This window comes from Pseudosulfitobacter koreensis (genome assembly GCF_024733015.1).
GTDB classification, from domain to species: Bacteria; Pseudomonadota; Alphaproteobacteria; order Rhodobacterales; family Rhodobacteraceae; genus Pseudosulfitobacter; species Pseudosulfitobacter koreensis.
This window is the reverse complement of record NZ_JANKJG010000002.1, coordinates 393348-449772: the sequence shown is the minus strand read 5'-3', so window position 1 is coordinate 449772 and position 56425 is coordinate 393348. Positions and strand designations below refer to the sequence as shown.

53 protein-coding genes and 1 riboswitch (2 of these 54 only partly in view) are annotated in these 56425 nt (G+C 63.8%); of the genes, 34 read left to right on the top strand and 19 right to left on the bottom strand.

Going from position 1 to position 56425, the window contains the following annotated elements; translation table 11 throughout:
- Positions 1-26, bottom strand: partial view of a hypothetical protein gene (locus NTA49_RS05270; RefSeq protein ID WP_456300291.1) — the 5' portion only. The gene continues 2407 nt to the left of window position 1, outside the view; 26 of the gene's 2433 nt are visible here — the first part of the coding sequence; its start codon is at positions 24-26; the stop codon falls past the left edge of the window.
- Between the two features lie 169 nt (positions 27-195).
- Here NTA49_RS05270 and NTA49_RS05265 point away from each other — a divergent pair, with 169 nt between their 5' ends.
- Positions 196-819, top strand: coding sequence for a thiamine diphosphokinase (locus NTA49_RS05265; RefSeq protein WP_258293637.1), 624 nt, complete (start codon positions 196-198; stop codon positions 817-819).
- Here NTA49_RS05265 and NTA49_RS05260 read toward each other — a convergent pair.
- Genes NTA49_RS05260 through NTA49_RS05250 form a run of 3 tightly spaced genes read right to left on the bottom strand, consistent with a single transcriptional unit; the run spans position 816 to position 3862 of the window.
- Complete coding sequence (locus NTA49_RS05260) at positions 816-1730, bottom strand: DMT family transporter (protein ID WP_258293610.1); 915 nt, start codon at positions 1728-1730, stop codon at positions 816-818. The genes NTA49_RS05265 and NTA49_RS05260 overlap by 4 nt on opposite strands.
- Positions 1731-1786: 56 nt before the next feature.
- Positions 1787-3160 carry an L-serine ammonia-lyase gene (locus tag NTA49_RS05255; RefSeq protein ID WP_258293609.1) on the bottom strand — a complete coding sequence of 458 codons (1374 nt, stop codon included), beginning with the start codon at positions 3158-3160 and terminating at the stop codon, positions 1787-1789.
- Positions 3161-3862 (bottom strand): glutathione S-transferase family protein, encoded by a 702-nt coding sequence (locus NTA49_RS05250; protein WP_258293608.1) that lies wholly within the window; start codon positions 3860-3862, stop codon positions 3161-3163.
- A gap of 181 nt (positions 3863-4043) precedes the next feature.
- Between NTA49_RS05250 and rpiA the strand changes: the two genes are divergently transcribed.
- The 6 genes from rpiA (at position 4044) to NTA49_RS05220 (ending at position 10428) form a co-directional block, all read left to right on the top strand.
- Positions 4044-4832, top strand: a complete 789-nt coding sequence (gene rpiA, locus NTA49_RS05245; RefSeq protein WP_258293607.1) for a ribose-5-phosphate isomerase RpiA — start codon at positions 4044-4046, stop codon at positions 4830-4832.
- A gap of 18 nt (positions 4833-4850) precedes the next feature.
- A complete protein-coding gene (locus tag NTA49_RS05240; protein WP_258293606.1) occupies positions 4851-6320 on the top strand; it encodes an FAD-dependent oxidoreductase in 1470 nt (489 codons plus the stop codon).
- 76 nt (positions 6321-6396) lie between these two features.
- Positions 6397-7569, top strand: coding sequence for an FtsH protease activity modulator HflK (gene hflK, locus NTA49_RS05235; protein ID WP_258293605.1), 1173 nt, complete (start codon positions 6397-6399; stop codon positions 7567-7569).
- Positions 7569-8462, top strand: a complete 894-nt coding sequence (gene hflC, locus NTA49_RS05230; protein WP_258293604.1) for a protease modulator HflC — start codon at positions 7569-7571, stop codon at positions 8460-8462. Before hflK ends, hflC begins: the two co-directional genes overlap by 1 nt.
- 1 nt (position 8463) lies before the next feature.
- Complete coding sequence (locus NTA49_RS05225; RefSeq protein ID WP_258293603.1) at positions 8464-8661, top strand: DUF2065 domain-containing protein; 198 nt, start codon at positions 8464-8466, stop codon at positions 8659-8661.
- Positions 8662-8952: 291 nt separating this feature from the next.
- Positions 8953-10428: a DegQ family serine endoprotease gene (locus tag NTA49_RS05220; RefSeq protein WP_258293602.1), complete on the top strand. Its 1476-nt coding sequence runs from the start codon at positions 8953-8955 to the stop codon at positions 10426-10428.
- A gap of 55 nt (positions 10429-10483) precedes the next feature.
- Here NTA49_RS05220 and NTA49_RS05215 read toward each other — a convergent pair whose 3' ends face one another.
- Entirely contained in the window at positions 10484-11008 is a 525-nt protein-coding gene (locus tag NTA49_RS05215; RefSeq protein ID WP_258293601.1) for a peptidoglycan-binding domain-containing protein, read from the bottom strand.
- 226 nt (positions 11009-11234) lie between these two features.
- Here NTA49_RS05215 and NTA49_RS05210 point away from each other — a divergent pair, with 226 nt between their 5' ends.
- Entirely contained in the window at positions 11235-11558 is a 324-nt protein-coding gene (locus NTA49_RS05210; protein ID WP_258293600.1) for a 2Fe-2S iron-sulfur cluster-binding protein, read from the top strand.
- Entirely contained in the window at positions 11558-12274 is a 717-nt protein-coding gene (locus NTA49_RS05205) for an FG-GAP repeat domain-containing protein (protein WP_258293599.1), read from the top strand. The genes NTA49_RS05210 and NTA49_RS05205 overlap by 1 nt, the downstream gene beginning before the upstream one ends.
- 67 nt (positions 12275-12341) lie before the next feature.
- On the opposite strand, the gene purD is transcribed toward NTA49_RS05205, so the two are convergent.
- Complete coding sequence (gene purD / locus NTA49_RS05200) at positions 12342-13607, bottom strand: phosphoribosylamine--glycine ligase (protein ID WP_258293598.1); 1266 nt, start codon at positions 13605-13607, stop codon at positions 12342-12344.
- Between the two features lie 78 nt (positions 13608-13685).
- Here purD and xseA point away from each other — a divergent pair, with 78 nt between their 5' ends.
- Positions 13686-15230, top strand: coding sequence for an exodeoxyribonuclease VII large subunit (gene xseA, locus NTA49_RS05195; RefSeq protein ID WP_258293597.1), 1545 nt, complete (start codon positions 13686-13688; stop codon positions 15228-15230).
- Here xseA and NTA49_RS05190 read toward each other — a convergent pair.
- Positions 15227-16264: a cyclase family protein gene (locus NTA49_RS05190; protein ID WP_258293596.1), complete on the bottom strand. Its 1038-nt coding sequence runs from the start codon at positions 16262-16264 to the stop codon at positions 15227-15229. The genes xseA and NTA49_RS05190 overlap by 4 nt on opposite strands.
- Positions 16265-16462: 198 nt before the next feature.
- Between NTA49_RS05190 and NTA49_RS05185 the strand changes: the two genes are divergently transcribed.
- Positions 16463-17836, top strand: coding sequence for an aspartate aminotransferase family protein (locus NTA49_RS05185; protein WP_258293595.1), 1374 nt, complete (start codon positions 16463-16465; stop codon positions 17834-17836).
- Between the two features lie 38 nt (positions 17837-17874).
- Here the strand turns inward: NTA49_RS05185 and NTA49_RS05180 are convergent, their stop codons facing one another.
- Positions 17875-18267 carry a hypothetical protein gene (locus NTA49_RS05180; protein WP_258293594.1) on the bottom strand — a complete coding sequence of 131 codons (393 nt, stop codon included), beginning with the start codon at positions 18265-18267 and terminating at the stop codon, positions 17875-17877.
- Between the two features lie 237 nt (positions 18268-18504).
- Between NTA49_RS05180 and NTA49_RS05175 the strand changes: the two genes are divergently transcribed.
- Positions 18505-20208 carry an NAD(P)H-dependent oxidoreductase subunit E gene (locus NTA49_RS05175; RefSeq protein WP_258293593.1) on the top strand — a complete coding sequence of 568 codons (1704 nt, stop codon included), beginning with the start codon at positions 18505-18507 and terminating at the stop codon, positions 20206-20208.
- Positions 20209-20273: 65 nt separating this feature from the next.
- Entirely contained in the window at positions 20274-21698 is a 1425-nt protein-coding gene (gene ftsY / locus NTA49_RS05170) for a signal recognition particle-docking protein FtsY (protein WP_261368133.1), read from the top strand.
- 7 nt (positions 21699-21705) lie between these two features.
- Here the strand turns inward: ftsY and NTA49_RS05165 are convergent, their stop codons facing one another.
- Entirely contained in the window at positions 21706-22188 is a 483-nt protein-coding gene (locus NTA49_RS05165) for an MgtC/SapB family protein (protein WP_258293592.1), read from the bottom strand.
- 152 nt (positions 22189-22340) lie between these two features.
- On the opposite strand from NTA49_RS05165, the gene NTA49_RS05160 reads away from it, so the two are divergent.
- Both NTA49_RS05160 and NTA49_RS05155 read left to right on the top strand, forming a co-directional pair.
- Complete coding sequence (locus NTA49_RS05160) at positions 22341-23243, top strand: DMT family transporter (RefSeq protein WP_258293591.1); 903 nt, start codon at positions 22341-22343, stop codon at positions 23241-23243.
- Entirely contained in the window at positions 23240-23896 is a 657-nt protein-coding gene (locus tag NTA49_RS05155; RefSeq protein WP_258293590.1) for an inner membrane-spanning protein YciB, read from the top strand. Before NTA49_RS05160 ends, NTA49_RS05155 begins: the two co-directional genes overlap by 4 nt.
- A 65-nt stretch (positions 23897-23961) precedes the next feature.
- Here the strand turns inward: NTA49_RS05155 and NTA49_RS05150 are convergent, their stop codons facing one another.
- A complete protein-coding gene (locus NTA49_RS05150; RefSeq protein WP_258293589.1) occupies positions 23962-24846 on the bottom strand; it encodes an alpha/beta hydrolase in 885 nt (294 codons plus the stop codon).
- A 110-nt stretch (positions 24847-24956) separates the two neighbouring features.
- Positions 24957-25034: riboswitch (SAM riboswitch) on the top strand.
- 68 nt (positions 25035-25102) lie between these two features.
- Between NTA49_RS05150 and metZ the strand changes: the two genes are divergently transcribed.
- The 5 genes from metZ (at position 25103) to NTA49_RS05125 (ending at position 31139) form a co-directional block, all read left to right on the top strand.
- On the top strand, positions 25103-26281 hold the full coding sequence (gene metZ, locus NTA49_RS05145; RefSeq protein WP_258293588.1) for an O-succinylhomoserine sulfhydrylase: 1179 nt from the start codon (positions 25103-25105) through the stop codon (positions 26279-26281).
- Positions 26282-26481: 200 nt separating this feature from the next.
- Positions 26482-27588, top strand: a complete 1107-nt coding sequence (gene folE2 / locus NTA49_RS05140; RefSeq protein ID WP_258293587.1) for a GTP cyclohydrolase FolE2 — start codon at positions 26482-26484, stop codon at positions 27586-27588.
- Between the two features lie 208 nt (positions 27589-27796).
- Positions 27797-28042, top strand: coding sequence for a hypothetical protein (locus NTA49_RS05135; RefSeq protein WP_258293586.1), 246 nt, complete (start codon positions 27797-27799; stop codon positions 28040-28042).
- A gap of 71 nt (positions 28043-28113) precedes the next feature.
- Positions 28114-29562, top strand: a complete 1449-nt coding sequence (locus NTA49_RS05130) for a TrkH family potassium uptake protein (protein ID WP_258293585.1) — start codon at positions 28114-28116, stop codon at positions 29560-29562.
- Positions 29562-31139 carry a thiamine pyrophosphate-binding protein gene (locus NTA49_RS05125; protein WP_258293584.1) on the top strand — a complete coding sequence of 526 codons (1578 nt, stop codon included), beginning with the start codon at positions 29562-29564 and terminating at the stop codon, positions 31137-31139. Before NTA49_RS05130 ends, NTA49_RS05125 begins: the two co-directional genes overlap by 1 nt.
- 165 nt (positions 31140-31304) lie before the next feature.
- Here NTA49_RS05125 and NTA49_RS05120 read toward each other — a convergent pair whose 3' ends face one another.
- Entirely contained in the window at positions 31305-31574 is a 270-nt protein-coding gene (locus NTA49_RS05120; RefSeq protein ID WP_258293583.1) for a hypothetical protein, read from the bottom strand.
- Positions 31575-31695: 121 nt separating this feature from the next.
- Positions 31696-33510 (bottom strand): serine protease, encoded by a 1815-nt coding sequence (locus NTA49_RS05115; RefSeq protein WP_258293582.1) that lies wholly within the window; start codon positions 33508-33510, stop codon positions 31696-31698.
- 213 nt (positions 33511-33723) lie between these two features.
- Between NTA49_RS05115 and NTA49_RS05110 the strand changes: the two genes are divergently transcribed.
- From NTA49_RS05110 to glmM, 9 genes are all read left to right on the top strand, one after another.
- Positions 33724-34665 carry a glycine--tRNA ligase subunit alpha gene (locus NTA49_RS05110; protein ID WP_261368132.1) on the top strand — a complete coding sequence of 314 codons (942 nt, stop codon included), beginning with the start codon at positions 33724-33726 and terminating at the stop codon, positions 34663-34665.
- Entirely contained in the window at positions 34662-35180 is a 519-nt protein-coding gene (locus tag NTA49_RS05105) for a DUF6446 family protein (protein ID WP_258293580.1), read from the top strand. Before NTA49_RS05110 ends, NTA49_RS05105 begins: the two co-directional genes overlap by 4 nt.
- A 130-nt stretch (positions 35181-35310) precedes the next feature.
- The gene (locus NTA49_RS05100; protein ID WP_258293579.1) at positions 35311-36096 is read left to right on the top strand and encodes a DUF1206 domain-containing protein; all 786 of its coding nucleotides are present in this window, start codon (positions 35311-35313) and stop codon (positions 36094-36096) included.
- Between the two features lie 97 nt (positions 36097-36193).
- Entirely contained in the window at positions 36194-38467 is a 2274-nt protein-coding gene (gene glyS / locus NTA49_RS05095) for a glycine--tRNA ligase subunit beta (protein ID WP_258293578.1), read from the top strand.
- A gap of 201 nt (positions 38468-38668) precedes the next feature.
- The gene (locus NTA49_RS05090) at positions 38669-41206 is read left to right on the top strand and encodes a pyruvate, phosphate dikinase (RefSeq protein WP_258293577.1); all 2538 of its coding nucleotides are present in this window, start codon (positions 38669-38671) and stop codon (positions 41204-41206) included.
- Between the two features lie 130 nt (positions 41207-41336).
- Complete coding sequence (locus tag NTA49_RS05085) at positions 41337-41966, top strand: cell wall hydrolase (protein ID WP_258293576.1); 630 nt, start codon at positions 41337-41339, stop codon at positions 41964-41966.
- Between the two features lie 104 nt (positions 41967-42070).
- Entirely contained in the window at positions 42071-42994 is a 924-nt protein-coding gene (locus tag NTA49_RS05080; RefSeq protein WP_258293575.1) for a dihydroneopterin aldolase, read from the top strand.
- Complete coding sequence (gene folP / locus NTA49_RS05075; protein WP_258293574.1) at positions 42991-44001, top strand: dihydropteroate synthase; 1011 nt, start codon at positions 42991-42993, stop codon at positions 43999-44001. The genes NTA49_RS05080 and folP overlap by 4 nt, the downstream gene beginning before the upstream one ends.
- Positions 43998-45341 (top strand): phosphoglucosamine mutase, encoded by a 1344-nt coding sequence (gene glmM, locus NTA49_RS05070; protein ID WP_258293573.1) that lies wholly within the window; start codon positions 43998-44000, stop codon positions 45339-45341. Before folP ends, glmM begins: the two co-directional genes overlap by 4 nt.
- Positions 45342-45347: 6 nt before the next feature.
- Here the strand turns inward: glmM and NTA49_RS05065 are convergent, their stop codons facing one another.
- Together NTA49_RS05065 and ilvC are read right to left on the bottom strand one after the other, a co-directional pair.
- Positions 45348-46280, bottom strand: coding sequence for a DMT family transporter (locus NTA49_RS05065; RefSeq protein WP_258293572.1), 933 nt, complete (start codon positions 46278-46280; stop codon positions 45348-45350).
- A 164-nt stretch (positions 46281-46444) separates the two neighbouring features.
- Positions 46445-47467, bottom strand: coding sequence for a ketol-acid reductoisomerase (ilvC, locus tag NTA49_RS05060; RefSeq protein WP_258293571.1), 1023 nt, complete (start codon positions 47465-47467; stop codon positions 46445-46447).
- A gap of 133 nt (positions 47468-47600) precedes the next feature.
- Between ilvC and NTA49_RS05055 the strand changes: the two genes are divergently transcribed.
- From NTA49_RS05055 to NTA49_RS05045, 3 genes are all read left to right on the top strand, one after another.
- Positions 47601-48056, top strand: a complete 456-nt coding sequence (locus NTA49_RS05055) for an Lrp/AsnC family transcriptional regulator (RefSeq protein WP_258293570.1) — start codon at positions 47601-47603, stop codon at positions 48054-48056.
- Entirely contained in the window at positions 48053-48511 is a 459-nt protein-coding gene (locus NTA49_RS05050) for an Lrp/AsnC family transcriptional regulator (RefSeq protein ID WP_258293569.1), read from the top strand. Before NTA49_RS05055 ends, NTA49_RS05050 begins: the two co-directional genes overlap by 4 nt.
- A 62-nt stretch (positions 48512-48573) precedes the next feature.
- Positions 48574-49698 (top strand): aminotransferase class V-fold PLP-dependent enzyme, encoded by a 1125-nt coding sequence (locus tag NTA49_RS05045; RefSeq protein WP_258293568.1) that lies wholly within the window; start codon positions 48574-48576, stop codon positions 49696-49698.
- Between the two features lie 106 nt (positions 49699-49804).
- Here NTA49_RS05045 and NTA49_RS05040 read toward each other — a convergent pair whose 3' ends face one another.
- Both NTA49_RS05040 and NTA49_RS05035 read right to left on the bottom strand, forming a co-directional pair.
- Positions 49805-50998, bottom strand: coding sequence for a UbiH/UbiF family hydroxylase (locus NTA49_RS05040; RefSeq protein ID WP_258293567.1), 1194 nt, complete (start codon positions 50996-50998; stop codon positions 49805-49807).
- A gap of 49 nt (positions 50999-51047) precedes the next feature.
- The gene (locus NTA49_RS05035; protein ID WP_258293566.1) at positions 51048-51695 is read right to left on the bottom strand and encodes a pyrimidine 5'-nucleotidase; all 648 of its coding nucleotides are present in this window, start codon (positions 51693-51695) and stop codon (positions 51048-51050) included.
- A gap of 109 nt (positions 51696-51804) precedes the next feature.
- Between NTA49_RS05035 and NTA49_RS05030 the strand changes: the two genes are divergently transcribed.
- A complete protein-coding gene (locus tag NTA49_RS05030; protein ID WP_258293565.1) occupies positions 51805-52449 on the top strand; it encodes a GntR family transcriptional regulator in 645 nt (214 codons plus the stop codon).
- A 3-nt stretch (positions 52450-52452) separates the two neighbouring features.
- Here the strand turns inward: NTA49_RS05030 and NTA49_RS05025 are convergent, their stop codons facing one another.
- Positions 52453-54336, bottom strand: a complete 1884-nt coding sequence (locus NTA49_RS05025) for a glycosyltransferase (protein WP_258293564.1) — start codon at positions 54334-54336, stop codon at positions 52453-52455.
- 61 nt (positions 54337-54397) lie between these two features.
- Entirely contained in the window at positions 54398-55582 is a 1185-nt protein-coding gene (gene carA / locus NTA49_RS05020; RefSeq protein WP_258293563.1) for a glutamine-hydrolyzing carbamoyl-phosphate synthase small subunit, read from the bottom strand.
- A gap of 197 nt (positions 55583-55779) precedes the next feature.
- On the opposite strand from carA, the gene NTA49_RS05015 reads away from it, so the two are divergent.
- Positions 55780-56241 carry a GatB/YqeY domain-containing protein gene (locus NTA49_RS05015; protein ID WP_258293562.1) on the top strand — a complete coding sequence of 154 codons (462 nt, stop codon included), beginning with the start codon at positions 55780-55782 and terminating at the stop codon, positions 56239-56241.
- A gap of 108 nt (positions 56242-56349) precedes the next feature.
- Here the strand turns inward: NTA49_RS05015 and NTA49_RS05010 are convergent, their stop codons facing one another.
- A protein-coding gene (locus NTA49_RS05010) for a DUF2244 domain-containing protein (RefSeq protein ID WP_258293561.1) crosses the window boundary here: on the bottom strand, positions 56350-56425 show its 3' end. The gene runs 407 nt beyond the window's last position; only the last 76 of its 483 coding nucleotides appear in the window; its start codon lies beyond the right edge, outside the window; it ends in the stop codon at positions 56350-56352.

Genomic DNA, 56425 nt, shown 5'->3' with positions numbered 1-56425 from the left:
GTTAAAATTTTATTGTTACTCATCATGGTGTTCGTCCTCTGCGGTGCTGCAGTCATATATACAGTTGACTGGCGCGGCCAAAGCGGCCCGAATCTGTGCTGATGACGGTATCATTTCAAGGCGACTTTGTGATCTGTTTCCAAAATTGGAGTAAACTTTGACGTGATTGCCTCAATTGTTGACAGTTTGGAACCAGTGACACTTTTGGGCGGCGGATCGGGCACCGCAGAGGACGTTCATCTGGCCCGGACACTTGCTCCTTTGTGCGTTGCTGCCGACGGCGGCGCTCTGCTGGCGCTGCAGGCGGGGGTGATGCCCGACGCGGTGATCGGCGATTTCGACAGCCTGCCGCAGGACGCCCGTGCGCAGATCCCGCCCGAGCGTCTTTACCACATCGCCGAGCAATCCAGCACGGATTTCGACAAGGCGCTGCGCAGTATCGCGGCCCCGCTGGTCATTGCCGTCGGGTTCACCGGCGCGCGGGTCGACCATCAGCTTGCGGCGTTTCACGTTCTGATGGCCCATGCTTCGCGGCCCTGTATCGTGCTGGGCAAACACGAGGTGATCTTTCACTGCCCGCCGGACCTGTCGTTGCCGGTGGCAGCGGGCGATGTCGTCTCGCTGTTTCCGATGCGGCAGGTCACCGGGCGATCGACCGGATTGCAATGGCCCATTGATGGCCTGGCGTTCGATCCGATGCGTCTGATCGGCACCTCGAACCGGGCGACAGGGCCGGTAAAGCTGTGGATGGACGGGCCGGGAATGCTGTGCATCGCGCCACGGCGCATTCTGCCTGCGTTGGTCGGTGCGCTAATCTAGGCTGCGGGTGGCACGCGCATCTGGGCGCGCGCCACGCTGCGTTCGCGAAAGACCACGTAAAGCCCTGCGCCCACGGTGATCAGGATACCAACCGCCGCCAATCCGTTGGGCCAGTCGCCGAACACGGCATAGCCGATGGCGGTGGCAAAGGGGATTTCCAGATATTGCATCGGGGCCAGCGTCGCTGCGGGCGCAAAGCGCAGCGACCATGTCATCATGAGGTGGCCAAGCGTGCCGAACAGGCCGATGCCCACCAGCAACAGTGTCTCGGTGCCCGTCGGCAAGCGCATCGCCAGCGCGGCCACATCGTCGGGCACCAGCAACAGCAGCGGTGACATGATGGCGACGGCCATCGCGCCCGAGACGGCCTGCAATCCGACGGGGTCGGTTTGCTTGGCGATCTGGCGCGTGACCAGCATGAACAGCGCAAAGGTCACCGCCACAAAAATCGGCCACAGCGCGGGCCAGCCCACATCGGCAAAGCTGGGCTGCACCACCAGCAGCGTGCCCGCAAAGCCCACGACGCAGCCGATCAGACGGCGGCTGCCGACCTCTTCGCCCAGCACGAACTTGCCTAGAAGCAGCATTAAAAATGGCATAACAAAGGCAATCGCCACCGCATCGGCCAGCGGCAGATACCGCAAAGCCGTGAACATGCCGCCGATGCCCGCGATGTGAAGAAGGGTGCGGATGAACGTCAGGCGCAGCACCCGGCCGCGCATTTTCCAGTGGCGACCCGTCAGCCAGACCAGCGGGATCAGCACCAGCACCTGCACCATAAACCGGCACCACAGCAACTGGCCCAGTGACAGCGACTGGCCGATAACCTTGGCCAGCGCGTCGCCCATCGGCGCCACGATACAGAATCCGAGCATCAGCATGATACCCAAAAGGGGGCGGTCTTGATCCATGCCCGGCACGCTAGGTGCGGTGCCGGGACTTGGCAATTGCCTTTGTGATCAAAGGCTCAGCAGTTGGGCACATTCACCGCAAGGCCACCCAGCGAGGTTTCCTTGTACTTCTCGGACATGTCCGCCCCGGTCTGGCGCATGGTCTCAATGCAGGCATCGAGCGGCACCAGATGCGTGCCGTCTCCGCGCAGGGCCAGCGACGCGGCACTGACTGCCTTGATCGCGCCGAGGCCGTTGCGCTCGATGCAGGGCACCTGCACCAGCCCCCGGACCGGGTCGCAGGTCATTCCAAGGTGGTGTTCCAATGCGATTTCGGCGGCGTTTTCGACCTGTTCGGGCGAACCACCCATCACGGCGCAAAGGGCTGCGGCGGACATCGCAGCGGCGCTGCCCACTTCGGCCTGACAGCCCGCTTCGGCCCCCGAGATCGAGGCATTGTATTTTACCAGCCCGCCGATGGCGGCTGCGGTCAGCAGAAAATCCTCGACGTGTTTCTCGGACGCGCCGGGCACATGGTCGAGATAGTAGCGCAAGGTCGCAGGCAGCACGCCTGCCGCACCATTGGTGGGGGCGGTCACCACCTGACCCCCGGCGGCGTTTTCCTCGTTCACCGCCATCGCATAGACGCTCATCCAGTCGTTGATGGTGTGCGGTGCCTGCTGGTTCATGCCGCGTTCGGCCTGCAGTGCGTCGTGGATCGCCTTGGCGCGGCGTTTCACATTCAGCCCGCCGGGCAGGATGCCGTCGTTTTCCAGCCCCCGGTCGATGCAATCGTTCATCACCTGCCAAAGCCGAGCGGTGCCGCGTTTCAGGTTGTCGGCCCCGCCGCGCGATTCTTCATTGGCGCGCTTCATGCCCGCGATGGTCTTGCCCGAGGCGCGGGCCATTTCCAGCATCTCGTTGGCGGATTTGAACGGGAACGGGACGGGCGCGCCTTCGTCGGTGTCCTTGCCTGCGGCCAGCTCTTCCTCGGTCATCACGAAACCGCCACCGATGGAATAATAGACCTGGCGCAGGGTCACGTCGCCTTGTGCGTCGGTCGCCATCAGGATCATGCCGTTGGCGTGGCCCTTGAGCTGGGTGTCGTAGTCAAACACCAGATCGCGCTTGGGATCGAACTTCAGCGGCGGCAGGCCGTCGGGCTTCAGCTGGTGCGTCGCTTCCAGATCGGCCAGCACCGCCTCGGCGCGGTCGTTGTCATAGGTGTCGGGCACAAACCCCGCCAGGCCCAGAATGGTGGCGCGGTCGGTGGCATGGCCGACGCCGGTAAAGGCCAGCGATCCATGCAGCGACGCGCGCACGCCCGCGAACTGGAACGGCGAGCCGCGCATAAGGTCCAGAAACCGCGCGGCGGCGACCATCGGGCCCATGGTGTGCGAGGACGAGGGGCCGATGCCCACTTTGAACATCTCGAAGACAGATAGAAACATTTACGTGGCACTTCCTTGGGGCGGAGTGGGCGCGCGGGGCGCGGTGAAGGGCGTGTCGCCCAGACCTTCGGCGCATTGCAGCGTGGCGCAGGCGGGCAGGGTCTCGATCCGAAGGCACATCTGGTGCAGAGTCCGATAGGCGGACAGGTCGAACCATCTGCGGTCGGTGTCGGCAGGATAGACGGCACACCAGCGCAGGCAACCCGCGATGTAGAAATCCAAACCCGTGGGGGCAGGGAAATGCCAATCGGCGGCGGCTGCGTCCAGCGTGCGCAGGTTGGTGGTGATCTGCCCTTGAAGAAGGCGGCGCAGGCGGGCCTGATCGCGGCGGTCTTCGCCTGTGTATTTTTCCGGGTAGAACATCATGCGCAGGGCCGGGTGCAGCGTGTTGGCGGTAAAGAACAGCCATTTCAGCCAATTGCCCCGATGGGGATGGTCGGGCGCAGGCCCAAGCCCACCGTGGGTATCGGCCAGCCACAACAGGATCGCACCCGTCTCGAACAGCGCGCCCTGCGGTGTCTCCAGCGTCGGGATCAGCCCGTTTGGGTTCAACGCGCGGTAGCCGTCAGAGGTTTGCGCACGGGCCGCACGGTCCACCAGCCGCGTCTCGAACGGCAGTCCGGCGTGGTCCAGCGCCAACCGCACGATCAGCGAGGCGTTGTCAGGGGCATAGTGCAGCACATAGGTCATGCGCGCAGGCATATCCTGCACCTGGGGCAAACGGATCGCTGTTTGCGACGTATCTGCTGCAAAAGCTGACGCAGAGTTTGTCGGCAAGCTTGCTGAATTTCTGCAGCGCGGGCCCCTGCACGCGCGCAATTGCCCCTCGCACCCAAGGCGCATCTTTCCTATAAGCGTCCGAAGACACCAATGGAGCTGCCCCATGTCCGGAGAACTATCGCCCATCGACAAGGCAAAATTCGTCGCGGCCAAGCGGGCCGCCGACTATGTCGAGGATGGTATGCGCGTGGGTCTGGGCACGGGCAGCACCGCGGCCTGGCTGGTGCGCTGCATCGGGGAAATGGTGCGCAACGACGGGCTGCGGATCAAGGGCGTGCCGACCTCGACGCGCACTGCGGAACTGGCGCGCGACGTGGGCATCGACGTGATGTCGTTGGACGAGGCAAAGTGGCTGGACCTGACCATCGACGGGGCCGACGAATTCGACGGTGACCTGAACCTGATCAAGGGCGGTGGTGGCGCACTGCTGCAGGAAAAGATCGTGGCGACGGCCAGCGACCAGATGATCGTGATCGCCGACGTCGGCAAGGAGGTCGAGACGCTGGGCGCGTTTCCCCTGCCGATCGAGGTGATCCCCTTTGGCTGGCAGACAACGCAGGCGCTGGTCGAGGAGACGCTGATTTCGATGGACGTGCTGGGCCGGTCGTCGTCGCTGCGCATGAACGGCTCGCGGCCCTTCATCACCGACGAAGGCAACCACATTCTCGACCTGCATCTGCACCGGATCGGCAACGCGCGGCAGCTGTCGCTGGTGCTGAACCAGATGCCAGGCGTCGTCGAGAACGGGCTGTTCATCGACATCTGTGACGCAGTTGTGATCGGCTATGGTGATGGACGGGTCGAGGTGCGTGACATAAATGAAGGCACAATCGAGCAGGACCGACTGGACTTTGTCGAGACGGACAACCTGTTTACCGATCTGGCAGACTGAGAAAAGGACCACAGGCGCATGGCTTCCAAATATGACTTCGACCTGTTTGTAATCGGCGGCGGCTCGGGCGGCGTGCGTGCGGCCCGCGTGGCGGCAGGCGACGGGGTCAGGGTCGGGCTGGCCGAGGCAAGCCGCTATGGCGGCACCTGCGTGATCCGGGGCTGCGTGCCCAAGAAGCTGATGGTTTACGCCAGCGAATACCGCGACCTGACCCAGGATGCACGCGTCTATGGCTGGGACATCCGCGACGGCCCGTTCGACTGGCCGGTCTTCCGACAGAACCTGCATACCGAATTGGACCGGCTCGAAGGCGTCTATCGCAACCTTCTGGGCAACTCGGGCGTCGAGACCTTTGATTGCCGCGCCAAGCTGAAGGACAAGCATACGATCCTGCTGGAAGATGGCACCGAGAAGACCGCCAAGACCATTCTGGTCGCCACCGGCGGCTATCCGGTGCGCCCCGATCTGCCCAACGCCGAGCTGGGGATCGTGAGCGACGATATTTTTCATCTGGAATCCTTGCCCAAGTCGATCTTGATCATCGGCGGCGGCTATATCGCCTGCGAATTTGCCTGTATCCTGCACGGGCTGGGGGTCGAGGTGACACAATACTATCGCGGGGCGCAGATCCTGCGCGGCTTTGACGACGAAGCCCGCGGGCTTGTGGCCGAAGCCATGCGCGACCGTGGCATCGACCTGCACGTGGGCACCAACATCGTCGAGATGTGTCTCGCCAGCGAAGAGCAGACGCCGCATGTAGGTTCCGACGCGGCGATGGGGGCGGCTGACGACACCGGCTCGCAGATGCCCAAGGAAGCCGTGATCGCCGCTGCGGGGCCGCAGGGCGGGCCGATCCGGGTCAAATCGACCACCGGCGGCGAAAAGATTTTCGACATGGTGTTCTTTGCCACTGGCCGCGCGCCGTCCACCAACGACATGGGGCTGGAAGAGGCCGGGGTGAAGCTGGGCCGGGGCGGGCAGATCGTGGTGGACGACCATTCGCGCACCGATGTCGACAACATCTTTGCCATCGGCGACGTCACCGACCGCGTCAACCTGACGCCGGTTGCGATCCGCGAAGGCATGGCCTTTGTCGAGACGGCGTTCCGCGACAACCCCACGCCGGTCGATCACGACCTGATCCCGTCTGCGATCTTTACCCAGCCCGAAATGGGCACCATCGGGTTGAGTGAAGAGGCCGCAGGCGAGCGCGAAGAGATCGAAATATACACCTCAAGCTTTCGTCCGATGCAGACCGCTTTCGCCGGGCGCGAGGACCGCGCGCTGATGAAGCTGATCGTTTCCAAGAAAACCCGAGTGGTTCTGGGCTGTCATATTGTCGCGCCTGGCGCCGGCGAGATGATCCAGATGGCGGGCATCGCGATCAAGATGGGTGCAACAAAGGAAGACTTTGACCGTGTTTGCGCCGTTCATCCGACGATGTCCGAGGAACTTGTGACGATGCGAAGCCCGACACGCACTGCTTGATTTGTTCAAGTGTGATACACAATTAATGACATGACACGCCGCCCCGACGGGCGGCGAACAGGAGGACAGAAAACATATGGCTGGCAATACAGGCGGCCCCTGGGGCGGCGGAGGCTCTGGCGGAGACGACGGGCGCGGGGGCAATCGCGGCTCTAACGGTTCAGGCAATGGCGGCAAGCCGGGTGGCGGACGCCGCCCCGGTGAAGGCAGTCAGATGCCCGAGATCGACGAACTGGTCAGAAAGGGGCAGGAACAACTGCGCGTTCTGATGGGCGGTCGTGGCGGCAACAACGGCACCGGCGGTCCCGGCTCAGGTGGGGACGGCGGCGGTCCGCGTCTGACACGCGGCACGGTCGGCCTTGGGGCGCTTGTCCTGGTGGCGGCCTGGGCCTTTGCCAGCTTTTACACCGTGAAACCCGACGAGCAATCGGTTGAGCTGTTCCTGGGCGAATATTCGTCGACGGGCAGCCCCGGTCTGAACTTTGCGCCCTGGCCGCTGGTCACCGCCGAGGTCCTGTCGGTCACCCGCGAACAGACCGAAACCATCGGCACCACGTCGCGCGGCGACAGCGGGCTGATGCTGACCACGGACGCGAACATCATCGACATTGATTTCCAGGTCGTCTGGAACATCACCGATGCCGCGAAGTACCTGTTCAATCTGGCCGCACCCGAAGAGACCATTCGCGCCGTGTCCGAAGCGGCGATGCGCGAAGTCATCGCACGGTCGCAATTGGCACCGATCTTGAACCGTGACCGCCAATTGGTCGCCGACGAGGCGCAGCAACTGATCCAGCAGACGCTGGACCAATACGACAGCGGTGTGAACATCGTGCGTCTCAACCTCGACAAGGCCGATCCGCCCGCCGAGGTGATCGACAGCTTCCGCGAAGTGCAGGCCGCCGAGCAGCAGCGCGACCGTCTGGAACGTCAGGCCGATGCCTATGCCAACCGCGTTCTCGCGGGGGCACGCGGTGAAGCCGCGCAGACGCTGGAAGAGGCTGAAGGCTACCGTGCCCAACAGGTCAACGAAGCCCAGGGTGAGGCTGCACGCTTTACCTCGATCCTCGAGGAATATTCCAAGGCACCGCAGGTCACGCGCAAGCGGCTTTACCTGGAATCAATGGAACGCATCCTTGGGGATGTGGACAAGATCATTCTTGAGGAATCACTGGGTGGCAATGGCGGCGGGCAGGGGGTTGTTCCCTATCTTCCGCTCAATGAATTGCGCCGTGGAGGAACGAACTGATGCGGAATACGACATTTATCATTCCCGCCGTGGTCGTGCTGGTGGCTGTTCTGCTCAGCTCGATCTACATCGTGGACGAGCGTGAAAAGGCGCTGGTCCTGCAATTTGGCCAGATCAAATCGGTCAAGGAAGAGCCGGGCCTTGCGTTCAAGATCCCGCTGATCCAGCAGGTCGTGCGCTATGATGACCGTATTCAGGCTCTGGATACCGTTCCGACCGAGGTGACGCCGTCGGATGACCGTCGTCTGGTGGTCGACGCCTTTGCCCGCTACCGCATCGCGGACGTGGTGCAGTTCCGTCAGGCCGTCGGTGCCAATGGCATGCGCGCCGCCGAAGAACGGCTGCAAGGCATCCTGAACCCGGTGATCCGGGCGGTGCTGGGCTCTGAAGGGGTGACATCGAATACCATCCTTTCGGCGGACCGTGCCGAGTATATCGAGCGCATCACCGAACAGGCCCGTCTGCGGGCGCTGCCGCTGGGTCTCGATGTGCTGGACGTGCGTCTGAAACAGACGAACCTACCGGAACAGAACCTTGATGCGACCTTTGCCCGGATGCGGGCCGAACGGGAACGCGAAGCCGCTGACGAAGTCGCGCGCGGCGAGGAAGCGGCCCAGCGGGTCCGTGCCCAGGCCGACCGGACGGTGGTCGAACTGACCTCGGTCGCGACACGCGAGGCCGACATCATCCGCGGTGAAGCCGACGCCGAGCGCAACAGCATTTTTGCTGCGGCATTCGGTGCTGATCCTGAGTTCTTCGAGTTCTACCGCTCGCTGACCGCCTACGAACGGGCCTTGCAGGGCAGCAACTCGACGATGGTGATGTCGCCGTCCAGCGAGTTCTTCAACTACCTGCGCTCGGATCAGGGCGCACGGTCAGACGAAGGCGAATAACATGGCCTGGGTCCTGATGGCCCTGGGACTGGTGTTGATGGTGGAGGGGCTGGCCTATGTGCTGGCCCCTTCGCTGATTGAGCGGGTGCTGGAACTGCTGCGCAGCCTGCCCGAGGCCGCACGAAGGCAGATCGGCTTTCTCGCTTTGGTGAGCGGTCTTTTGCTGGTGTCGGTCGCCTATCAACTGGGCCTGAGCTAAGCGCCGCGTTGATCGAGGCGCTGACGCGCCACTTGATTTTATTCAAATTTTTCCAAAATTTAAGCTGATGCCTCCGGCGGGGATATTTATAGCCAAAAGAAGTTTCCAGCCCGCCGGGCTTGCGTTGGCGGCGATCGGTTCACAGATTGGTAACAAGGTCTTGAGAGGCTGCGACTGAATTGATCTTTCATGTTGCAAGCCTGCAACCCTAGATGCACGGTATGGCGCAGACGCGCAGCAATGTGTGAAAAGCGGACGACAGCGTCCGCATGGACAGCAGGAGAACGTTGTATGCAGACGAGAGCGGTCGCAGTGTCGAGAACACGCACCCCATCCCTTCAACTTCGTGCCATCTGGCTGACGGCCCTGGCGATGGTGCTGGTGATTGCGCAAGCGATTGCCGCACAGGCCAAGCCCGAAAGCCTGGCACCCCTGGCCGAGAAGATCAGCCCGTCGGTGGTAAACATCACCACATCGACGGTCGTGGCGGGCAACACCGGACCCCAAGGCATCGTGCCCGAGGGCAGCCCGTTCGAGGATTTCTTTCGCGAATTTCAGGACCGCAACAACAACGGGGATCGCCCCCGCCGGTCGTCCGCGCTGGGCTCGGGCTTTGTGATTTCGGAAGACGGCTATGTGGTCACCAACAACCACGTGATCGATGGGGCGGACGAGATCAAGATCGAGTTCTTCAATGGCACCGAACTGGATGCCACGGTCGTGGGCACCGATCCCAACACCGACATCGCGCTGTTGAAGGTCGATGCCGATGGCGCGCTGCCTTTCGTGCCCTTCGGTGACAGTGACGCCGCACGCGTGGGCGACTGGGTGATTGCGATGGGCAACCCGCTGGGGCAGGGGTTTTCTGTCTCTGCCGGGATCGTGTCGGCCCGCAACCGCGCGCTCAGCGGCACCTATGACGATTACATCCAGACTGACGCCGCGATCAACCGGGGCAACTCGGGCGGGCCGCTGTTCAACATGGACGGCGAGGTTATTGGTGTGAACACCGCGATCCTGTCGCCCACCGGTGGCTCCATCGGTATAGGCTTTTCGATGGCATCCAACGTTGTGACACGTGTGGTCAAGCAGTTGCAGGAGTTCGGCGAGACCCGCCGCGGCTGGCTGGGCGTGCGCATCCAGGACGTGACCCCCGACATCGCCGAGGCAATGGGTCTGGAGAAAACCGCAGGCGCGCTGGTGACATCGGTGCCCGAGGGCCCGGCCATGGAAGCAGGCATGAAGGACGGTGACGTTATCCTGAGCTTTGCCGGCGTGGAAGTGGCCGACACCCGTAGCTTGGTCCGCCAGGTGGGCAACAGCCCCGTGGGCGAAGCGGTGCGGGTCGTGGTGTTCCGTGATGGCAAGACCGTGACGTTGAAAGTGACGCTTGGCCGCCGTGAAGAGGCCGAAGGGGCCGTGCCCGCCGTCGCACCCGGTGCTGAACCTGAGGAAGCGCCAGAGACAACGAAGGAGGTTCTGGGCCTGACGCTGACGCCGCTGACCGATGAGGTGCGCGAGCAGTTGGGTGTGGATGCAGGTCTGGTGGGCCTTGCCGTGGCCGATGTCGACGAAGCATCCGAGGCCTATGAGAAAGGTCTGCGTGCGGGCGACGTGATCACCGAAGCGGGACAGCAGAAGATCGCGTCAATCGCCGAGTTCGAAACACGGGTGGACGAGGTCAAGGAAGCAGGGCGCAAGTCGCTGCTGTTGCTGGTGCGCCGTGCCGGTGATCCGCGCTTTGTCGCGCTGGGCATCGCCGAATAAGGCAGAATGCCAATTTGAAATGTCAGAAGGCCGGGCTGCTCTGCCCGGCCTTTTGCTATTCCGGCTGCCGCTCGACTGCGATCAGCCCCAGGGTGCGGGCGGTTTCGACGGTCAGGATATCGCTGTCGAACCCCTCTGTCGCCTGTAGCCTGCGCACGGCGGCACGGGTGCGCATCGACATCTCGCCGGTGACGGGGCCACGGTAGATGCCCCGCGCCGCCAGCGCGCGTTGCAGCGACGAGACGAACTCGGGCGTAAACTCCACGCCGCAGGGCACCTGAAACCACGTGTCCTCACGCTCTTTCACGATCTCCTGCACGCTTTCGCGCTGATAGACCGCTGGCTGCTGAATCCGCCCATCGCTGCTGGTCTGCGCGGGTTTCAGCAGCACCTCGCGCTCGACTGTCTCGATGATGGCGGGCGATGTCCTCTTGCCCCAGCAAGTGTCGGGGGCGGCGCCCTCGGGGCGCTCCGTAGTCAGCCGGATCATGCCCGGCCCCGTCAGCCCGTCGTCTGCGGTGATCGGATCGCAGGCGCTCAGCAAGATAATGCCAAGTGCGGCGGTGCGAAAATGGATCATGATGCCTGTCCTCGTGCCGGTTGCGATACGGCTTTGCGCGGCAGGCTACCCGCATCGCCGCACGCTGACCAGCCCTGCCAGACGCTTCGGCACTGCTCGCAGAAAGGCAAAAATGCACCAGACGCTTCGGCCCCGTGCCGCAGCAGGCAACACTGGCCGAAAAGGGGCTGGCGCAGCACCGGACGGCTGGATAGACATGCAGGGATTTCGCACCAAGGGGGCACGTATGGCCAAGATCACTTACATCGAACATGGCGGCAAGGAACACGTCGTCGACGTCTCGAACGGCATGACCGTCATGGAAGGCGCACGCGACAACAACATCCCCGGCATCGAAGCCGACTGCGGCGGTGCCTGTGCCTGCTCGACCTGTCACGTCTACGTCGATCCGGCCTTTGTGGAAAAGCTGCCCGCCAAAGACGACATGGAAGAGGACATGCTGGATTTCGCGTTCGAGCCCGATCCCGCCCGCTCGCGCCTGACCTGCCAGCTGAAGGTCACCGACGCTTTGGACGGTCTGGTCGTCCACATGCCCGAAAAACAGATCTGATGCGGCTGGCGGCGCTCTTCTGGGCGCTGCTGGCCTGCGCCTCGGCTGCGGAACCGCTGGCCGAGGTGCGCCTGGGCGCATTCGCCGCCCGGTTCGAGACTCCGACAGACCGCTATGGTCACGCCATCATGGGCGATCTGCCAGAATGGGGCCGCCTGTGTCTCTCGGGCGCACAGGCGCAGGCCTGCGTGACCTTGCCGCAAAGCGCCGTGTTCGAAGACATCGCCCCGCGTCTGGCCGATCTTGATAACGACGGCACGCCCGAGGTCATCGTCGTGGAAAGCACGGTGACCGAAGGGGCGGCGCTGGTCGTCTACCGCCTCAGGGGCACCACACTCACCCGTACCGCGACGCCGCCCATCGGGCAGCGCAACCGCTGGCTTGCGCCTGCGGCCATCGCCGATCTGGACGGCGACGGCTTGATCGAGATCGCCTATGTCGACCGTCCGCATCTGGCCAAGGTGCTGCGCATCTGGCGCTATGACGGCGGCACCCTGCACCACGTCACAGACCAGCCGGGCCTGACCAATCACCGTATCGGCGAAGAGACCATTGCTGGCGGCCTGCGCACGTGCGACGGCGCGCCCGAGATCATCACCGCCGATGCCGACTGGTCGCAGGTCATCGCCACAGGTCTCATCGACGGCAGCGCGCAGTCTCGCAGTCTTGGCCGCTATAGCCCCGCCGCTCTAGACCGCGCTCTGACCTGCCGCTAACCCTTCATCTTGCTGGAAAAACTCCGGGGACGCGTCGCAGACGCGGGGGCAGAGCCCCTGCGCCCGCTCAGTCCAGCGCCCGCCAGCCGATATCGCGCCGACAAAAGCCGCCGTCCCAATCGACCGCATCGACCATCGCATAGGCGCGGTCGCGCGCCTCGGCCAGTGATGCGCCGCGCGCGGTCACGTTCAGCACGCGGCCCCCTACGGCCACCACGTCGCCGCCCTCGCGTCTGGTCCCTGCATGGAACACCATGTTGCTGCTGTCTTCGGGCAATGCGTCCAGCCCGCCGATGACGGTGCCTTTCTCGTAGGCATCAGGATAGCCCTTGGCCGCCATTACCACCGTGATCGCGTGATCGTCGGCCCAGTTCACCCGCGCATCCGCCAGACGCCCCTGGGCTGCGGCGTGCATCAGGTCCATCGCCTGCGCGCCCAGCCGCATCATCAGCACCTGGCATTCCGGATCGCCGAAACGCACGTTGTATTCCACCAGACGCGGCACGCCGTCCTTGATCATCAGCCCCGCGTAGAGCACCCCCTGATAGGGCATTCCGCGTTTGGCCATCTCGTCCATGCATGGCTTGATGATCTGGTCCAGAGCCGTTTGCGCAATCTGAGCCGTCAGCACCGGCGCGGGGGAGTACGCGCCCATGCCGCCGGTGTTGGGGCCGGTGTCGCCTTCGCCGACGCGCTTATGGTCCTGCGCCGTGCCCATCGGCAGCACATCGGTGCCGTCGCACAGCACGAAAAACGAGGCCTCCTCGCCTTCCATGAACTCCTCGATCACAACTTCGGCGCCCGCTCCGCCGAAGGCACCGCCGAACATGTCGTTGATGGCGGCTTCGGCCTCGGCCACGGTTTCGGCGATGATCACGCCCTTGCCAGCGGCCAGACCGTCGGCCTTGATCACGATCGGCGCGCCTTGCTTTTGCACATAGGCGCGGGCCGACGCGGCATCGGTGAAATGGCCATAGGCGGCGGTGTTGGCCCCGCAGGCATCGCAAATCTCTTTGGTAAACGCCTTCGACGCTTCCAGTTGCGCGGCGGCGGCGCTGGGCCCGAAGACCAGAACGCCCGCATCGCGCAAACGGTCGGCGACACCTTTGGCCAGCGGTGCCTCGGGGCCGACGATGACAAAGTCGATCGCTTCCGCCTCGACCAGAGCGATCACCTCTCCGCCGTCTTCGATGTCGAGCGACGCGCATTCCGCCATGGCTTCGATGCCCGCATTGCCGGGGGCGACGATCAGCCTGTCACATTTGGGGTTTTGCACCACCGCCCATGCCAGCGCATGTTCACGGCCACCAGCGCCGAGGATCAGAATATTCATGCCGCACACTCCTTGGCCTTTGTTGCCCCGCGTTCTAGTCTGCGCGCACCCGCCACACAAGCACGCAAGGCACCGCCCATGGACCTGATCGACGACCCCGCCGAGGCCGGCAATTCCCCCGAGTTCAGCGTCACCGAGCTTTCGGGGGCAATCAAGCGGGTGATCGAGGGCGAGTTCGGCCATGTCCGCATCCGCGGCGAGGTGGGCCGGGTGTCGCGCCCGCGCTCGGGGCACGTGTATCTTGACCTCAAGGACGACCGCAGCGTGATTTCCGGGGTGATGTGGAAAGGCACCGCCAGCCGTCTGCACACCCAGCCCGAAGAGGGGATGGAGGTGATTGCCACGGGTCGGATCACCACCTTTGGCGGGCAGTCGAAATACCAGATCGTCATTGAGGACATCAAACCCGCGGGCATGGGCGCGCTGATGGCGTTGCTGGAAAAGCGCAAGGGCATGTTGCAGGCCGAGGGGCTGTTCGACGAGACGCGCAAGCGGCCCTTACCCTATCTGCCGGACATCATCGGCGTGGTCACCTCGCCCTCGGGGGCAGTGATCCGTGACATCCTGCACCGCTTGCGCGACCGGTTCCCGCGCAAGGTGCTGATCTGGCCGGTGGCGGTGCAGGGCGAGCGCTGTGCGGCCGACGTGGCCCGCGCCATCGCCGGGTTCAACGCGATGACGCCGGGTGGTGCACTGCCGCGGCCCGATCTGCTGATCGTGGCGCGTGGCGGCGGCAGTGTCGAGGACCTGTGGGGGTTCAACGAAGAGATCGTCGCGCGGGCGGCGGCGGCGTCTGATATTCCACTGATTTCCGCCGTGGGCCACGAGACCGACACCACGCTGATCGACTTCGTGTCCGACCGGCGCGCGCCCACGCCGACGGCGGCAGCGGAACTGGCGGTGCCGGTGCGCCATGAGTTAATGGCATGGCTGGGCGGGCAGGGTGCGCGTATGTCGCAGGCTCTGTCGACCACGCTGATCCGCCGCCGTCAGCGGCTGGTGGATCTGGGCCGCGCCTTGCCGCGCCCGGAAGTGCTGGTGGAAGGCCCGCGCCAGCGGCTGGACGTGCTGGGCGACCGTCTGGGGCCCGCGCTGATTGCGGGCGTCCAGCGCCGCAAGGTCAAGCTGTCAGAGGCATCGGGCAGCCTGCGCCCCGCCACCCTGCGCCGCAGCGTGATGACCGCACGGCGTGATCTGGACAAGCTATCGGCGCGCCTGGCGCCCGCACTTGCCCGCGCGGTGGCTGCGAAATCGGACCGTTTCACCACGCGCACAGGCCGTTTCGACCCTGCCGCGCTTACGGCACAGACCGTCACGGCACGGCGCGATCTGGACCGGCTGACCTCTGGCATCGTCCGGGCGGGGCAGGGCCAGACCCAGACCCTGCGCCGTAAGATCGACGCGATGGACCGCTTGCGCGAAACGCTGAGCTACAAGGCGACGCTGGCGCGAGGCTATGCGGTGGTGCGTGGCGATGGCGATGTGGTTACGACCAAGGCCGGCGCGAAAAAAGCTGCCAGCCTGGAGATCGAATTTGCCGACGGCAAGCTGACGGTCGGCGGCAAGGCGGCGGCCCCGAAGAAATCCGCCGCCAAGGCCCCCGATCAGGGATCACTCTTCTAGACCGTCGCGATCGGCGTCACGGGCGAACCCACCGCCGAAGGCAAACGCAAGGGCGGCGCGGTGATCAGGAAACGCGACCGCCCGTTCGCCCGCAACCAGTCGGCCAGCGGCGTGAGGTGCCACAATTCGCCCAGCATGATCCCGTTCTTGAACAGGCAATGCTCGTGCAGGGGCAGGGTGGAACAACAGCCGTCGCCCGGTGTCGCGGGATAGCCCTCGACCGCATAGTTGTCGGCGGCAATTGCCGCGATCCCGCTGTCGGTAATCCATTGCAACAGCCGCGCATCACGCCCGTCCAGCACCGCGCAGGCGTTGTGCAGACGCTCCTCGTCGGGGTCCTTGTTCATGTCCAGGATCACCTGGGCAAAGCCTGTGTGCAGCACCAGCATGTCGCCCGGCTCTATGCTGACCCCATCCTGTTCCATCACCTGCATCAGCTTGTCATAGCCCACCAGCGTGCGGTCATCGCCGAAATGCGCCCGCAGATCGACCATGACGCCGCGCCCCTGAATGCCGTGGGCGGCGGCGTTTTCGATGCCCAATGCGGTCGCCTGCGAGGTGCTGTGCGGCTTCATATCCGCGCCCACGCCCGCATCGTCCAGCGCTTCGGGCGCGATGATGTGTTCGCCCGCCCGGTAACCGTTGTAGAACACCTTCGCCGTCTCGCCGTCGCCGCGCGTGTCGAACTGCCCGCCGACATGGCACAGCGCGTCCCATTGCGTCGAATACTGCAGGTGAAGAATCGCCAGATCGTCGCAGAGCACATCCGACGCACCGGGGATCGTCGCGTTGAAGTTCACCGCCCCCTCGCGCAGCGTCGGGCGCACCACGGGCGGCTTGCGGCGCGGGTTCAGCCCGCTGCCGCCGGGATAATCCAGCGGCAGGGACAGACAGAACGTGATCCCCTCGACCGCTTCGGCCAGCCCCTGTTTGACCTTGGCTCGGTCCATCAGGTTCAGCCGCCCGATCTGGTCCTCTGGCCCGAAATCGCCCCAGTTCGACCCCGGCGGTCTTTGTGTCCATCTTTGTGTCATGTGGGTCTCCTCCCCCTGCGTCTTCGGGGGCATCATGGCGCGCCGCGATGGCTTGCGTCCATGTCTGGCTGCGGTGCCCGCGCGTTCCGTTGCGTCCCGACGCGGGGCGCAGGAGGGCACACAAGCATGGCAGTCTGTGCGAAAATCCACTAGGTCTGCGGGAACAACACCGAAAAAATGCGCGAAAGGACCGTCAGGATGCTGAAGAACGATCAACTGGATCAATGGGACCGCGAGAATTTCTTTCACCCCTCAACCCATCTGGCCCAGCACGCTCGCGGCGAAAGCCCCAATCGTGTGATCAAGACCGCAAGCGGCGTCCACATCGAAGACCGCGATGGCAACCGCCTGCTCGATGCCTTCGCCGGGCTTTACTGCGTCAACGTCGGCTATGGGCGTCAGGAAATCGCCGAAGCCATCGCCGATCAGGCGCGCGAACTGGCCTATTATCACTCTTACGTCGGCCACGGCACCGAGGCATCGATCACGCTGTCGAAGATGATCCTCGACCGTGCACCGTCGAACATGTCGAAGGTGTATTTTGGCCTCGGCGGGTCGGATGCGAATGAAACCAATGTGAAATTGATCTGGTATTACAACAACATCCTTGGCCGCCCGCAAAAGAAGAAGATCATCAGCCGCTGGCGGGGCTATCACGGATCTGGGCTGGTCACGGGCTCGTTGACCGGGCTTGAGCTGTTCCACAAGAAGTTTGATCTGCCCGTTGATCAGGTGATCCACACCGAGGCGCCCTATTATTTCCGCCGCGCGGACCAGTCCCAGACCGAGGCGCAATTCGTCGCCCACTGCGTGTCCGAGCTTGAGGCGCAGATCGAACGGGAAGGGGCCGACACCATCGCGGCCTTCATCGGCGAGCCTGTCCTGGGCACCGGTGGCATCGTGCCGCCGCCCGAAGGGTACTGGCCCGCGATCCAGGCTGTGCTGAAAAAGCACGATATCCTGTTGGTGGTGGACGAGGTCGTGACCGGCTTTGGCCGTCTGGGCACAATGTTCGGCAGCGATCACTACGGACTTGAGGCTGATATCATCACCATCGCCAAGGGGCTGACGTCGGCCTATGCGCCGCTGTCGGGCTCAATCATCGGCGACAAGGTCTGGAAGGTTCTGGAGCAGGGCACCGATGAAAATGGCCCCATCGGCCACGGTTGGACCTATTCGGCTCACCCCATCGGGGCTGCGGCGGGTGTCGCTAACCTGAAACTCATCGACGATCTGAACCTGATCGCCAACGCGGGCGAGGTCGGTGCCTATCTCAACAAGACGATGTCAGAGGCCTTGGGCAATCACCCCCATGTGGGCGATATCCGCGGCGAGGGGATGCTCTGTGCGGTCGAGTTCGTGAAGGACCGTGACAGCCGCACGTTCTTTGATGCCGCCGACAAGATCGGCGCGCAGGTGTCAGGCACTCTGCTGTCGCAGGACAAGGTGATTGCGCGGGCCATGCCGCAGGGCGACATCCTCGGCTTTGCGCCGCCGTTCTGCCTCAGCCGTGAAGACGCGGATCAGGTGGTTGCGGCCACTGAACGGGCGGTGAAAACCGTTCTGGGATAAGGTGTTGCGCCGTGGTCTTTCGGGACTGCGGCGGACGCCTACACCCCGATCTTGGGGCCAAGGCAGAGCATTTCCTCGCCCAGGTCCTGCGCCTCGTACAGTGACAGCGACCCCGGATCGTTCTGGAATTGCGCGGTCAGCCCGTCGCCGCGCCGCTCGAACGTCCAGCATTGCGGGTCGGGGCGGTCTTCGTAGACGAAACAGATGTTGCCCGCCTCTTCGTACCAATAGCCGTCCTTGCAATCGCCATCCAGAAACGACCAGCGCACGCGGCGGTTGTCGAGATAGATTTCGGCCCCATAGGGCGCGCCGCCAGAGCCAAAAAACAGCGTCTTTCCCTTGGTATAGGCGTCGAATGCCTCGGCATCCATCGGTTCGGCAGCGAGCGGTGCGGCCAGAAAGGCACTGAGAAGCAAAATACGTGTTATCATGCGCCCAGACTGCCAGAACCGCGCGCGCCGCGCCAGTCTCGAGCGATGCGGATCGGCGGATTCGCGTCACAACCGCTTGCGATGCGCGCAAGTTCACCAAAATCGGTATATTTGTGGCGAAGCCGAGGCCCATATTCCGCCCTCAAGGGTCGCTTTTGGGCTGAAGCGGTGCAAGGCGATGGGGTAATGTGCCCTAAATTCGCCTCCCTCAGGGGGCATATCTTGGCAGGAACCGACATGGCATTCGATCACGACAAGAACGGGGACAACCGGAAAGGTGTCTGGAAATCCGGCAAGGGCAAGGGCCGGGTGCGTCCCAAGGGCCGCGCGCTGGAGGATCAGCCGTGGATGGATGTGCGTGCCCTGCTGGGCGATGCCCCGCGCAGGCGCGACCTGTTGATCGAGTTTCTGCATTTGATTCAGGATGCTTACGGCCATCTGTCGGCGGCACATCTGCGCGCGCTGGCCGAGGAAATGCGCATCTCGATGGCCGAAGTCTACGAGGTCGCGACCTTCTACGCACACTTCGACGTGGTGAAGGAAGGCGAGACACCGCCACCCGCGCTGACCATCCGCGTCTGCGACAGCCTGTCGTGCGAACTGGCCGGTGCGCAGGCGTTGAAATCTGCGTTGCAAACCGGGCTGGACCCCGCCGAGGTGCGCGTGCTGCGTGCGCCTTGCATGGGCCGCTGTGACACGGCCCCGGTGCTGGAACTGGGTCACAACCATGTTGATCACGCGACGCCGGAAAAGGTGCAGGCGGCGATTGACGCAAAAGATATCCACACGGTTATCCCCCATCATGAAGATCTGGAAAATTACAGAAAATCAGGTGGCTATGACGCGTTGCTAAAGTTTCGCACGAGCGGCGATTGGGAGGCGGTTCAGCAGAGCGTTCTGGACAGTGGCCTGCGTGGGCTGGGCGGTGCCGGATTTCCGTCGGGCAAGAAGTGGGGCTTTGTGCGGGCGAACGCAGGTCCGCGTTATCTGGCCGTGAACGGCGACGAGGGCGAGCCCGGAACCTTCAAGGATCGCTACTATCTGGAACGCACACCGCATCTGTTCCTTGAGGGCATGCTGATCGCCGCTTGGGCGGTCGAGGCCGAGACCTGTTTCATCTACATGCGCGATGAATATCCCGCCGTGATCGAGATTTTGCGCCGTGAAATCAGCGCACTGGAGGACGCAGGTCTTGTGGATAAGGGCTTTGTCGATCTGCGGCGCGGCGCGGGGGCCTATATCTGCGGCGAAGAAAGCGCCATGATCGAAAGCATCGAAGGCAAGCGCGGCATTCCGCGTCATCGTCCGCCTTTCGTGGCGCAGGTCGGTATTTTCGACCGCCCTACGCTGGTGCACAATGTTGAAACCCTGCACTGGGTCGCCCGCATCTGCCGCGAGGGGCCGCAGGTTCTGTCCAGCACTGTGAAAAATGACCGCAAGGGCCTGCGCAGCTACTCGGTTTCGGGCCGTGTCGCGCAGCCAGGCGTGTATTTGCTGCCCGCAGGCTCGACCATCACTGACCTCATCGAGGTCGCAGGCGGCATGGCCGAGGGCCACGTGTTCAAAGCCTATCAACCAGGCGGTCCTTCGTCGGGTTTGCTGCCAGCGTCGATGCATGACGTGCCATTGGACTTTGACACATTGCAACCACATGGCACCTTTATCGGGTCCGCCGCTGTCGTTATTTTGTCTGATCACGACAAAGCGCGCGATGCGGCGCTGAACATGCTGCGCTTCTTTGAGGACGAAAGCTGCGGGCAATGCACACCCTGCCGTGTGGGCTGTGAAAAGGCCGTGAAGCTGATGCAGGCCGACCGCTGGGACCAGCCGCTGCTGGACGAGCTGTGCACCGCCATGGCGGACGCATCGATCTGCGGGCTGGGGCAGGCGGCACCGAACCCGATCCGGTCCACAATGAAACATTTCCCCAACGAGGTCTGACAACTGGCCCTTTTCATAGGCTGCGGCGCGTACTAGCTAAGAATTGAACAAGCTAACGAGGCATCATGGCGTTTTTCAAGAAACTCAAGGACCGTATGTTCAGATCCTCGTCAAAGATTGACGAAGGATTGGAAGCGATTGTCGAGGACGGCGGCGAAGTCAGCGCCGCAGAACCGGACGTGCCGCAACCGGCCGATCCGACCCCAGCGCCCGAGCCGTCCCCGACGCCCGAACCGGAGCCCGTGCCCGCACCTCAGCCCGACGAGGTGCCGACGCCCACGCCCGACCCCGCACCGGATCTGCCGCCCGAACCTATCCCCACCCCGGAGCCCGAGCCGACACCGGAGCCCACGCCCGTACCGACGCCCGAGCCTGACTTGCCGCCCGAGCCTGAGCCGGAAATTCCGCAAACGCCCGAGCCGTCCCCGACGCCCGAGCCTGAACCCATTCCGGCCCCGCAGCCCGATCTGCCCCCGTCACCGGGGCCTGGCCCGACGACGATGGCGGTCGACACGCTGATGGAAACCCCGGCGGCCGCGACGGCCGAACTGCCGCGCGCCGCCGATCCGGGGCAGGAGGAGGCGACCAACCAGCCTGCTGCGGGTGGCCTGCTGGGTCGGTTGTTCAAACGCGTGCCTGCCGCGCAGCCCGTGGTGCGCCGTGTGCTGGACGACGACATGCTCGAACAGCTCGAAGAGTTGCTGATCTCGACCGATATGGGCGTCGACACCGCCTTGCGTGTGACCGCAAACATGGCCGAGGGGCGGATGGGGCGCAAGCTGTCGGTGGGCGAGATCAAAAACCTGATGGCCACGGAAATCGCTCGCATCATGGAGCCCGTCGCGCGGCCGCTGCCGATATATCCGAAGACGCCGCAGGTGGTTCTGGTGGTGGGCGTCAACGGATCGGGCAAGACGACGACCATCGGCAAGCTCGCCAGCCAGTTCCGCGGCGCGGGCAAGAAGGTGGTGATCGCCGCCGGCGACACGTTCCGTGCCGCTGCCGTCGAGCAACTTCAAGTTTGGGGCGACCGCGCGGGCGTGCCGGTGATGACGGCGCCCGAAGGGTCAGACCCGGCCAGCCTTGCCTTCGATGCGATGACACGCGCGCAGGAAGAGGGTGCCGATCTGCTGATGATCGACACCGCAGGACGGTTGCAGAACCGCGCCGATCTGATGGAGGAATTGGCCAAGATCGTGCGTGTGATCCGCAAGAAGGACCCCAGCGCACCGCACAACACCTTGTTGGTGCTGGACGCAACGACGGGTCAGAACGCATTGAACCAGGTCAAGATTTTCCAGGAAGTCGCGGACGTCTCGGGGCTGGTGATGACCAAGCTTGATGGCACCGCCAAGGGCGGTGTTCTTGTGGCGCTGGCGGACAAGTTCGGCCTGCCGATCCATGCCATCGGCGTGGGCGAGCAGATCGACGATCTGGATGCTTTCGACCCAGAGGATTTTGCACGCGCCCTGACCGGGGCCGACGCCTGATCCCGCGCTAGTGGGTGCCCATCCACCGCTCGACCACGCGCAAGAGCACCATCACGATCACGACCAGCAGCGTTGCAATTGCGGCCAGCGGCATCTGACCCGACCCGCAGGCAAGTCCGATTGCGCCCGACAGCCACATCGACGCACCCGTGGTGGTGTTCTTGACCTCGCCGCCCGAGGTAAAGATGATCCCGGCGGCCAAAAACGCGACGCCGGCGGTGACCGCTTCGATCAGGCGCAGGGGGTCGACCTGCAGTTCGCTTTGGGTGCCGAACGACATGCTGCTGAGTTGCTGGCTGACGATGATGAACAGGCACGCGGCCATCGACACCAGCATATGCGTGCGCAGGCCTGCGGGCTTTTTGCGCACCTCGCGTTCAAATCCGACAATGCCACCCAGAACCAGTGCGGCGATCAGTCTTATAGTGGCGATGGCGGGGGGCACTTCGGTAAAGCTGCCGTTCAATTCGTCCCAGATGGTGTCCAGCATTCACAGTCTCTTTTGGTTCCTTGTCGTGGTGTCGAAACGCCTTGCGGCGCTGCGCGTTCCCCGTCAAAGCATTCTTCCATGATGTCAGCCATGTTTCACACCCGTATTTTTGCGCGCCGAGACCCCTTTGGCGGATCGCACGGGGGCTGCGCGTGACCGATTGGCTGATCTCGATCGAGGGCACAGAGGCCGGGCACCAACTGGCGCTGATACTGGCACTGTCGGCGGCGTTTTTGCATGCGGTCTTTGGGGCGCTGCAAAAGGGGCGGCACGATCCTTGGCTGACACGCGGCGCGATTGATTTCAGCTATGCGGTGATGGCAGCCCCCTTTGCGCTGTTTGTCGTGCCATGGCCCGAGCCGCACATGTGGCTGATATTCGCGGGCGCCTGGGCGATCCACACGGTCTACAAGATGTTGCAGGCCTGGGCCTATACCAAGGGGGCCTATACCGTCGTCTATCCGGTGGTGCGCGGCACCGGGCCGCTGTTCGCGGTGATCGGGGCCTATCTGATCTTCGAGGAGGTGTTCACGCTTGTGCAATGGCTGGGCGTGGGCGTGCTTCTGTGCGGGATCTTCGGGTTGGCGATTTACAATCTGCGCTATCTGACGGCGGCGCGCGACACGCTGAACATGGCGCTGGGGCTGGCGGTGCTGACCGGGCTTTTCGTGGCGCTTTATACCACCTACGATGCCTACGGCATTCGCGCGACCGAGAATCCGTTCACCTTTTTGGCGTGGTTTTTCCTGATCGACGGGCTGGTGATGCCGCCGGTTGCCTATTTTCGCTGGCGGGCGATGCCGGACCGGCCAGAGATTGCGCCGCTGATGCGACGCGGTGTCTTTGGCGGGTTGGTGGCGTTCCTCAGTTTTGGCTCTATCATGATGGCGACGCGGCTGGACAAGGTAGGCGAAGCCGCCGTGTTGCGTGAAACTTCGACAGTGTTCGCGGCCTTTATCGGCTGGCTGGTGCTGAAAGAAACCGTAGGCCCCCGCCGCATCGCGCTGATGGCGCTGATCGCTGCGGGCGCCGTGATTGTAGAGATGGGCGGATGACCAAAGACAACCCTGCGACACAGAATGGTGAAACCGGCGGACGCGAGATCAATCCGTTCGTGAAATCGGCGCTGGATCTTGGGCCGATCATCGTCTTTTTCGTCGCTTATTTGCTGTTGAAAGACCGCATCTTTACCATCGGCGGCACCGAGTATGACGGGTTCATCGTGGTCACGGCGGCGTTCATCCCGCTGCTGATCGCCTCGACCGGGGCGCTTTGGTATCTGACGGGCAATATTAGCCGGATGCAGGTGGCGACGCTGGTGCTTGTGATCGTATTTGGCGGGCTGTCGGTCTGGCTGAACGATGACCGGTTCTTCAAGATGAAGCCGACGATGATCTATCTGTTGTTCGGAGGGCTGCTGGGCCTCGGCCTGCTGCGGGGCACGTCCTATCTCAAATACGTGATGGAGGGGATGATGCCGCTCAAGGACGAGGGCTGGATGATCCTGACGCGTCGGCTGATGCTGTTCTTCTTTGGGCTGGCGGTCCTGAACGAGGTTATCTGGCGCACGCAGACGACGGAAACATGGGTGTACTTCAAGACCTTCGGTCTGTCGATCGCGGTCTTCGGGTTCTTCCTGAGCCAGGGTAAGCTGTTTCAGGCGCACGGGATCGAGGACGCCAAGGGCGACGATACGTCTGGCGGCTGAGGGGCGCGAAAGATTCAATGCCTCCGGCGGGGATATTTAGGGCCAAAAGAAGCTGAGTGCCGAGTTCAGCCGGCTGCGTTTTGCCATGCGGGCAGGGGCAGCCGCCAGCGCGGCTCTGCGGGGGGCAGAGGTGCCTGAAGTGCGGCCAGCGGCAAGCGACCCGGATCGCGCAGCAGACGGTTGTAGAAGGCCAGCGCACCGGGACGGGTGTAGACCGACCAGTGACAGATGCGCGCGCTTGGCGGGGCGATCTGCGTACCGAAGCGTTGCAGTTTGGTCAGCGTGCGCGGGCAATCCAGCCGCAGGGTGGCGGCGTTCCGAGCCGTCAGGCGGTTGCCGATGACCCGGTCGCCCCGGCGCTGTGGCGAGACGAGGCGTTCGTACATGAGGTCAAAGAGCGCATTTTCGCGGCTGGTGACGTTGATCCATTCCAGAGCGGCCCCGGCATCCGAGGCGAGGGCCGCGTCGGCGGTGCCGCGGTAACTGGCCGGGGTCAGGGTCAGCATGCGGGTCACCGTGCCGCGGGGCAGCACGTGCAGGGCGGCAAGCGCCACCTCAGCTCCCATTGAATGCGTCATCAGGTGGATCGGGCGGTGCGGGGCCTGACGGTGCAGGATGCGCAGCACGCGGCCCAACTGCCCGCCTGCAACGCGGGCGCGGCGGGCCGCGTGCCAGACCGGGCCGCGCGCGTTCCAGCCAAAGGTCAGCGCCAGTCCCTCGTCGGGATCGCCCATGCCAAAGCCCATCTGCCGCAGCCATGACCCGTCGCGGCGCAGCAGGGTGCGGTGCGGGCAGTGATCGGGCAGGGCGGGATTGTACTTGTAGCCGGGGATCATCACTATGATCGGCCCGGTGCCGGAGGCTGCGCGCATCAGCGCGGGCAGCAGCGGGCCGGAATTGAGGTGAAGACAGGGGCCGTTGGTGTCGGCGTTCACTCTGAGGACGGGCAAGTGCATCTCCTTGCAACGTTTCGGTGCTGTTGGGCGCAGGACTATGCAATCTGTGTAAACTTTACATGACCGTTTCGCGCGGTGTTGACGCAAAGGCTGCAAGAGCCTATCGGTGCGGTCGTGGCGATTTGTTACCGGATTGCGGGCCACGTTAAATATTCCCGCTAAAAGGTCAGGATGAAGCCTCCCTTCGCTTGACCGCGTTTCGGGGGCTTTTTTGTGGCCAGCCCTTCCCAGGCCCGTAAGGATGACTGATATGACCGATTGGAAACCACGCACCCGCGCCGTCCACGCAGGCACCCGCCGCAGCCAGTACGGCGAGGTCAGCGAAGCGATCTTTCTCACCCAGGGCTTTGTCTATGACAGCGCCGAGGCCGCGGCCCAGCGGTTCGAGAAGGCGGGCGAGGACGAGTTCATCTATGCCCGCTATGGCAACCCTACGGTCGCGATGTTCGAGGACCGGATCGCGTCGCTGGAAGGGGCCGAGGCGGCCTTTGCTACCGCGTCGGGCATGGCGGCGGTCAGCGGCGCGCTGATGTCGATGCTCAAGGCGGGCGACCGCGTGGTGTCGGCGCGTGCGCTCTTCGGGTCCTGTCTTTATGTGCTGGAAGAGATCCTCGCGCGCTACGGCGTCGAGATCGTGCTGGTCGACGGCACCGATCTGGAGGCATGGGAGCAGGCGATTACGCCCGAGACCGACGTGGTGTTCTTTGAAAGCGTGTCGAACCCGACGCTGGAAGTGATCGACATCGAGGCGGTGGTGAAGCTGGCGCACGCGCAGAACGCCAAGGTCGTGATCGACAACGTCTTCGCCTCGCCGGTCTACAGCCGTGCGTTCGAGCAGGGTGCCGATGTGGTGATTTATTCGGCGACCAAGCATATCGACGGGCAGGGGCGCGCGATGGGCGGTGTGATCCTGGGGTCGGAAGAGTATATCCGCAAGACGGTCGAGCCTTATCTCAAGCACACAGGCCCCGCACTGTCACCGTTCAGCGCGTGGATCATGCTGAAGGGGCTGGAGACCATCGAGTTGCGCGTACGCGCGCAGACCGCCACCGCCGAGGCGCTGGCCGATGCGCTGTCGGGCCATCCCAAGCTGGCGCGCGCGATTTATCCCGGCCATGCTTCGCACGCGCAGCACGATCTGTGCATGCGCCAGATGGGCAAAGGCGGCACATTGCTGGCCATCGATCTTGCAGGCGGACAAGAGGCGGCGTTCCGCTTTCTGAACGCCCTGCAGATCGGGGTGATCTCGAACAACCTGGGCGACGCCAAGTCGATCCTGACGCACCCGGCGACCACAACCCACCAGCGCCTGCCGCAAGAGCAGAAGGACCTGCTGGGCATCACGCCGGGCCTCGTGCGCATCTCGGTGGGCCTTGAAGATGCCGACGATCTGATCGTGGACATGCTGCAAGCGCTCGACCAGGCCTGAGCACCCAAAAAACAGCGCCCGATGCTGCGGTTTCGGGCGCTTGTGCGTCGCCTCTGTCATAGAAAAATCCTGCCATCGGCAGGATTTATTCCCCCTGCTGTGATCCGATAGCGGTGTCATTCCGTATCCTTCTCAGACATTGGCAAAGGTCGGTTGCGTCCCTATGTTGGGGGTGGATCGACAAAAAGGGGGGCCACTGCATGAACGTTCATACGCCCAATATCCGACAAATACCCGAACGCGATGACGCCGAGGCTGCGCTGGACACGCTGCGTCTTTGGGCGAAATCCGCTTCAACGACCGAGATACTGGAACTCGACGTCTCCGTGGCGCGCCTGCTGCCCGGCGACTCCGGGGCGGATTATCCTGCGTTCTCGCGCGCGTATCCCGAAGAGTTCGCGGTCGATGCCGCCTATAAGGCGACGTTGCCCGATCTGCAGAACGGCCCCTCCAGCCTGATCCGCGGCGCACGTCAGCGCATTCAGCATGTTGGCATCTCGAACTTCCGCCTCCCACTGCGCTATCTCAGCCGCGACAGTGACTCGCCGATGCTGCTGGAGACTTCCGTGACCGGCACCGTCAGCCTGGACGCCGACAAGAAGGGCATCAACATGAGCCGCATCATGCGCTCGTTCTATGCCCATGCCGACGCGACCTTCAGCTTCGAGGTGATCGAGGCGGCGCTGGACGACTACAAGACCGACCTCGAAAGCTTTGACGCGCGTATCCAGATGCGCCTGTCGTTCCCGATGAAGGTGCAAAGCCTGCGCTCGGGCCTCGCGGGCTATCAGTATTACGATATCGCGCTGGAACTGGTGGAGCGGAATGGCGTGCGCAAGAAGATCGTGCATCTGGACTATGTCTATTCGTCGACCTGCCCCTGTTCGCTGGAACTGAGCGAACATGCCCGTGCCACGCGCGGTCAACTCGCCACGCCACATTCGCAACGTTCGGTCGCGCGCATTTCCGTGGTGCTGGACGACAACGCAGGCCCGCTGTGGTTCGAGGATCTGATTGACGCCTGCCGCCGTGCGGTGCCGACCGAGACCCAAGTGATGGTCAAGCGCGAGGATGAACAGGCCTTTGCCGAGCTGAACGCGGCCAATCCGATCTTTGTCGAGGATGCGGCGCGTCTGTTCTGCGAACAACTGCTTGCCGATCACCGCGTCGGAGATTTTCGCGTCGTGGCCAGCCACCAAGAAAGCCTGCACAGTCACGACGCCGTTTCCGTGCTGACAGAGGGTGACACTTTCGCCTCGGACAGCATTGATCCGCGTATGTTCCAAAGCCTGTTTCACGTCGGATAAACGTGGCGGCGAAAGACGCCTTTCTTCTCTGCCGTGCTGCGGTGCGGCAGAGAAAACAGGCACGATTGCTGAATAAATACGCGAAACCATATTCGAATTGCTGCAATGCAGCTATGCATTATCGTCGGTGGTAGGTCAGGTGCGCATACCTATATGGTGTGTCACAGGAGAGAAATTTTAACACTCCAGACCAAAGAGGCTTATTATAATGGCTACTCAAACCGCCACTCACATCACCACTTCACCCGTTGCACAGTTCTTCGCGGGTTTCGGCGCGGCCCTGTCGCGCGGCTTTACCAAACTGATCGAAGCCGGTCAGAAATCGCGCGGCATGGAAGCACGCATGCACCTGATCGACCGTCTGAATGCGATGTCGGACGCACAGCTGGCAGAGCTGAAAATCGCACGCGAAAATATCCCCGCGTATGTGTTCCGCGATCTCTACTACGTTTGATCGTGAATTGACGCTGGGCTGCGCCTGAGACTGTCTTGACAGTCGGCGCGGCCCGCGCCAACGCTGGCGCGATGTTAGACCTGCGCCCCGTTGGATATGTCATCGGACTTCTGGTTACCGTTCTCGGGCTGACCATGATTTTTCCGATGTTGGTGGATCTTGCCGAGGGCAAGGAACATTGGCCGGTTTTCGTCGAATCCGGTCTGATCACCATACTGGCGGGCGGTGTGCTGGCACTCAGCTGTGCCAACGGTGTCCGCGAAGGTCTGACGATCCAGCAAACCTTTCTTTTGACCACCGGCGTCTGGCTGATGCTGCCGATCTTCGGCGCGCTGCCCTTTGTATTCGGCGCGACCGAAGCGCGCTATGTCGATGCGTTCTTCGAGGCGATGTCGGGGCTGACAACGACCGGGTCGACGGTGTTTTCCGGGCTGGACACGCTGCCCAAGGGGCTGCTCTTGTGGCGCGGCATCCTGCAATGGCTGGGCGGCATCGGCATCATCGTGGTCGCGATGGTGTTCCTGCCCGAACTGCGGGTCGGCGGCATGCAGATCTTCCGCTCGGAAGCCTTTGAAACCATGGGCAAGATCCTGCCGCGCGCGACCCAGATCGCCAGCCAGATCTCGGGCATCTACATCGCCATTACCCTCATGTGCGCGCTGGTCTATCTGATCCTGGGGATGAACGTCTTTGACGCGACGGTGCATGCGCTGACCACGGTTTCAACCGGGGGATTTGCCAACTACGACGCTTCTTTCGGGGCCTTCGTCGGTGGCAAGGAGTACGCGGCCTCGTTCTTCATGATCCTCGCGGCCTTGCCCTTCGTGCGCTATGTGCAGCTGATCAACGGCAACACCACCGCGATCTGGCGCGACACGCAGGTGCATGCGTTTCTGGGGACCATCGCCATCGTCGTCGGCGTCAGCGCGTTTACCCTGACCTATATTTTCCCCCACGACGTCGAACAGGCGGTGCGCGAGGCGTTGTTCAACGTGGTTTCGGTGATTTCGGGCACCGGCTATTCCAGCGTCGATTACATGGCGTGGGGGCCGTTCCTGATCTCGATCTTCTTCTTTCTGGGGCTGATCGGCGGCTGCGCCGGATCGACCGCCTGTTCGATCAAGATATTCCGCTATCAGATCCTGTTTTCGTCGATCCGAGCGCAATTGCGCAAGACGCGCAGCCCGCATGGTATCTTTACACCCAAATACGATGGCCGCGTGGTCGATGCCGATGTGCTGGGGTCGGTGATGACGTTCTTCGTGTTTTTCGTGGTGTCGATGGGCCTTCTGGCCGTTGCGCTTGGCATGACAGGACTGGATTTCGTGACCTCGCTGTCGGGGGCGGCCACGGCGCTGGCGAACATCGGCCCCGGTTTGGGCGACACGATCGGCCCCGCGGGCACCTTTGGCCCGCTGAACGACACCGCCAAATGGTTGCTTGCGGCTGGAATGCTGGTAGGTCGGCTGGAACTGATGGTGGTCTACGCCATTCTGACCGTACAATTCTGGAGAGCCTGATGAAACGCCCACTCGGAGCCCAAATTTCCCACATGCTGAAGGCACGCGGGGTCGACACGATCTTTGGCATTCCGGGGGTTCACAATCAGGAAATGTACCGCGGCATCGAAGAGGCGGGGATCACACACGTTCTGGCCCGCCACGAACAGGGCGCGGGGTTCATGGCCGACGGCTATGCGCGCGCGTCAGGCAAACCGGGGGTCGCTTACGTGATCACGGGGCCGGGGCTGTGCAACATCATGACGCCGATGGGGCAGGCCTATTCCGATTCCGTGCCCGTGCTGGTCGTGTCCTCCTGTCTGGACGAGGTCGAGGGCATCAAGGGCCAGTTGCACCAGATGAAGGACCAGCGCGCCGCCGCAGCCACCGTCTGCGACTGGTCCGCCGAGGCGCGCACGCCGCAGGCCGCCTATGCACTGATCGACCGCGCGCTGACCGAAATGATAGCGCAGCGCGCGCGACCCAAGCACATTCAGGTGCCGATTGCAGCGCTTGAGGCGCCCGCCGATCCGGCTCCCGCGCCGCGCCCCTACACCGCCCCCAGCCTGCCGCAGATGGGCGATGCGCTGGACCGTATCCTGTCTGCTGACCGACTGCTGTTTGTCTTTGGCGGCGGTGCCAAGGTGGGATTCGAGGTGACGCGCAAGGCGTTGAAGGCTCTGGGGGCCGCGTCCTTCACCACCTACGCGGGCCGGGGCATCGTCGGCACCGACGATCCGCTGCACTTTGGCGCGGGGCTTTCGCAGCCTGCCAGCGCTGACGTGATCGGCTCTGCCGATGTGGTGGTGGTCGTCGGGTCCGAACTGGCCGAGGTCGACCTGTGGCGGTCGCATCTGGGCCATCAAAGCCTGCTGGTGCGGGTCGACATCGACCCCTCCCAGTTTACCAACACCGACGCGGGCGTGCTGAACATCCTGTGCGACGGGCCACTGCTGATGCGTGCCCTGCTGGAACGCGCCGAAGCGATGGACAAGCCCGCATCGGGCTGGACCAAGGACGAGGTCGCCAAGTCTCGCACCGCATGGCGCGCCGACAGCGACGCCGCACGCCCCGGCATCACGCCCTTGTGCGACGCGCTTCGCGATGTGGTGCCTGACGATACGATGATCTATTCCGACATGACGCAATTCGCCTATGTGGCGATGGACGTCTGGCCGATGGAAAAACCCGGCCACTGGCACCATCCTTTCGGCTTTGGCACGCTGGGCTATGCGACCCCTGCGGCCATCGGCGGGGCCATCGCGCGCCCCGACAAACCGACGCTTGCGATCATCGGCGACTACGGCTTTCACTATACCATGCAGGAACTGGGCGTTGCGGTCGAACTGGGGCTGCCGCTGCCGATCATCCTGTGGGACAACGGCAAGCTGAAAGAGATCGAAGACAGCATGACCCGCGCCCAGATCGCACCCAATGCGGTGATCGCGCGCAACCCCGATTTCTGCAAGCTGGCCGAGGCCTTTGGCGCTTATGCTGCCGCGCCGAAGACCATGCGCGACATGCAGGATGCAGTGCAGGCCGCGTTCAAGGCAGATGGGCCGACGCTGATCTACCTGACGTCTGAAATCATCGACTGACCTTGCGACGCGCCTGAAACCGGGGGACCGCAACCGTCACAGACAAAAGCAGACGCCGCTCTAGGGCTGCGCCTGCTTACCTGTCACGCGCTCAGGTCTACTGTCGGTTACTCGTTACTCTGTGACAGGCTTGCGGCCCCCGCAAGGGCGCGGGCCGCAATCGTATCAGCGTTTCAAAATGGGCCCATGGGCGCTGTAAATGCCACCCCAGGTGGTGCCCGCGATATAGGTTGCACAGCCGGGTTTGGCCGTGTTGATGATCAGAAACCACATGGTTTCACCGGGCCGTCCGGCGCGCGAATAATCGCAGCCCAGCGGGTTGGTCCACCACTGGCCCTGATGGTCCACGGGCGGTGCCGCAACGCTGGCCGCAGCCTGAGACGTCACCATCACGGTTGCACCCAATGCGAGAATGCCGAGAAATCTGTTAATCATTGTCCACTCCATTTTGATCGAAATCAGCCCCTAAGCCCGATCATCAAAATGAGGGAGAGCCCTTAACGAGGGGCTAACGCGGCACTGTCACGTGCCGCGCATTTGTTTCAAACGGGCGCTGTCAGTCCCAGCAGCCGACCAGAACGGTCATGCCCACGGCCTGATCGGTGATGTCCGCAGGTGCGCTGACGCCGGTTGCGGCAGCGGCCTGAATGCTAACGCCTGCTCCGGCCAGAACCGTGCGGATCACGCCCGCGTCGGCGGCAAAGACCACCTCGTCAGGCAGGGCGCGGTCCCCTTCGGGCTTGGGCAGCAACATGCCCATCACCGATCCAGATGCATCCAGAACCGGGCCGCCGGCATCGCCGGGCAGGGTGGTCATCGCCAGACGGTACAGGCCGGTTTCGCCCTGCAGGCCGCGCACATCGGCCAGCGTGCCAAAGGTCATGCTGGGCGCGTTCAGCACGCCGTCGTAGCTGTAACCTGCGACCGCGACCTCGGACTGCAGGCGCGGTGTGCCTGTGCCGAACCGGGCCACGGACAGCGGCGCAAGCGCCTCCTTGGGGCGCAGCACGGCGATGCCGGTCGATGCGTCGTCGGCCACCAGTTCGGCCTCGTATTCATCGTCGATGGTCAGGCGGGTGCAGGACTGCACCGCCTCTGACGTGGTCAGCACCAGGCCCGACGTGTCGACGTAGAACCCCGACCGGGCGATGCGCGGCTTGCGCACGTCCAGACCGGCCACCAGATCAATCGCCTGCGCGCCCGCGTCGCCCGCCGATGGGTCAAGTGCGGCCTCCAGACGGACAAAGCTGCTTTCCATTTCGCCGATCAGACGGCGGCGGCGTTCCTCGTCGCCTGCGGGCCAGATCAGCGTAAAGCCCTTGATCTTGCCGTCTTGCAGCGTGGCGCGGGTTTCCGAAACCATCCTGCCGTTCTCGCCGATCAGCACAAAGTCATTGTTGCGGCGTTCGCGCGGGCCTTCGAGTGGCACGATTTCCAGCGTCTGCATGATGTCATAAAGACCCCAAAGCGTGTCCTGATCGCCACGCTGGCTGATCAGCAGCACGCGGGCCGGGATGTCGCCCGTCGCCTCGTAATGGGCAAAGGGCGGCTCGTAGCGGTCGAAGGCCACGATATCCGTGGGCATCATCATCTCGATGCCCGCGCCGGCATCGACCACCCGTTCCAGGCCCAGCCCTTCGAGCACGGCGTTATACTGCTTTTTCAACGCGGCGCGCTGCCGGGTCGTCAGAATGCCGGTGACGTCAAAGGCGTTCGCCTCTTGCCAGGCGGCCATCGAATTGCGCGTGCCACGGCCAAAGGCACCGTCGATCGCAGCCTCGTAGAAACCGGCCCATTTCAGCATGACCTGCAGTTGCTTGCGCTCGTCGCTGGTCAGCAACTGCTCGCCGCGGCGGGCTTCGGTCGGGGTCTCGTCGGCGGGTTCGGGCGTGGGCAGGGGGGGCGCTTCCGCGGTCTCCTGCGCTTCGGGTGCTGCCTCTGCGGGTTCACTTGTCGGCTCATCGCCTGTTGCCAGCGCCTGCGGTGCAGCTTCGGCGCCCAGGTTCAGCACGTTCGCACCCACCGGCCAGAATTGCTGGCGATAGTCCGACGATTCAGCGATATACGAGTCGCGCGGGATCAGCCCGTCGGCGCGGTAGACGCGCAGCACCTGTTCGGCGTCTTCGCGCACATAGGGCCCCAGCGCGATCCCGTACCAGCCGCTGCCCAGGGCAAAGCCGTTCACATCCTCGATGGACCCGGCATAGCTGCGGGCACGCGATGTGGCGGTGGCCAGGCTGGGATGTGCCTCGATCTGGACCCATACGACCTCTTGTGCGGATTGCGCCACTGCGGGCGACACGCCCACCGCCGTCGACAGACCCGACACCCCCGTTGCCAGCATCGCCGCAACTACCATCTTGCGCATCATCTTAACCTGAACTCCTGCTCGGAAATTAATCCGGGCAGATAATCAGGAAAACACCCCATTGACCATATGCCCACACGGGGAATTCATCGCGGTTGGCGTGTTATGGTGCTCTTTTGCGGTCAATGTTGCACGGGCACCGCGACAAAGCGGCGATTGACCATTGCCGGGGGGCTGCGTAGGTAAAGCGCGCACGAAACCGGAAAGCTTTGCCCCATGACGGAAATGACCACAGCCCCCCGTTCTTTTCAGGAAATCATCCTGCGGCTTCAGACCTATTGGGCGTCCAAGGGCTGCGCGATCCTGCAACCCTATGACATGGAAGTCGGCGCGGGCACCTTTCATCCCGCCACCACGCTGCGCTCGCTGGGCGCACAGCCTTGGGCCGCGGCCTATGTGCAGCCCTCGCGCCGCCCCACCGACGGGCGTTATGGCGAGAACCCCAACCGCCTTCAGCACTACTATCAGTATCAGGTGCTGATCAAACCCAGCCCGCCCGATCTGCAGGCGCTCTATCTGGGCAGCCTCGAGGCCATCGGCATCGACGCGGACCTGCACGACATCCGCTTTGTCGAGGACGACTGGGAAAGCCCGACGCTGGGCGCCTGGGGGCTGGGCTGGGAGGTCTGGTGCGACGGCATGGAAGTGTCGCAGTTCACCTATTTCCAGCAGGTCGGCGGGCATGATTGCAGCCCCGTCTCGGGCGAGCTGACCTATGGTCTGGAGCGTCTGGCGATGTACGTGCTGGCGGTCGATCACGTGATGGACATGCCGTTCAACGATCCGCAGTCGCCGATCCCGCTGAGCTACGGTGACGTGTTCAAGCAGACCGAGGAAGAATACGCGCGCTGGAACTTTGACGTGGCCAACACCGACGTGCTGCTGCGCCATTTCGAGGAGGCCGAGGCCGAGTGCAAGACGATCCTGGATCAGGTGCATGACGACCCCAAGACCGGCAAGCGCATCGTGATGGCGCACCCCGCCTACGATCAGGCGATCAAGGCCAGCCACATCTTCAACCTGCTGGACGCGCGTGGCGTCATCTCGGTGACCGAACGGCAGGCCTATATCGGGCGCGTGCGCGCGCTGACCAAGGCCTGCGCCGATGCCTTCGTGCAGACGCGGGCAGGGGGCTGGACACCGGGCGCAGCAGCATGACCGGCAGGATACTGGTAGTATTGATCGTGATCACCGCACTTATCGCAGGCGCAGGCATGTATTACCTGCAAGTCTACGGCTTCTACGACGAGGTGACCGTGGAAGAGGTCAACCTGGTCTCGGTCGTCTCGGACCAGCCGGAACCCATCGCCTTTACCGATTTTCAAGCCATCGACGCCGACAGCTCGCCGATCCGCTACCGTGCGTGTTTCCAGACCGAGATGTCGCTTGCGATGCTGACCGAAACCTACGTGCTGCTCGACGACGCAGAGCCCCGCAATGCGCCGGGCTGGTTTGACTGCTTCGACGCCCAGGCCATCGGCGACGCGCTCGAGGCCGGAACGGCGCTGCCCTTCCTGTCGCAAAAGAACGTGCAGTACGGCGTTGATCGGATCGTCGCGATCACCGAGGACGGACGTGGCTATGTCTGGCACGAGCTGAACGATTGCGGCGAAAAGGCCTATGACGGCACCGTCGTGGGCGAGGAATGCCCGGAGCGTCCCGCCCAAAACTGAATTGCTTGCCGAACCGCGATATTGAACAAAATCACGTACGCGTGAGTTGACCCCCAGACACTGACTGGGGGAACCACCGATGGCCGAACAATCAAACGAGTCAAACGCACACGAAGGACTGAAATGGATCATGCGCGCCGGATATGGTGCGCGAGGGGTGATTTACGTGCTGATCGGCGGGCTTGCGCTCTTTGCCGCGTGGCGGGGTGGCGCGGCCGAGGGCACCCAAGGTGCGCTTGCCACCTTGCAGAACGAACCGCTGGGGCAGACGGCGCTGTGGTGCATTGCCGTGGGCCTTGGGGCCTACATGATCTGGCGGCTGGTCGATGCGGCGATGGACCTTGAGGATCACGGCACCGAGGCCAAGGGCATCTTTGCACGTCTCGCCATCGCGGGCACCGGCATAATCCACGGGGCCATCGGCCTGTCGGTCGCGGGCCTTGCCATGGGCGGCAGCAGCGGCGGCGACAGCGGTGCGCAGGACTGGACCGCCAAGCTGATGCAGATGCCCATGGGCCCGACGCTGGTGGCCATCGCCGCCGCCGTGGTGATCGGGGCGGGCGGCTACTACGCCTACAAGGGTCTGACCAAGAAATACCGCGAGCATATGTACAACGCCAGCTTCACCCGGCGCATCCAGCCTGTCCTGACCTTCGGCCTTGTCGTGCACGGCATCATGCTGGCGCTGGTCGGCGTATCGCTGGGCTTTGCCGCGATGAACACCGACCCGTCGGATGCGGGCGGCCTGGGGCAGGCGCTGGAAACCTTGCGCAGCTTTGCCTGGGGGCGCTGGTTGCTGGGCGGTGCAGGCCTGGGGCTGATCGGCTTTGCCGTCTATAACTTCGTCGAGGCGCGCTACCGGGTGATCCCGCAGTTCTCGGACCCCGACGCACAGACGCTGGCTGACGCGATCTAGACCCCCCGACACCCGTCGATTGTTGCATCTGCCCCTCTGGACCCTTGGCCCGAGGGGCGCTATCCACCCCGCAGCGTAATCTGATGGGGAAATGCCCGTGCCCGACCTGCTGATCGAACTCTTCTCGGAAGAAATTCCTGCACGCATGCAAACCCGTGCGGCGGACGACCTGAAAAAGCTGGTGACCGACGGGCTGGTCGAGGCCGGATTGACCTATGCCTCGGCCGCCGCCTTTTCGACGCCGCGCCGCCTGATGCTGACTGTCGAAGGGGCGCTGGCCGCATCGCCCACCACCACCGAGGAACGCAAGGGCCCGAAGGCCGATGCGCCCGAGAAAGCCATCGAGGGCTTCCTGCGCGGTGCGGGCCTGACCCGCGACGACCTGGAAGAGCGCGACACGCCCAAGGGCAAGATTCTCTTTGCCAAGATCACCAAACCGGGCCGCCCCGCCGCCGAGATCGTGGCCGAGGTGCTGGAACACACCATCCGCAACTTCCCATGGCCCAAGTCGATGCGCTGGGGCAGCGGCACGCTGAAATGGGTGCGCCCATTGCATTCGATCCTGTGCCTCCTGGTCACCGAAGAGGGGGCCGAAGTGGTCCCGATGTCCGTGGACGGGATTGCTGCGGGCAACACAACCCAAGGGCACCGCTTCATGTCGCCCGGCACGCTGAGCGTGCGCAGTTTCGACGACTACACCACGCAATTGGCCCGCGCCCATGTGGTGCTGGACGCGACCGAGCGTGCCGAGGCGATATGGCACGATGCCACCAATCAGGCCTTCGCCCAAGGGCTTGAGGTTGTCGAGGACGCGGGCCTTCTGGCCGAGGTCGCAGGGCTGGTCGAATGGCCCGTGGTACTGATGGGCAAGATCGACACCGATTTTCTGGGCCTGCCGCCCGAGGTGCTGCAAACCTCAATGAAAGAGCACCAAAAGTTCTTTTCCGTGCGCAACCCCAAGTCGGGCCGGATCGAGCGGTTCATCACCGTCGCCAACCGCGAAACCGCCGACAATGGCGCGACCATCCTTGCGGGCAACCAAAAGGTGCTGTCAGCGCGGCTGGCCGATGCGAAATTCTTCTGGGAAAACGACCTGCGCACCGCCAATGCGGGCATGACCGCATGGCTCGACGCGCTGAAAAACGTGACCTTCCACAACAAGCTGGGCACGCAGGCCGATCTGGTCGACCGCATGGCGACTTTGGCCCGCGAAATCGCCCCCGCCGTGGGCGCCGACCCCGACCAGGCCGAGCGCGCCGCCCGTCTGGCCAAGGCCGATCTGGCCTCGGAAATGGTCTATGAGTTCCCGGAACTTCAGGGGCTTATGGGCCGTTATTATATCGAAGCGATGGGCGAAGACAAAGCCATCGCCGCCGCAGCACAGGATCACTATGCGCCGCTGGGTCCGTCCGACGACGTGCCGACTGCGCCAGTGTCGGTGGCCGTGGCGCTGGCCGAGAAGATCGACAAGCTGACAGGCTTCTGGGCGATTGACGAGAAGCCGACGGGCAGCAAGGACCCCTTTGCGCTGCGGCGGGCTGCGTTGGGGGTTATTCGGATTTTGGTGGAGAATAAAATCTCCTTGCCGCTGCAAGACCTGCTTGGAACAGGAGCATTTTTCTTCGCCTATAAACAGGCCGTAGCAGGAACCAAAGCAGCAGATACCCTGAAAGAGCAAGGCTTTCAAAACCCCATGTTCGTAGAGAATTTAGAGCGATGGAAAGTGGGCAATTTCGATATTTCGCTGAACGAAAAAAGGATCAGTGAAATCGAATACTACCCTGATCAGATAAAAGACTACACGTTCTACGCAATTTTTGACCGTTTTAGGGAAATGGCGATCGTCCCAGACCTCCTCTCCTTCATCCACGACCGCCTCAAAGTCTACCTGCGCGATCAAGGCATCCGCCACGACATCATCGACGCCTGCATCGCGATGGAGGGCTCCGACGACCTCAACCTGCTGGTCAAACGCGCCCGCGCCCTGTCGGACACGCTGAAAACCGACGACGGTGAAAACCTGATCCAGGGCTTCAAGCGTGCCAACAACATCCTGACCCAGGCCGAAGCGGCGGACGGCGTCGAATACTCCTTCGGCGCGGACCCCAAATTCGCCGAAACCGACGAAGAACGCGCGCTCTTCGAAGCCCTCGACACCGCCGAGGCGCAGATCACGCCCGCCATGCAGGCGCAGGATTTCACCACCGCCATGTCCGCAATGGCCGACCTGCGCGCGCCCATCGACGCGTTCTTTACCGCCGTTCAGGTCAATTCCGACAACGCCACCGTGCGGCGCAACCGTCTGAACCTGCTCAGCCGCATCCGCCAGATCTGTCTGGCCGTGGCCGACCTGACCCGCATCGAGGGCTAAGCCCCTTCATCTTGCCAGATAAACTCCGGGGGAGACGCGCAGCGTCGGGGGCAGAGCCCCCGCAGGTAAATATCTTGGGCAGAGCCCCCGCAGGTAAATATCTTGGGCGGAGCCCCTTTCCGGGGCCTGCCGCGGCCCCAAAGCCCCTCTTGTCTGTTAACCATTACCTTCTATGCTGCGGCGAAACCAAAAGGTGCCGCAGTGCAGAACAATCCCCATACTACGCTGGTCACGCAGACGGCCCCGATCACCGCCGAAACCCACGGTGGCCGGGCCAAGTGTCTGCAGCGGCTGGTGCGGCTGGATCTGCCGGTGCCTGCAACCGTGGCGCTCAGTTTCGACGCGGTGCACGACATCGCCTCGGGGCATCTGCCTGATATCGCGGCGGTTCTGTCAAATTTCCCCTCCGACGCGCTGCTCTGCGTTCGGCCTTCGTCGCAGGACCCCGATTGGGGCGGGCCGGGGGCGGTTCTGAACATCGGCATGAACCACGCCCGCCACAAGGAGCTGTGCGACACGCTGGGCATCGCCGCCGCGACCAAGATCTATATCCGCTTCGTGCAAGCCTATGCGGTCCACGTCGCGCGGCTGGACCCCGACATGTTCGACGCCGTCGACGGCGAGGGGACAGAGGCGCTCGACGCCACCCTGCGCGCCTATGAAGACGAGACCGAGGAGCCCTTTCCCGAAGATATCGCGACCCAGCTGGGCGGCGTCCTGAAATCCATGGCGCGGGCGTGGGAGGGCACTTCGGCCCGCTTGCTGCGCATGGCCAAGGGCGCGCCTGCGGATGCGGGTCTGGGCCTTGTGGTGCAGCAGATGGCGCTGGGCGTCGGGCGCGGCGAATGTGGGTCGGGCGTATTGCAACTGGTCGATTCCACAACCGGCCTGCAGCAGATCACCGGACGCTACCTGCGCCAGAGCCAGGGGCGCGACGCCCTCAGCCCGCAAGCCGAAAGCATTTTCATCACCCGCGACCCGCGTGGCCCCTCGCTTGAAGATTTGCAGCCCGAGTGTTTTGCGCAGCTGAAATCCCACGCCGCCCTGATGCGCGCCCGTCTGCGCGAAGAGATGCACGTGGAATTCACCATCGACAACGGCAGCTTGCACATTCTGGATGGTGTGCGTGTCACGCGGTCGTCCCGCGCCACGGTGCGCATCGCCGTACAACTGGCCCGCGACGGCGTCATCACCCGCGAAGAGGCGCTGATGCGGGTCGAGCCGCGCGCGCTGAACGAATTGCTGCACCGCCAGATCGCCCCTGACGCGCCGCGCGATGTACTGGGCCACGGCATCGCCGCCAGCCCCGGTGCCGCCACCGGGCGGCTGGTGTTCTCCGCCAGCGAGGCGCAGGCGAGTGCCGCGCGTTCCGAACCCTGCATTCTGGTGCGCCGCGAAACCTCGCCCGAGGATATTCGCGGCATGCACGCGGCCAAGGGTGTGTTGACCGAGCGAGGCGGCATCACCAGCCACGCCGCCGTGATCGGGCGCGGCATCGGTCTTCCTTGTGTCGTCGGCGTGTCCGACATGCGGTTCCAGATCGCGGCCAAGACCATTCAGGCCAGCGACGGCCGCACCCTGCGCGAAGGCGATGTCGTCACCATCGACGGCACCTCGGGGCAGGTGCTGATGGGCGCGCCCGACATGCACGAGGCCGCCCTTGATGATGCGTTCCAGGAGCTGATGGAGTGGGCCAGTGCCGTCAGCGACATCGGCATCCGCGCCAATGCCGACACCCCCGCCGATGCGCAGACCGCGCGCAACTTCAACGCCCAGGGCATCGGGCTCTGCCGCACCGAGCACATGTTCTTCGAGCCGGGGCGCCTGACCGTGATGCGCGAAATGATCTTTGCCGATTCGTCCAAAGATCGCCGTGCCTCGCTGGAACGGCTGCTGCCGATGCAGCGCGACGACTTTACCCAACTGTTCAGGATCATGCAGGGTCAGCCCGTTTGCATCCGGCTTTTTGATCCGCCCCTGCACGAATTCCTGCCCACCAGCCGGTCCGGTCAGCGGGAATTGGCCGAAGCTTTGGACCTGCCGCTGTCCACCGTGATGCGCCGTGTCGACAGCCTGATGGAATACAACCCTATGTTGGGTATGCGCGGCGTCCGCCTGGGCGTGACGGTGCCCGAAATCTACGAAATGCAGGCCCGCGCCATCTTCGAGGCGACGATTGACGCAAGCGTCGACGGCGATCCGGTGGTGCCCGAAATCATGATCCCGCTGGTCAGTGCCAAACGCGAGGTCGAGCTGGTCCGGGGCCGCGTTGACGCCATCGCGACCGCCGTGCGCAACGAGCGTGGCGCCGCCTTCGATTACCGTCTGGGCGTGATGGTCGAAACCCCGCGCGCCGCACTGCGGGCCGCAGAAATCGCGCCATACTGCGCATTTATGAGCTTTGGGACCAACGACCTGACCCAGATGACCTATGGATTGTCGCGCGATGATGCGGGGCGTTTCATGTCCACTTACGTCAAACAGGGCGTCTTTCCCGAAGATCCGTTTCACACGCTTGACGTCGATGGCGTGGGTGAATTGATGCAGATCGGAGCTGAGCGCGGGCGCAAGGCCGCGCCCAATCTGGTGCTGTCGATCTGCGGCGAACACGGCGGCAACCCTGAATCCATCGCCTTTGTGCGGCAGGCCGGATTCGACTATGTGTCCTGCTCGCCGTTTCGCGTTCCGGTTGCACGGCTGGCCGCCGCGCAGTTGGCAATCGGTCACAAGATCGGCTAGCAGATCCCGGTTTTTCGCCCCTCAAAACGCGGCGCGCCCCGGCCCGCCTGCGACAAAAAGGCAGCGGCGGTAGATTCTTTTAGAGGTTTTCGTTAGATCACCCGCATTGAAACTGCTTGCGATGGGTCTGATGAAAATTTTATTGCTCTGCTCCGCACTCGCCTTTGGCCTGTGTACCGTTCCTGCCTCTGCCTCCGAAAAAGAGGCTCTGACACTGCTCAAGACCGAACGACAAGGTCTGCAGTCCCTCTCGCAGGATCGTTTGCAAGCGATGATTTCACCGCCCACCACCAGCCATGAGGGCATGCAGTTCACCAGCGCCTGGCTGGACCACCAGCCCAAGGCCGAGGGCGGCAACGAATGGCGCTGCCTGGCCGAGGCGTTGTACTTCGAGGCGCGCGGCGAGACCGTCAAGGGCCAGTTCGCCGTAGCCGAGGTGATCATGAACCGCGTGAAGTCGGGCCGTTTTCCCGGTTCGGTTTGCGCCGTGATCAACCAGGGCACCGGCAAGCGGTATCAGTGCCAGTTCACCTATACCTGCGATGGCAACGCCGAGAAGATCCGCGAACAAGGTGCCTTTAACCGCGTGGCCAAGGTGGCGCGCGCCGTGCTGGACGGCTCTGCGCCCAAGCTCACGTCGGGGGCCACGCACTATCACACCACCGCCGTGAACCCGCGCTGGAGCAAGGTCTATACCCAGACCGCGCGCATTGGTGTGCACCTGTTCTACCGCGACACCTATCGCACCGCGTCGAACTGATCGCTTCGCGCGCCGCCTTTGGGCGGTGCGGTGCCGTCTTTGCCACTGTCGTTTCGAGGACGGGGGCGTTAGAAGGGCGCCAACTTCTGTTGGGACGCGACGCCATGGCCTCTGAAATCCACCTTGCTTTTGCGCATCCGTCCGAACGGTCGGCGGCCACGGACGACGGCACGCCCCTCGACAGGATATCGGTTCGTGATTATGCCGTGGACGTGGAAATTGGCGCATTCCAGGCCGAGCGCGGCAAGACCCAGCGCATCAAGTTCAACATCGTGGTCGAGGTGCAGCCGCTGACCGGCCCCATCGACGACGACGTCGACCGAATCCTCAGCTACGACAAGGTCACCGAGGCCATCGCGCACGAACTGGCCGAAGAGCGGCTGAACCTGCTGGAAACGCTGGCCGAACGTGTGGCCGACCGCATCCTGATCGAACCGCAGGCGGTTCGCGCCTTCGTGCGCATCGAAAAGATGGACCGCGGCCCCGGTGCATTGGGCGTCGAGATCGTGCGCACCCGTGCGGGCGACAGTGCCTTGGTCGAGGCCGAAGACGACATCCTGCACCCTGAACTGGTCTATCTGGGCAACGCGGCCATCGCTTCGCCGCATCTTACGGGCTGGATCGACCAGTTGCAGGCGGCGGGCCGTCCGCTGATCTTTTGCGTGGGGCCATCGGATGTCCCGGCACCGCAATCAGGGCACCGCTGGACCCAGCGGCGCATCGACCTGCTGGCGATCGAGCAGAACGCCTGGGTGCTGGCCGCGCGTGACGCGCGCTGCGTGGTGGTCGAGACGCACACCGAACTGGATTGGGCGATGAAAAACGGCCAGAGCTGCGTTTGGGCCCCGTCCAAGATCGTGCTCGACGCGGTCGAGGGGCCGTCGGTGCAGCCTTCGGATGCTGTGGCGCTGGCGGCGTGGTTCGCGTCGACCTATCACGCCAGCGAGATGTTAGTGATCGGTGCCGATCTGCCCGCCGATGCGTCGGTGCCGCTGCGCGCGGTCTCGGTTACGGACGCCACGCTTTGACGCAATATTTCCGGCCCTTGGTGCAGGTGGGGTCTGCGCGCCCCGACGATGCGCAGGCACTGGCTGGCGGCTGGGGTTGGTTCACCCATGTCGAGATTTTGGAACGGGACCGTGCGCCCGTCGTGATCCCCGCCACGCAATGCGATGGTGATCTGGCTCCGCTGACCTCGGACCGGCCAGCGATTGCCGGCCTGCACTGGGACCGTCCGCAAGTGATGGGCATTCTTAACGTTACGCCTGACAGCTTCTCTGATGGTGGGCAACACTCGGGCGAGGGCGCTGCCGCCCATGCGGTGCAGATGGTACGCGAAGGTGCGGCGATGATCGACATCGGCGGCGAATCCACTCGCCCCGGTGCCGCGACCGTCGAGGTGCCCGATGAGATTGGCCGCACCGCGCCGGTCATCGCCGCGATCCGCGCGGCAGGCATCGACACGCCGATCTCCATCGACACGCGCAAGGCCGCCGTGGCTGCGGCCGCACTCGACGCAGGTGCCGACGTGGTCAACGACGTGGCGGGCTTCACCTATGACGCGGAGCTTGCACCGCTTTGCGCAGACCGGGCAGCACCGGTCTGCGTGATGCATGCCCAAGGCGATCCCGCGACGATGCACCACGATCCGCGCTATGACGACGTGCTGCTGGACGTCTACGATTTCCTGCGCGACCGGATCAACGCACTGACGGACCAGGGCATCTCCCGCGACCGGATCATCGCCGACCCCGGCATCGGTTTCGGCAAGACGCTGGATCACAACACGGCGCTGCTGAACCGCTTGTCGCTGTTTCACGGGCTCGGGGTGCCGATCCTGTTGGGCGTGTCGCGCAAGCGGTTCATCGGCACGCTGGCCGATGTGCCCGACGCGTCGCAGCGTGGCCCCGGATCGGTGGGCGTGGCACTTGCCGCTCTGGGGCAGGGCGTTCAGCTGATCCGCGCCCATGACGTTGCGCTGCACACGCAGGCCATTGCCCTCTGGCGCGCCTCTGTGGCACATCAGGCGTCATGAAAAAACTCTTTGGGACGGACGGCATTCGCGGCACCGCGAACACCGGCAACATGACAGCCGAAACCGCACTGCGCATCGGCGCTGCGGTCGGACGCTATTTCAAACGCGATGGCAGCAGCGCGCACCGCGTCGTGATCGGCAAGGACACGCGCTTGTCGGGCTATATGTTCGAAAACGCGCTGACCGCCGGGCTGACGTCGATGGGCATGAACGTGCTGTTGCTGGGCCCGGTGCCCACTCCTGCGGTGGGGCTGCTGACACGCTCGATGCGCGCCGATCTGGGGGTGATGATTTCGGCCAGTCACAACCCGGCGCAGGACAACGGGATCAAGTTCTTCGGCCCCGACGGGTTCAAGCTGTCCGACGCTGCCGAGGCCGAGATCGAGGCGCTGGTGCGCGACGGTGTCGAGCTGATCGACGCGGGCCAGATCGGGCGTGCCAAGCGCATCGACGACGGGCGGTTCCGCTATATTGAACGGATCAAGTCGTCTTTCCCCCGGCAGATGCGTCTCGACGGGCTGAAAGTGGTCATCGACTGCGCCAACGGAGCCGCGCACCGCGTTGCGCCCGAAGCGCTTTGGGAACTGGGCGCGACCGTGATCCCCGTGGGGGTCAGCCCGAACGGCTATAACATCAACCAGGGCTGCGGCTCGACCCATCCCCAGACCGCTGCCGAGGCTGTGGTGGCGCATGGTGCGGATGTGGGCATCTGTCTGGATGGCGATGCCGACCGGGTGATCCTGATCGACGAGAACGGCAAGGTAGGCGATGGCGACCAGCTCATGGCGCTGATGGCCGCCCGCTGGGCCGACGAGGGCAAGCTGAAAGGCAACGCGCTGGTCGCCACGGTGATGTCGAACCTGGGGCTGGAATGCTTTTTGGAAGGGCGCGGCCTGCGGCTGGAACGTACAAACGTGGGCGACCGCTATGTGGTGGAACGGATGCGCGCGGGCGGGTTCAATCTGGGCGGTGAACAGTCCGGCCATATCGTGATGACCGACCATTCGACCACGGGCGACGGGTTGCTGGCCGGTTTGCAGTTCCTGTCGGTCATGCTCCGCTCGGATCAGACGGCCAGCACGCTGCTGCACAGTTTCGATCCTGTACCACAATTGCTGAAAAATGTACGTTATTCCGATGGGCAGGCACCGCTGGACAACGCCTCGGTCAAGGCCGCGATCGCTGACGCCGAAGCGCGCCTGCAGGGTAACGGCCGCCTGCTGATCCGCACCTCGGGCACCGAGCCGCTGATCCGGGTCATGGCCGAAAGCGTCGATGCGCAGATACTGGACGATGCGGTGAACGCGGTGGTGGATGCGGTCGAGACGGCGGTGGCCTGATCCCGGCTACCGAGCGGCGCGTCTGGCCGCGAACAAACGTTTGAGCGCGCCATATTGGCTGAGGCCGACACCCGCCAGAATCAGGATCAGCGCCAGCAGCAGGGACGGTGGCGCGGGCTCGCCCAAGAGCACAATGCCCATCAGGACCGACCAGATCGGCACCTGATAGTTGGTCAGCGACATGAACACCGGCCCCGCCGAGCGGATCACCGTGACGCGCAGGAAGTTGGCCAACGCCGTGGGCACCAGCCCCAAAAAGGCGATGATCAGCAAGGTTTGGGTCGAGGGCAGGGGCGGCAGCCCTTCGACGATCAGGGCGGCGGGAACCACGATGGCGGTGGCCACCAGCAGCAAAACGGTGCTGAGGCCAATGGGATCGACTGCGGGCAGGCGGCGCATCAGGATGGACGAGATGCCATAGCAACAGGCGGCGGCGATGCACGCCATGCGGCCCGCAGTTTCAAGCCCCGCGCCGGTGCTTTCGAAAGCGCGCCCGCCGATCAGAACGCAGACGCCTGCAAAGCCGATCAGAAAACCGCAGGTGCGCCGCCAGGTCAGCCGTTCGCCCGGCACCAGAAAATGCGCCAGCGGCAGAACCGTCAACGCGACCGAGGCCATGGAGACACCGGCAAAGCCCGACGTCACGTATTGCTGACCCCAGGCCAGCAACATGAACGGCACCGCCGAACTGCCCGCGCCGATGGCGACCAGCGTTGTCAGCGCGCCCGCATCGGGGCGCGTCACGAAGAGCTTGCCGCCCATGGCCTGCCAGATCACCAGCATCAACACTGCGGCAAAACCGATGCGCCCGGCGGCCAGCCAGAACGGCGTAATGCCGGTCAACGCCAGTTCCGTCACCAGGAACGTCGCCCCCCACGTAAAGCCGAGGATGGCGACCAACGCCCAGCTTTTGCCGGTAATTTCGGGGGCTTGTGTCATGCAGGGTCTGTGCCTTGGTTGCGCTGTGCGTCGGTGATGCTCAAAGCATTTGAAACTCGGGAAGTCGAGGGGATTTGCAGCGAAGCCACCCGCATCGGGCCATACCACGAAAAAAGCCCCGGCGTTTCAACCGGGGCTTCTGTCTTGCTGCGCTTGGAAGCGGCTTAGTTCTTGGCCTTGTCGACCATCTTGCCTGCGGAAATCCACGGCATCATGCCGCGCAGTTTCTCGCCCGTGGCTTCGATCTGGTGTTCGTCGTTGATGCGACGCGTGCCCTTGAAGAACGGCTGGCCGACGTGGTTTTCGGCCATGAAGTCGCGCACGAACTTGCCGGTCTGGATGTCGGTCAGAACCGCCTTCATCCGTGCCTTGGTCTCGTCGTAGGGCAGGATGCGCGGACCCGAGACATATTCGCCGTATTCGGCGGTGTTCGAGATCGAGTAGTTCATGTTGGCGATGCCGCCTTCGTAGATCAGATCGACGATCAGCTTCACTTCGTGCAGGCATTCGAAATAGGCCATCTCGGGCGCATAACCTGCCTCGACCAGCGTCTCGAAGCCCATGCGGATCAGCTCGACCAGACCACCGCAGAGAACCGCCTGTTCACCGAAGAGATCGGTTTCGCATTCTTCGCGGAAGTTGGTTTCGATGATGCCCGAGCGGCCGCCGCCGATGGCGGAGCAATAGGACAGGCCGATTTCCAGCGCCTTGCCCGACGCATCGCGGTCAACGGCCACCAGGCAGGGCACGCCGCCGCCCTTGGTGTATTCGCCGCGCACGGTGTGGCCGGGGCCCTTGGGGGCCATCATGATGACGTCGATGCCTTCTTTCGGCTCGATCAGGCCGAAGTGCACGTTCAGACCGTGGGCGAACGCGATGGCGGCACCCTCGCGGATGTTGTCGTGGACGTATTTCTTGTACGTATCTGCCTGCAATTCGTCAGGCATTGTGAACATGATCAGGTCGGCCCATGCGGCGGCTTCGGCGATGCCCATGGTTTTCAGGCCTTCGCCTTCGGCCTTGGCGATCGAGGGCGAGCCTTCGCGCAGGGCGACGACAAGGTTCTTGGCGCCGCTGTCGCGCAGGTTCAGCGCATGGGCGTGGCCCTGGGAACCGTAGCCGAGGATGGCCACTTTCTTGTCCTTGATCAGGTTGATGTCGCAATCGCGGTCATAGTAAACGCGCATGGTTTTTATCCTTTTCTATGTCTCTGGGGCGCACCATAGACAGGGAAATGGTGATGGTCAGCGTAGGATTTTGAGTTTATTTGGCAAGATGAAGGGTGAATCATTCGCCTGAATGGCAAAGGGTGTGAAATTCATGCTTGATGATCTGGATCGACGCATATTGCGTCAATGGCAGGCGGACCCCACGCTGACGCCAGCCGAGTTGGCCGAGCGATGCGGGATGACACCCGCGCGGGTGCAGCGACGGCAGATGCGGCTTATGGACACCGGGGCGGTCAAGGGCGTGCGGGCGGTGATCGACTGGCAGGCGTTGGGCTATACGGTCGAGGTGTCGTTGCGGGTGACGCTGGACAAGACGGTCGCGGTGGCCTTCGACGCGTTCCTGAAAGCTGCGCGCGAGGTGCCCGAGGTGGTGGAGATACAGACTTTTCTGGGCCGCGTCGATGTGCGCTTGTCGGTGATCGCGCAGGATATGGCGCATTACCAGCGGATCTACCGCACGCGTGTGCTGACCCTGCCGCATATCTCGGACATCGAGCCGCTGATGCACGTGGCGCGGATCAAATCCGACGAGCGGTTGCCGATATGATGGACCTCGATGACATCGACCGCGCATTGCTGCGGGCGCTGGCCCTGGACGCCACGCAAAGTGCCGGCGCGCTGGGGCGTGATCTGGGCCTGTCGCAACCTGCCACCTGGCGGCGGATCAAGCGGCTGAAGGACAGCGGCGTGATCACAGGCCACCGCTTGCAGATCGACGCCGAAGCGGTGGGCTTTGGCGTGACGGTGTTCCTGGGGGTGAAGCTGGCCACCAAGGGCCGCGTCAGCCTGGAGGATTTCGAGCGCGCGGTCACCGCCATCCCCGAGGTGCAGACGGTGGAGCATGTTCTCGGCCTCTATGACTACCGCCTGCGCGTGGTGGCGCGCGATCTGCCCGACTTTGAGCGGGTGCTGCGGCGGCGGATCATGACGCTGCCGGGGGCGGGCGATGTCGAGGCCAACGTGCTGCTGAGCGAAGAGCGATTGAGCGGCCCCATCGGCTGATCTGGCTTTTGTCGCACGGTCGGCTTAGGTGTGGTGAAACGCCAAATTGAAGGAGGCCCGCCATGGCATTGCTTGATACCGTTGACCCGCAAGGGATGGATGAATTCTCGGTCGTTTTCACCGACAGGTCGCTGAACCACATGTCCGCCACCTTTCAGAAGGTGATGAAGGATATCTCGGCCCTGCTGAAAGAGGTCTACGGTGCCGATGCCGTGGCCATCGTGCCCGGCGGCGGCACCTATGGCATGGAAGCGGTGGCCCGTCAGTTCGCCCGTGGCGCCCGCGTGCTGGTCGTGCGCAACGGCTGGTTCAGCTACCGCTGGAGCCAGATCCTCGAAAGCGGCGATCTGACCGGCGAAGCGACCGTGCTGAAGGCGCGCCAGACCGGCAACGCGTCGCCGTCCCCCTTTGCGCCCGCGCCGATCGACGAGGTTGTGACGGCCATCCGCGAGGGCAAGCCCGAGATCGTGTTCGCCCCGCATGTGGAAACCAGCGCCGGGGTGATCCTGCCCGATGATTATATCGCGGAGATGGCAGCGGCGGCGCATGAGGTCGGCGCGCTGATGGTGCTGGATTGCATTGCGTCGGGCTGTGCCTGGGTTGATATGCGCAAGCTGGGCGTCGATGTGCTGCTGTCCGCGCCGCAAAAGGGGTGGAGTGCGTCGCCCTCTGCCGGGCTGGTGATGCTGTCCGACCGCGCGCTGGCGCGGATGGAACAGACCACGTCCGACAGCTTTGCGATTGATCTCAAAAAATGGCACCAGATCATGCTGGCCTATGAAAACGGGGGTCATGCCTATCATGCCACGATGCCCACTGATGCGCTGCGCGCGTTCCGCGATACGATGGTGGAAACCCGCGATTACGGCTTTGGTCGCCTGAAAGAGGCGCAGTGGCAGCTGGGCGACGCTGTGCGCCGGATGCTGGCGGACCGGGGCGTGGTGTCTGTCGCGGCGGAAGGCTTTGGCGCGCCGGGTGTCGTGGTGTCCTATACCGCCGATCCTCAGATTCAGAACGGCAAGAAGTTCGCCGCCGAAGGCATGCAGATCGCCGCCGGTGTGCCGCTGGCCTGTGATGAGCCTGCGGATTTCTCGACCTTCCGGCTGGGGCTGTTCGGGCTGGACAAGCTTTATGACGTGGACGCCACGCTTGCGCGTCTGAAAACCGTTCTGGACAAGGTGGTGTAGGCTTATAGCACTTTCGAAAAAAAACTGAATCTCTTAACGCTGCCTGAAATCAAAGATTTCAACGCGTTAAGAGATGGCTGTTAAGTTATGTTTTCCGAGAAGTGCTTTAGCGGACCCCGAGACCCATCTGCATCAGCGTCTTGCGCACCGGGGCCAGCGCATAGAGCGCATTCAACCCCAGCGCCCGCGCATCCCTCAGCGCGGGCGTGCTGACCTGCGAGGCGCGGTTCAGCGCGTCAATGCCTGCCACCCGGACGCTGACGTCGCGGATACGCGCATCGTGGTAGGCATCCAGCATCTGCGCGTCGCCCAAGTGCTCGTGCCGCGCCAGGGCCAGGTCCAGCAGGGTGGAAAGATCGGCGAGGCTCATGTTCAGACCCTGCGCGCCGATGGGCGGCACCACATGCGCGGCCTCGGCCATCAAGGCGATCCGCTGACCGCTGAGGCGCGCGGCCTGCTGGCTGATGATCGGCCAGATCGTGCGGTTCGATGCCAGCGTCAGCGGCCCAAAGAGGTGGCAACTGCGCGTCGACATCTCGGCCTCGAACTCTGCCACATCCAGCGTCATGCGCGCCTGCGTCGCGGGGCCGTCGTCCATCCAGACCACGGCAGAGCAGGGCAGCCCCTCGTGATCGGGCAGCGGCACCAGCGTGAACGGCCCGCCGGTGCGGTGCACTTCGGTTGATACATTGTCGTGCGGGATCGGGTGCGTGACGGCGAAGGCCAGCGCCTTTTGCCCGTAGCGCGTTGTTTTCACGTCGATGCCAGCGGCCTGCCGCATTGGTGAGTTGCGCCCATCGGCGGCAATGACCAGCTTGGTGCGCACGCGCGTGCCGTCGGTCAGCCGTACCCGTGCCTCGGCGGTGCGGGTCAGCAGGCTGTCCGTGCCGGTGCCTGGGCGGAAGTCGACATTGGGCAGGTCGTCCAGCCGCGCCACCATCTCGCGCCGCAGCCGCCAGTTGGGCAGGTTCCACCCGAACGGCAAGTCAGAGATATCCGCAGCCCGGAAATCACGGGTCAGACGGGGGGTGCCCGCATCGCCCCCGGCATCGACGATGCGCATGATCTTGAGCGGGGCGGCATAGGGCTCCAGCTTCTCCCACAGCCCTGCGGTTTGCAGCACCTCGCGGGCGGGTTGCAACATGGCGGTGGTGCGCATGTCGGCACCAGCGGCCTCGCGTTCGGTGATCGGCGCGGCGGGATCGACGCAGATCACGTCGAAGCCCGCGGTGCCAAAGGCCGCCGCGGCAGTCAGCCCCGCGACGCCGCCGCCGGAAATCAGGATATCGGTTTCTATCATGTCTCGTAGTCTAGAACGCCGCGCGGCAGAGGAAAGGCGGCAAAGCGTCCTATCCGATCAATCGCGCCAGAAAAGCCGACAGATCGTCGGTGTGGTGGTGAATGTGATCCGCCGGCGCCGCGACATCGGCGACGTGCACCGTGCGCATGCCCATCGCGTGCGGGGCGGTCAGGTTGCGGGTATCGTCCTCGAACATCGCGGCGACATCGGGGCGCAAGCCGTCGGCGGCAAAGATCGTCTCGAAGGCTTTGCGCTCGGGCTTTGGCAGGAAATTGGCGTGCTCGACGCCATAGATCGCGTCGAAACATCCCGCCAGACCGCGCGCGGCCAGCACCCGTTCGGCGTAGGGGCCGCTGCCGTTGGTATAGACGATGCGCCGCCCCGGCAGGGCGCGCAGGCGGGCGGCAAGGACGGCATCGGCCACCAAGTGGGTCAGATCAATGTCGTGCACATCCGTGAGGTACGGGGCCGGATCGACCCCATGTTCGCGCATCAGCCCCGCCAGCGTGGTGCCGTGGGTGCGCCAGTAATACACGCGCAGGCGGTCGGCCTCGGCGCGGTCGACGCCGATTGTGGCCATCACATAGGCGGTCATGCGCACCTCGATCTGGTCGAACAGGCGCGCGGAGGGGTGATAGAGCGTGTTGTCGAGGTCAAAGACCCAGGACGTCACGTGAGAAAAATCGGTCTGTGGCATGGGCCAAGTCCTAGGCGCGCGCAGGCTGTCATGCAAGCGCCAAGGCTTGCGCAGGCGCATGCAGCACCCTTAGGGTGCGCGCAAAGATTGCCCAAGGTCGGAGCGCGGGATGAAGCCAGTGAACACAGATGCCTATTCGATGATCCTGGAGGCCATCGACATGGGGCAATATCGCCCCGGTGATCGGCTGGTGGAGAGCGAGCTAGCGGACCGGTTCGGGATGTCACGCACGCCGATACGCGAGGCGTTGCAACGGCTTGAGACGCAATCGCTGCTGGCGCGTGACGGGCGCAGCCTGATCGTGGCGTCGCTGGATCACAACCAGATGGCCGAGCTTTACGTGGTGCGTGGCGAGCTTGAGGGGCTGGCCGCGGCGCAGGCCGCGCGCCATGCCACCGCCGAAGAGGTCCGCGTTTTGCGCGAGATGGTCGAGGCGGACAACAAGCTGCTGGACGATCCGTCCGCGATGGCCCGCGCCAACCGGCGGTTTCACAAGCAGATCCATCTGGCGTCGCACAACCGCTATCTGGTGCAGCAACTGGACCTGGTGCACCGGAGCATGGCGCTGATGGCGACGACGACATTGGCCGCTGCGGGACGTGCAACGATCGCCCAGCAGGAACACGACGCCATCGTGCGCGCGATCGAGGCGGGCGACGAGGCGGCGGCAGGGGCGGCCTTGCGCGAACATATCTCGGTGGCGTTCGTCACGCGCCTGAAACTGGATGCGGCGCGGCGCGAGGAAGAAGGCTAGGGGTTAAACCTCCTCCGTCGCTTCGGCATAGCCGTGCTGCGTCTTGTCCCAGTAGAACGGCTGCGTGACCATCTCGTAGAGCGCCTTGTAGGCGGCCAGCGCCCCCAGCGGGAAATAGAACATCATCGTCGGCACCCAGGGCCACAGGTGCCGGTGCGCGCGGCCTGACACGGCGGTCAGGCCCAGGATCAGGTTCAACCCCTCGGAGACCAAGAACAGCGCGATCATCAGGGACACCGGCAGTGGCCCCAGCGTCTGCAGAACGGGATGCGGCAGGCCCAGCGGGATCAGCCAGAACGACCACAACAGCGGTGCCATCACGAATTGCGAAAACGTGGCGAGAAAGATCACCTGCAAGCCTGCGACGCGCCACCAGCCCAGTTCGCGCAGCACCTGGCGCGGGTTTCGCATGTGCACGAAATAGGTGATCATGAACCCCTTGAGCCAGCGCGAGCGTTGCCGCACCCAGCGCCAGGGACGGCAGTTCGCCTCTTCATGGGTGACGGTGGGCAGCAGTTCGGTGCGATAGCCGTGGCGCGCCAGCCGCACGCCCAGATCGGCGTCTTCGGTCACGTTGTGCGCGTCCCAGCCGCCCAGGCGTTCCAGGATATTGCGCCTGAAAAACAGCGTGGTGCCGCCCAGCGGGATCACCAGACCCATCCGCGCGATGCCGGGCAGGACCAGCCGCCACCAGGTCGCGTATTCGATGGTAAAACAGCGCGACATCCAGTTGGTGCGCGGGTTGTAGTAATCCAATATGCCTTGCAGGCAGGCGACGTCCGCCGGGGCGGTCTGGAACCGCAGCACGACCTTTTCGATCTGGTCGGGTTCGGGCGCGTCCTCGGCGTCCCAGACCCCGATGATCGAGCCCTTGCAGAAATCCAGCGCATAGTTCAGCGCGCGCGGCTTGGTGGTCAGGCAATCGGCATCGGGCACTTCGATCACGCTGATCCAGGTGGGCAGTTCGGTGCGCGCGATGGTCTCGCGGGTCATGGTGTCGCTGGCTTCCAGCACCAGCACCACCTCGAGCAGGGATTTGGGATAGGTCAGCCGTTCCATGCGCTTTATCAAGGCGTTGGCGATCTCCTTTTCGTGCAGCAGCGGCACCATCACCGACACGCGCGGCAGACGGAACGGCGGTGGCACGGTGGGCGCGGGGGCCTTGCGCCGGCGCAGCCCCGCAGCCGCCTGCGCGATCAGCGCGCCCGCTTTCATCAGGGTTGTCGCCATCAGCGTCACCACCGCCCAGAGGCAGGCGGCAGTCGCCGTCCATGCAGGGGCCAGGATCGTGCAGGCCAACAGCGCAAGGCCCGCCGACCACAGCCAAAGCGTGCGGGCCGTGTTGTTGGCGCCCCAGTTGCGGCAGCTTTCATGGGCGGACACCCGCGTCACCGCCTTGACCGTCAGTTCGGGATTATAAAGCCTGCCGATCTGGTCGCGGATGGCCGAAGGGTCCGCGATCACCGGCAGCAGCAAAAGCCCCCTGACGCCGATGCTGCGCTTCAACGCGTCGAAGGTATCGGGGCGGGCGGTGGCCACCAGAAGCGTGTTGTCGACCCACATCCACGGCACCACATGATAATGCAGACACAATTCATGCGAAAGCGCCGCCGCGATACTGTGGCGGGGCGGGGTGGCGCGCAGGTCGATCTGCTGGGCGTTGTACTGCCGGGCCAGCGCCGCAAGCAGATCGGTGATTTGCACCGTCCCCTCGGCCACCAGAATGTCGCCCAGCCGGGTGTCCACGCGCCGTTGCAGGGCCAGAGCGTTCAGCAGTTCAGGTTCGGTGATCAATCCGTCGGCGACCAGCTGGCGCCCCATCGGCAGGGCCGTCCGTTCGTCCGGGACGCCGGTGGGTGACAGCAGCCGAAGTCTTAGATCGCTCATCCAACCTCTCCGCCCCGATGACACGTATAGTCACCATGGGCGAAGCGGGGTTAACGGCGGGTTAAGGCACCTGGGAAAGTGTTACCGCATCTGCGCGGGCCTGCATCGCCTCGGAGAAACGCTCGAACAGGTAATAGCTGTCTTGCGGGCCGGGGCTGGCTTCGGGGTGGTGCTGCACGGAATAGACCGGGCGGCCTTCCATGCGGATACCGCAGTTCGATCCGTCAAAGAGCGAGGTGTGGGTCTCGACCACGCCCTTGGGTAGGCTTTGACCGTCAACCGCAAAGCCGTGGTTCATCGAGGTGATCTCGACCTTGCCGGTCTCGTGGTCCTTGACCGGGTGGTTGGCGCCGTGGTGGCCGTGGCTCATCTTGACGGTGCGCGCGCCAAGGGCACGGGCAAGCATCTGGTGCCCAAGGCAAATTCCGAAGACGGGCAGGTCTGTCTGCTCCAGAATGCCCTTGATCATCGGCACGGCATAGACCCCCGTGGCGGCGGGGTCGCCGGGGCCGTTGGTCAGGAACACGCCGTCGGGATTGTGCGACAACACCTCTTCGGTCGTGGCGCTTGCAGGCAGAACGGTCACGTCGCAGCCCGCCGAGGCAAGGCAGCGCAGGATATTGCGCTTGGCGCCATAGTCCACGGCGACGACTTTGTACTTGGCATCGGTCTGCGGCAGATAGCCGTCGGGCCAGGCCCACCGCATCTCGTTCCAGCGGTAGGACTGCGCGCAGGTGACATCCTTGGCCAGATCGACCCCTTCGAGGCCCGCAAAGGCGCGCGCGTCCGCAACCAGCTTTTCGGTGTCGAACACACCGTCGGGGTTGTGGGCCAGCGTGACATGCGGTGCGCCGGCCTGCCGGATCGCGCGGGTCAGGCGGCGGGTGTCGACACCGCCGATGGCGATGCGCCCGCGTGTGGCCAGCCAGTCGGACAGCGTGCCGACGCTGCGCCAGCTTGATGGTTCGGTCGGCAACCATTTCACCACCATGCCCGCGGCGACGGGATCGGCTGTCTCGTCATCCTCTGGGGTGATGCCAGTGTTGCCGATGTGCGGGAAGGTGAAGGTGACGATCTGCCCGGCATAGGACGGGTCGGTCATGATTTCCTGATAGCCGGTCATCGCGGTGTTAAAGCACAATTCGGCCTGGGTCTGGCCGGTTGCGCCGAACCCCACCCCGTAAAAGAGCGTGCCATCGGCAAGGGCAAGACAGGCGGTCGGGTGCGTGGGAGCGTGCGCGGGCATGGGCGGCCTCATGTGTACAGGGATGCGGGCAAAGTCGCGCGAAACTAGACATTGCGACAGGCAGGGTCAAGGGCGGGCGCTAATTTGCAAATAGGTTATATATCAGCCACTTAAGTGAAATCGGAACAGTTGCGGCTGGGCTGGCGTTTCGGTATTGTCGCAATCTTATCATCAACCCATGGGGATGGGACACAACTATGGATATGCGAACCCGGATTTCGACTGCCCTTAAGCAGGCGATGAAGGAAAAGGCCACCGACCGGCTTTCGACACTGCGGCTGATCAATGCCGCGTTCAAGGATCGCGACATCGACGCACGTGCAGCGGGCGCCGAAGACGGGGTCGATGATGCCGCGCTGCTTGCGATTCTCAGCCGCATGGTCAAGCAGCGCCAGGAAAGCGCGCGGGCCTATGAAGAGGGCGGGCGTCTGGATCTGGCCGAGCGGGAGCGCGGGGAGGTCGAGATCATCGAAGAGTTCCTGCCGCAGCAGTTGAGCGAAGCGAAAAGTGCGGCTGCCGTCGATGCCGCCGTGGCCGAAGTGGGTGCCGACAGCATCCGCGACATGGGCAAGGTGATGGCCGTGCTCAAGGCGAAGTATACCGGTCAGATGGACTTTGCCGTTGTCGGACCACTGGTCAAGGACCGTCTGAGCAACTGATGCATTTGCCCTTAGGGCTTGCATCTCCTGCTCTTGCGCGCCGACCCAAGGCGCATTTTTCCAAAACACCACTGCTGCCGACCCACGCAGGGTCGGTGCGGCCTTGCGCTAGCGGCGCAGGGCGCGGTTCAGCTCGTCATAGAGGGCGATCCGCTCGTCCTCGGAGAGGAATGAGCCGATCTCG

What these genes read in the sequence shown, in the direction of transcription:
- NTA49_RS05260 (WP_258293610.1), bottom strand. Translation starts at nt 1,730, where the DNA reads ATGGATCAAGACCGCCCCCTTTTGGGTATCATGCTGATGCTCGGATTC.
- NTA49_RS05255 (WP_258293609.1), bottom strand. Translation starts at nt 3,160, where the DNA reads ATGTTTCTATCTGTCTTCGAGATGTTCAAAGTGGGCATCGGCCCCTCG.
- NTA49_RS05250 (WP_258293608.1), bottom strand. Translation starts at nt 3,862, where the DNA reads ATGCCTGCGCGCATGACCTATGTGCTGCACTATGCCCCTGACAACGCC.
- rpiA (WP_258293607.1), top strand. Translation starts at nt 4,044, where the DNA reads ATGTCCGGAGAACTATCGCCCATCGACAAGGCAAAATTCGTCGCGGCC.
- NTA49_RS05240 (WP_258293606.1), top strand. Translation starts at nt 4,851, where the DNA reads ATGGCTTCCAAATATGACTTCGACCTGTTTGTAATCGGCGGCGGCTCG.
- hflK (WP_258293605.1), top strand. Translation starts at nt 6,397, where the DNA reads ATGGCTGGCAATACAGGCGGCCCCTGGGGCGGCGGAGGCTCTGGCGGA.
- hflC (WP_258293604.1), top strand. Translation starts at nt 7,569, where the DNA reads ATGCGGAATACGACATTTATCATTCCCGCCGTGGTCGTGCTGGTGGCT.
- NTA49_RS05225 (WP_258293603.1), top strand. Translation starts at nt 8,464, where the DNA reads ATGGCCTGGGTCCTGATGGCCCTGGGACTGGTGTTGATGGTGGAGGGG.
- NTA49_RS05220 (WP_258293602.1), top strand. Translation starts at nt 8,953, where the DNA reads ATGCAGACGAGAGCGGTCGCAGTGTCGAGAACACGCACCCCATCCCTT.
- NTA49_RS05215 (WP_258293601.1), bottom strand. Translation starts at nt 11,008, where the DNA reads ATGATCCATTTTCGCACCGCCGCACTTGGCATTATCTTGCTGAGCGCC.
- NTA49_RS05210 (WP_258293600.1), top strand. Translation starts at nt 11,235, where the DNA reads ATGGCCAAGATCACTTACATCGAACATGGCGGCAAGGAACACGTCGTC.
- NTA49_RS05205 (WP_258293599.1), top strand. Translation starts at nt 11,558, where the DNA reads ATGCGGCTGGCGGCGCTCTTCTGGGCGCTGCTGGCCTGCGCCTCGGCT.
- purD (WP_258293598.1), bottom strand. Translation starts at nt 13,607, where the DNA reads ATGAATATTCTGATCCTCGGCGCTGGTGGCCGTGAACATGCGCTGGCA.
- xseA (WP_258293597.1), top strand. Translation starts at nt 13,686, where the DNA reads ATGGACCTGATCGACGACCCCGCCGAGGCCGGCAATTCCCCCGAGTTC.
- NTA49_RS05190 (WP_258293596.1), bottom strand. Translation starts at nt 16,264, where the DNA reads ATGACACAAAGATGGACACAAAGACCGCCGGGGTCGAACTGGGGCGAT.
- NTA49_RS05185 (WP_258293595.1), top strand. Translation starts at nt 16,463, where the DNA reads ATGCTGAAGAACGATCAACTGGATCAATGGGACCGCGAGAATTTCTTT.
- NTA49_RS05180 (WP_258293594.1), bottom strand. Translation starts at nt 18,267, where the DNA reads ATGATAACACGTATTTTGCTTCTCAGTGCCTTTCTGGCCGCACCGCTC.
- NTA49_RS05175 (WP_258293593.1), top strand. Translation starts at nt 18,505, where the DNA reads ATGGCATTCGATCACGACAAGAACGGGGACAACCGGAAAGGTGTCTGG.
- ftsY (WP_261368133.1), top strand. Translation starts at nt 20,274, where the DNA reads ATGGCGTTTTTCAAGAAACTCAAGGACCGTATGTTCAGATCCTCGTCA.
- NTA49_RS05165 (WP_258293592.1), bottom strand. Translation starts at nt 22,188, where the DNA reads ATGCTGGACACCATCTGGGACGAATTGAACGGCAGCTTTACCGAAGTG.
- NTA49_RS05155 (WP_258293590.1), top strand. Translation starts at nt 23,240, where the DNA reads ATGACCAAAGACAACCCTGCGACACAGAATGGTGAAACCGGCGGACGC.
- metZ (WP_258293588.1), top strand. Translation starts at nt 25,103, where the DNA reads ATGACCGATTGGAAACCACGCACCCGCGCCGTCCACGCAGGCACCCGC.
- folE2 (WP_258293587.1), top strand. Translation starts at nt 26,482, where the DNA reads ATGAACGTTCATACGCCCAATATCCGACAAATACCCGAACGCGATGAC.
- NTA49_RS05135 (WP_258293586.1), top strand. Translation starts at nt 27,797, where the DNA reads ATGGCTACTCAAACCGCCACTCACATCACCACTTCACCCGTTGCACAG.
- NTA49_RS05130 (WP_258293585.1), top strand. Translation starts at nt 28,114, where the DNA reads ATGTTAGACCTGCGCCCCGTTGGATATGTCATCGGACTTCTGGTTACC.
- NTA49_RS05125 (WP_258293584.1), top strand. Translation starts at nt 29,562, where the DNA reads ATGAAACGCCCACTCGGAGCCCAAATTTCCCACATGCTGAAGGCACGC.
- NTA49_RS05120 (WP_258293583.1), bottom strand. Translation starts at nt 31,574, where the DNA reads ATGATTAACAGATTTCTCGGCATTCTCGCATTGGGTGCAACCGTGATG.
- NTA49_RS05115 (WP_258293582.1), bottom strand. Translation starts at nt 33,510, where the DNA reads ATGATGCGCAAGATGGTAGTTGCGGCGATGCTGGCAACGGGGGTGTCG.
- NTA49_RS05110 (WP_261368132.1), top strand. Translation starts at nt 33,724, where the DNA reads ATGACGGAAATGACCACAGCCCCCCGTTCTTTTCAGGAAATCATCCTG.
- NTA49_RS05105 (WP_258293580.1), top strand. Translation starts at nt 34,662, where the DNA reads ATGACCGGCAGGATACTGGTAGTATTGATCGTGATCACCGCACTTATC.
- NTA49_RS05100 (WP_258293579.1), top strand. Translation starts at nt 35,311, where the DNA reads ATGCGCGCCGGATATGGTGCGCGAGGGGTGATTTACGTGCTGATCGGC.
- NTA49_RS05085 (WP_258293576.1), top strand. Translation starts at nt 41,337, where the DNA reads ATGAAAATTTTATTGCTCTGCTCCGCACTCGCCTTTGGCCTGTGTACC.
- NTA49_RS05080 (WP_258293575.1), top strand. Translation starts at nt 42,071, where the DNA reads ATGGCCTCTGAAATCCACCTTGCTTTTGCGCATCCGTCCGAACGGTCG.
- glmM (WP_258293573.1), top strand. Translation starts at nt 43,998, where the DNA reads ATGAAAAAACTCTTTGGGACGGACGGCATTCGCGGCACCGCGAACACC.
- NTA49_RS05065 (WP_258293572.1), bottom strand. Translation starts at nt 46,280, where the DNA reads ATGACACAAGCCCCCGAAATTACCGGCAAAAGCTGGGCGTTGGTCGCC.
- ilvC (WP_258293571.1), bottom strand. Translation starts at nt 47,467, where the DNA reads ATGCGCGTTTACTATGACCGCGATTGCGACATCAACCTGATCAAGGAC.
- NTA49_RS05055 (WP_258293570.1), top strand. Translation starts at nt 47,601, where the DNA reads ATGCTTGATGATCTGGATCGACGCATATTGCGTCAATGGCAGGCGGAC.
- NTA49_RS05050 (WP_258293569.1), top strand. Translation starts at nt 48,053, where the DNA reads ATGATGGACCTCGATGACATCGACCGCGCATTGCTGCGGGCGCTGGCC.
- NTA49_RS05045 (WP_258293568.1), top strand. Translation starts at nt 48,574, where the DNA reads ATGGCATTGCTTGATACCGTTGACCCGCAAGGGATGGATGAATTCTCG.
- NTA49_RS05040 (WP_258293567.1), bottom strand. Translation starts at nt 50,998, where the DNA reads ATGATAGAAACCGATATCCTGATTTCCGGCGGCGGCGTCGCGGGGCTG.
- NTA49_RS05035 (WP_258293566.1), bottom strand. Translation starts at nt 51,695, where the DNA reads ATGCCACAGACCGATTTTTCTCACGTGACGTCCTGGGTCTTTGACCTC.
- NTA49_RS05030 (WP_258293565.1), top strand. Translation starts at nt 51,805, where the DNA reads ATGAAGCCAGTGAACACAGATGCCTATTCGATGATCCTGGAGGCCATC.
- NTA49_RS05025 (WP_258293564.1), bottom strand. Translation starts at nt 54,336, where the DNA reads ATGAGCGATCTAAGACTTCGGCTGCTGTCACCCACCGGCGTCCCGGAC.
- carA (WP_258293563.1), bottom strand. Translation starts at nt 55,582, where the DNA reads ATGCCCGCGCACGCTCCCACGCACCCGACCGCCTGTCTTGCCCTTGCC.
- NTA49_RS05015 (WP_258293562.1), top strand. Translation starts at nt 55,780, where the DNA reads ATGGATATGCGAACCCGGATTTCGACTGCCCTTAAGCAGGCGATGAAG.